The organism is Ruminobacter sp. RM87, from assembly GCF_000701925.1.
GTDB classification, from domain to species: domain Bacteria; phylum Pseudomonadota; class Gammaproteobacteria; order Enterobacterales; family Succinivibrionaceae; genus Ruminobacter; species Ruminobacter amylophilus.
The window spans coordinates 1-57671 of the sequence record NZ_JNKD01000007.1 but is presented as its reverse complement, the minus strand read 5'-3'; the positions used below and the strand labels follow the sequence as shown (position 1 = coordinate 57671).

At 43.7% G+C, this 57671-nt stretch carries 46 protein-coding genes and 1 rRNA gene (1 of these 47 running past the window's edge); 18 read left to right on the top strand and 29 right to left on the bottom strand.

Annotation, left to right across the window (positions count from 1 at the left end):
* From T489_RS0103295 to ppnN, 3 genes are all read left to right on the top strand, one after another.
* Positions 1-178 carry the end of a DUF58 domain-containing protein gene (locus T489_RS0103295; protein WP_031578620.1) on the top strand. Its footprint begins 773 nt before the window's first position, so only the last 178 of its 951 coding nucleotides appear in the window; its start codon lies off the left edge, out of view; it ends in the stop codon at positions 176-178.
* Positions 179-195: 17 nt separating this feature from the next.
* On the top strand, positions 196-2154 hold the full coding sequence (locus T489_RS0103290) for a transglutaminase TgpA family protein (protein WP_031578619.1): 1959 nt from the start codon (positions 196-198) through the stop codon (positions 2152-2154).
* Between the two features lie 262 nt (positions 2155-2416).
* Positions 2417-3790 (top strand): nucleotide 5'-monophosphate nucleosidase PpnN, encoded by a 1374-nt coding sequence (gene ppnN / locus T489_RS0103285; protein ID WP_031578618.1) that lies wholly within the window; start codon positions 2417-2419, stop codon positions 3788-3790.
* 91 nt (positions 3791-3881) lie between these two features.
* Here ppnN and T489_RS0103280 read toward each other — a convergent pair whose 3' ends face one another.
* The 3 genes from T489_RS0103280 to tyrS form a co-directional block, all read right to left on the bottom strand.
* Positions 3882-6248: a heavy metal translocating P-type ATPase gene (locus T489_RS0103280; protein WP_051621754.1), complete on the bottom strand. Its 2367-nt coding sequence runs from the start codon at positions 6246-6248 to the stop codon at positions 3882-3884.
* 196 nt (positions 6249-6444) lie between these two features.
* On the bottom strand, positions 6445-7146 hold the full coding sequence (locus T489_RS0103275) for an SIMPL domain-containing protein (protein ID WP_031578616.1): 702 nt from the start codon (positions 7144-7146) through the stop codon (positions 6445-6447).
* Positions 7147-7368: 222 nt separating this feature from the next.
* A complete protein-coding gene (gene tyrS / locus T489_RS0103270; protein WP_031578615.1) occupies positions 7369-8571 on the bottom strand; it encodes a tyrosine--tRNA ligase in 1203 nt (400 codons plus the stop codon).
* Positions 8572-8901: 330 nt separating this feature from the next.
* Between tyrS and T489_RS0103265 the strand changes: the two genes are divergently transcribed.
* Together T489_RS0103265 and T489_RS0103260 are read left to right on the top strand one after the other, a co-directional pair.
* Entirely contained in the window at positions 8902-10014 is a 1113-nt protein-coding gene (locus tag T489_RS0103265) for an anhydro-N-acetylmuramic acid kinase (RefSeq protein ID WP_031578614.1), read from the top strand.
* Positions 10015-10349: 335 nt separating this feature from the next.
* Positions 10350-12086, top strand: coding sequence for an alpha-amylase family glycosyl hydrolase (locus T489_RS0103260; RefSeq protein ID WP_051621753.1), 1737 nt, complete (start codon positions 10350-10352; stop codon positions 12084-12086).
* 434 nt (positions 12087-12520) lie between these two features.
* On the opposite strand, the gene T489_RS0103255 is transcribed toward T489_RS0103260, so the two are convergent.
* The 8 genes from T489_RS0103255 to T489_RS0103215 form a co-directional block, all read right to left on the bottom strand.
* Positions 12521-13696, bottom strand: a complete 1176-nt coding sequence (locus T489_RS0103255; protein ID WP_031578612.1) for a bifunctional chorismate mutase/prephenate dehydratase — start codon at positions 13694-13696, stop codon at positions 12521-12523.
* Positions 13697-14380: 684 nt separating this feature from the next.
* The gene (locus T489_RS0103250) at positions 14381-14872 is read right to left on the bottom strand and encodes a chemotaxis protein CheW (RefSeq protein ID WP_051621757.1); all 492 of its coding nucleotides are present in this window, start codon (positions 14870-14872) and stop codon (positions 14381-14383) included.
* 260 nt (positions 14873-15132) lie between these two features.
* Positions 15133-16068: a chemotaxis protein CheW gene (locus T489_RS14085; protein ID WP_051621752.1), complete on the bottom strand. Its 936-nt coding sequence runs from the start codon at positions 16066-16068 to the stop codon at positions 15133-15135.
* The gene (locus tag T489_RS0103240; RefSeq protein ID WP_031578609.1) at positions 16065-16841 is read right to left on the bottom strand and encodes a ParA family protein; all 777 of its coding nucleotides are present in this window, start codon (positions 16839-16841) and stop codon (positions 16065-16067) included. Before T489_RS0103240 ends, T489_RS14085 begins: the two co-directional genes overlap by 4 nt.
* A gap of 35 nt (positions 16842-16876) precedes the next feature.
* Positions 16877-18625 (bottom strand): chemotaxis protein CheB, encoded by a 1749-nt coding sequence (locus tag T489_RS15685; protein ID WP_051621751.1) that lies wholly within the window; start codon positions 18623-18625, stop codon positions 16877-16879.
* A gap of 71 nt (positions 18626-18696) precedes the next feature.
* On the bottom strand, positions 18697-21204 hold the full coding sequence (locus T489_RS0103225; RefSeq protein WP_051621750.1) for a chemotaxis protein CheA: 2508 nt from the start codon (positions 21202-21204) through the stop codon (positions 18697-18699).
* Positions 21205-21242: 38 nt separating this feature from the next.
* Positions 21243-21629, bottom strand: coding sequence for a response regulator (locus T489_RS0103220; protein ID WP_037318568.1), 387 nt, complete (start codon positions 21627-21629; stop codon positions 21243-21245).
* Between the two features lie 263 nt (positions 21630-21892).
* Entirely contained in the window at positions 21893-23005 is a 1113-nt protein-coding gene (locus T489_RS0103215; protein WP_031578606.1) for a MalM family protein, read from the bottom strand.
* Between the two features lie 214 nt (positions 23006-23219).
* Here T489_RS0103215 and T489_RS0103210 point away from each other — a divergent pair, with 214 nt between their 5' ends.
* Positions 23220-24656 (top strand): carbohydrate porin, encoded by a 1437-nt coding sequence (locus T489_RS0103210; RefSeq protein WP_031578605.1) that lies wholly within the window; start codon positions 23220-23222, stop codon positions 24654-24656.
* A gap of 659 nt (positions 24657-25315) precedes the next feature.
* On the opposite strand, the gene T489_RS0103205 is transcribed toward T489_RS0103210, so the two are convergent.
* From T489_RS0103205 to T489_RS0103175, 7 genes are all read right to left on the bottom strand, one after another.
* Positions 25316-26653 carry a carbohydrate porin gene (locus tag T489_RS0103205; RefSeq protein ID WP_031578604.1) on the bottom strand — a complete coding sequence of 446 codons (1338 nt, stop codon included), beginning with the start codon at positions 26651-26653 and terminating at the stop codon, positions 25316-25318.
* Positions 26654-27009: 356 nt separating this feature from the next.
* Complete coding sequence (locus tag T489_RS0103200) at positions 27010-27330, bottom strand: YqcC family protein (RefSeq protein WP_031578602.1); 321 nt, start codon at positions 27328-27330, stop codon at positions 27010-27012.
* Between the two features lie 287 nt (positions 27331-27617).
* Positions 27618-29549, bottom strand: coding sequence for an LTA synthase family protein (locus T489_RS0103195; RefSeq protein WP_051621749.1), 1932 nt, complete (start codon positions 29547-29549; stop codon positions 27618-27620).
* Positions 29550-30018: 469 nt separating this feature from the next.
* Entirely contained in the window at positions 30019-30237 is a 219-nt protein-coding gene (locus T489_RS0103190) for a DUF3545 family protein (protein ID WP_031578600.1), read from the bottom strand.
* Positions 30238-30586: 349 nt separating this feature from the next.
* The gene (gene ruvX, locus T489_RS0103185) at positions 30587-31024 is read right to left on the bottom strand and encodes a Holliday junction resolvase RuvX (protein WP_031578599.1); all 438 of its coding nucleotides are present in this window, start codon (positions 31022-31024) and stop codon (positions 30587-30589) included.
* Positions 31025-31092: 68 nt separating this feature from the next.
* Positions 31093-31992 carry a P-loop NTPase family protein gene (locus T489_RS14075; protein WP_051621748.1) on the bottom strand — a complete coding sequence of 300 codons (900 nt, stop codon included), beginning with the start codon at positions 31990-31992 and terminating at the stop codon, positions 31093-31095.
* A 242-nt stretch (positions 31993-32234) separates the two neighbouring features.
* Complete coding sequence (locus tag T489_RS0103175; RefSeq protein ID WP_031578597.1) at positions 32235-32771, bottom strand: BUD32 family EKC/KEOPS complex subunit; 537 nt, start codon at positions 32769-32771, stop codon at positions 32235-32237.
* Positions 32772-33139: 368 nt separating this feature from the next.
* Between T489_RS0103175 and T489_RS0103170 the strand changes: the two genes are divergently transcribed.
* From T489_RS0103170 to T489_RS0103155, 4 genes are all read left to right on the top strand, one after another.
* Complete coding sequence (locus T489_RS0103170) at positions 33140-33916, top strand: glycosyltransferase family 2 protein (RefSeq protein WP_031578596.1); 777 nt, start codon at positions 33140-33142, stop codon at positions 33914-33916.
* Between the two features lie 87 nt (positions 33917-34003).
* Positions 34004-35131, top strand: a complete 1128-nt coding sequence (locus T489_RS0103165) for a glycosyltransferase family 4 protein (RefSeq protein ID WP_232218275.1) — start codon at positions 34004-34006, stop codon at positions 35129-35131.
* Entirely contained in the window at positions 35128-36135 is a 1008-nt protein-coding gene (gene lpxL, locus T489_RS0103160; protein ID WP_232218274.1) for an LpxL/LpxP family Kdo(2)-lipid IV(A) lauroyl/palmitoleoyl acyltransferase, read from the top strand. The genes T489_RS0103165 and lpxL overlap by 4 nt, the downstream gene beginning before the upstream one ends.
* A 120-nt stretch (positions 36136-36255) precedes the next feature.
* Positions 36256-37425 carry a glycosyltransferase family 9 protein gene (locus tag T489_RS0103155; protein WP_031578593.1) on the top strand — a complete coding sequence of 390 codons (1170 nt, stop codon included), beginning with the start codon at positions 36256-36258 and terminating at the stop codon, positions 37423-37425.
* A 104-nt stretch (positions 37426-37529) separates the two neighbouring features.
* Here the strand turns inward: T489_RS0103155 and glnE are convergent, their stop codons facing one another.
* A complete protein-coding gene (gene glnE, locus T489_RS0103150) occupies positions 37530-40400 on the bottom strand; it encodes a bifunctional [glutamate--ammonia ligase]-adenylyl-L-tyrosine phosphorylase/[glutamate--ammonia-ligase] adenylyltransferase (protein ID WP_051621746.1) in 2871 nt (956 codons plus the stop codon).
* Positions 40397-41551, bottom strand: a complete 1155-nt coding sequence (locus T489_RS0103145) for a CYTH domain-containing protein (protein ID WP_031578591.1) — start codon at positions 41549-41551, stop codon at positions 40397-40399. Before T489_RS0103145 ends, glnE begins: the two co-directional genes overlap by 4 nt.
* A 345-nt stretch (positions 41552-41896) precedes the next feature.
* Here T489_RS0103145 and T489_RS0103140 point away from each other — a divergent pair, with 345 nt between their 5' ends.
* The 3 genes from T489_RS0103140 to T489_RS0103130 all read left to right on the top strand — a co-directional run bounded on the left by T489_RS0103140 (position 41897) and on the right by T489_RS0103130 (position 44933).
* Positions 41897-42574: a TIGR00153 family protein gene (locus T489_RS0103140; protein ID WP_037318562.1), complete on the top strand. Its 678-nt coding sequence runs from the start codon at positions 41897-41899 to the stop codon at positions 42572-42574.
* Positions 42575-42583: 9 nt separating this feature from the next.
* On the top strand, positions 42584-43855 hold the full coding sequence (locus tag T489_RS0103135; protein ID WP_031578589.1) for an inorganic phosphate transporter: 1272 nt from the start codon (positions 42584-42586) through the stop codon (positions 43853-43855).
* A 232-nt stretch (positions 43856-44087) separates the two neighbouring features.
* Entirely contained in the window at positions 44088-44933 is an 846-nt protein-coding gene (locus tag T489_RS0103130; RefSeq protein ID WP_031578588.1) for a TIGR04211 family SH3 domain-containing protein, read from the top strand.
* A gap of 93 nt (positions 44934-45026) precedes the next feature.
* Here the strand turns inward: T489_RS0103130 and T489_RS0103125 are convergent, their stop codons facing one another.
* A complete protein-coding gene (locus T489_RS0103125; protein ID WP_031578587.1) occupies positions 45027-45875 on the bottom strand; it encodes a general secretion pathway protein GspB in 849 nt (282 codons plus the stop codon).
* A gap of 2 nt (positions 45876-45877) precedes the next feature.
* Positions 45878-47839, bottom strand: a complete 1962-nt coding sequence (locus T489_RS0103120; RefSeq protein WP_051621745.1) for an ExeA family protein — start codon at positions 47837-47839, stop codon at positions 45878-45880.
* A 277-nt stretch (positions 47840-48116) separates the two neighbouring features.
* Here T489_RS0103120 and T489_RS0103115 point away from each other — a divergent pair, with 277 nt between their 5' ends.
* Positions 48117-49364 carry a multifunctional CCA addition/repair protein gene (locus T489_RS0103115; RefSeq protein ID WP_031578585.1) on the top strand — a complete coding sequence of 416 codons (1248 nt, stop codon included), beginning with the start codon at positions 48117-48119 and terminating at the stop codon, positions 49362-49364.
* 95 nt (positions 49365-49459) lie between these two features.
* On the opposite strand, the gene T489_RS0103110 is transcribed toward T489_RS0103115, so the two are convergent.
* The 4 genes from T489_RS0103110 to tsaD form a co-directional block, all read right to left on the bottom strand.
* The gene (locus T489_RS0103110; RefSeq protein WP_031578584.1) at positions 49460-50356 is read right to left on the bottom strand and encodes an undecaprenyl-diphosphate phosphatase; all 897 of its coding nucleotides are present in this window, start codon (positions 50354-50356) and stop codon (positions 49460-49462) included.
* A 155-nt stretch (positions 50357-50511) separates the two neighbouring features.
* Positions 50512-51018, bottom strand: a complete 507-nt coding sequence (gene folK, locus T489_RS0103100; protein ID WP_031578583.1) for a 2-amino-4-hydroxy-6-hydroxymethyldihydropteridine diphosphokinase — start codon at positions 51016-51018, stop codon at positions 50512-50514.
* 1 nt (position 51019) lies between these two features.
* A complete protein-coding gene (locus T489_RS0103095; protein WP_031578582.1) occupies positions 51020-51415 on the bottom strand; it encodes a dihydroneopterin aldolase in 396 nt (131 codons plus the stop codon).
* Positions 51416-51536: 121 nt separating this feature from the next.
* Positions 51537-52556 carry a tRNA (adenosine(37)-N6)-threonylcarbamoyltransferase complex transferase subunit TsaD gene (gene tsaD / locus T489_RS0103090; RefSeq protein WP_031578581.1) on the bottom strand — a complete coding sequence of 340 codons (1020 nt, stop codon included), beginning with the start codon at positions 52554-52556 and terminating at the stop codon, positions 51537-51539.
* Between the two features lie 268 nt (positions 52557-52824).
* On the opposite strand from tsaD, the gene T489_RS0103085 reads away from it, so the two are divergent.
* Complete coding sequence (locus tag T489_RS0103085) at positions 52825-53694, top strand: DUF5131 family protein (RefSeq protein ID WP_031578580.1); 870 nt, start codon at positions 52825-52827, stop codon at positions 53692-53694.
* 201 nt (positions 53695-53895) lie between these two features.
* Here T489_RS0103085 and T489_RS14070 read toward each other — a convergent pair whose 3' ends face one another.
* The gene (locus T489_RS14070; RefSeq protein WP_051621744.1) at positions 53896-54693 is read right to left on the bottom strand and encodes a M48 metallopeptidase family protein; all 798 of its coding nucleotides are present in this window, start codon (positions 54691-54693) and stop codon (positions 53896-53898) included.
* A 664-nt stretch (positions 54694-55357) separates the two neighbouring features.
* Here T489_RS14070 and rpsU point away from each other — a divergent pair.
* From rpsU to T489_RS0103060, 3 genes are all read left to right on the top strand, one after another.
* Entirely contained in the window at positions 55358-55573 is a 216-nt protein-coding gene (gene rpsU, locus T489_RS0103070; RefSeq protein WP_031578577.1) for a 30S ribosomal protein S21, read from the top strand.
* Positions 55574-55613: 40 nt separating this feature from the next.
* Positions 55614-56060: a GatB/YqeY domain-containing protein gene (locus tag T489_RS0103065; protein ID WP_031578576.1), complete on the top strand. Its 447-nt coding sequence runs from the start codon at positions 55614-55616 to the stop codon at positions 56058-56060.
* Between the two features lie 465 nt (positions 56061-56525).
* A complete protein-coding gene (locus T489_RS0103060) occupies positions 56526-57056 on the top strand; it encodes a V4R domain-containing protein (RefSeq protein WP_031578575.1) in 531 nt (176 codons plus the stop codon).
* Between the two features lie 119 nt (positions 57057-57175).
* Here T489_RS0103060 and T489_RS0103055 read toward each other — a convergent pair whose 3' ends face one another.
* Together T489_RS0103055 and rrf are read right to left on the bottom strand one after the other, a co-directional pair.
* Positions 57176-57409 carry a hypothetical protein gene (locus T489_RS0103055; protein ID WP_031578573.1) on the bottom strand — a complete coding sequence of 78 codons (234 nt, stop codon included), beginning with the start codon at positions 57407-57409 and terminating at the stop codon, positions 57176-57178.
* A gap of 154 nt (positions 57410-57563) precedes the next feature.
* A 5S ribosomal RNA gene (gene rrf / locus T489_RS0103050) occupies positions 57564-57671 on the bottom strand; the annotation flags it as partial.

Here is a 57671-nt window from a genome sequence, read left to right as displayed (position 1 = left end):
AAGCCGTGAACTTGAAGAACAGATTTCCATGCTGACCTATGCCGTTACGGATCTTACCCGCAGAAACATACAGTTCGGTTTTAAATTCAGGGAAATCTACATATCACCGGGCTTCGGTCATGAACATCAGCAGAGAATACTGAAACAGCTGGCCTTATACAATAATTCTTCCATCTAAAGACACTGAGGTATCCCATGCTAGTTACCAACAACAAATCACTTATACTTATGGGCAGCATCTATACCATATGCTCTCTGATGTCTTTTTCCCATATTTATACCGGAATTTCGGTTATCTGCATTCTGGCCATAATACTGCGTATTCTGAGCGCCACCCACGTAATCCGCCCTCTGAGTCGTTTTTATATCAGAATAATTTCCTTTATAGGTATCTTTATTATTGCGGCCAGCGCCCTGATTTTTAGAAATCTGGCCGATACCTTCATCAGCCTGCTTATGATGGGATGTGCCCTTAAATTTCTGGAATATGCCAATAAAAGAGATCTTTATGTTCAATGTACCGCCCTGCTGTTTCTAACCGCTGTACCTCTGATATTCCATTATGAATTCTATATTCTGCTGTACATCCTGACCATGTGCATCATGATTATCTGGGCATTTGTGTCAATTACGCATGTACAGACAATCAGGGAAGATTTTAAACTGATGTTCAGAATCATTCTTCCGGCCGTGCCGGTCACGGTTGTAATGTTCCTCGTACTGCCGAGAACCGGAGCATTCTGGGTAATCCCCAATATCGAGCAGTCGCTTTCAGGCATAAGTTCAGAACTCGACCTTAACGGTCTGGGCAACATGTCGACTTCAGACAGAATCATAGCCAGGGTAGTCTTTCACGGAGACATTCCGTCATCAAGATACTTCAGAGCAATTGTCTACGAAAATTATTCCTTCAGCGGATGGACTGAAGGTGAACGTGATTCATCCATGCGACGACAGCTCCAGTGGTATAAATATCTGCAATTTCCAAAGCCGCAGGCTCAGGGCCATTCCCGGACAATCGATTATGACGTCATTCTGGAAAATACCGGAACCCCGTATATTCCAACTCTTAAATATTCAAATACCAGTACGGATACAAAAAGAGTATTTTATCTTTCCACCGACGTATTCTCCGCAAACAATTCAGGAGCAGGCAGACAGTACTTTCATTTCACCTATCTTACGGATCTGAAAGAACGGATTGAAAGACTAGACCGTCGTCAGCGTACTGAAGTTCTGTCATTCAATACACTCACCAACAGGCGAACTCAGGCTCTGGTGAAGGAACTTACCGAAGGAATTGACAGTGACGAAGAAAAAGCTAATGCAATCCTAAAGTTCTTCTCCGGCAACAGTTTCAGATACACACTGTCCCCCGGCAGATATCAGACCACGGACTATCTTGATGAGCTGATTTTTTCCAGAAAACTCGGCTACTGTGTACATTACGCCAATGCAATGGCACTAATGCTCAGAATGGCAGGAATCCCCTCACGCATAGTGGGAGGTTATATGGGCGGTGAACTCAATCGTAATGAAAACTATGTCATTCTCCGTGAATATGATGCTCATGCCTGGGTTGAAGCTTTCATAAACAACAGATGGGTTGAGCTTGATCCTACGGCTGTGGTAGCAGAATGGAACAGCAACGGCATCAGTGAACAATCCGTTATCGGAGCATCAAACGGCATCACTGCTGAAAAAAGCATACTGTCTGGTCTTGTCAGTCTCAAGGAATACATGGACATGAAATGGACCATGTTTGTACTTAACTTCGACTCCGAAAGACAGCAGAGTATATTTAAAGGCAGTATCATTGCCGTTCTCGGCCTGGTGGTGCTGTCATTCATTACTTATATTGCCATAATTCTGTTTACATCCAGAGAAAAAAGCGACAGAACGGTATCTCCTGAACTTGCTGTAATGCGAAAGGCAGTAATGATAATTCTGAAAAAGGAAAACGTAGAAATGGTAGAATGGCATACCTACGGCCGTTTCTGCAGTATGCTGGCAGAGAAAAACAGTCACTATGCAGAACTTTTTGCACAGATGTACCGTCTCTACCGCAGTATTCACTATCAGCCTGAAAAACCGGACAAATCATCAAAAATCAAAGAGCTCCGACAGAAACTCAGGGAACTGAAGAAACTGTAGCACCCGAGCTTAAAAGTCTGAGACCGCCAATAGTCAGTCTCAGGCTTTTTTAAATCAGCCTGTGCCTAATTAATAACAATCATGCAGATTTATTAGCATGTCAGTCAAAAATCAGCCATAAAATTCTCAAATCATCTGATAAATTACATAGAATTAGAAGTATATGCCCATATATCCGATGTCCGCTGACGTCATCCGGAAATTTCAGCCGGATTCACGTGACATCATTACTTCGTTTTAACTTATTAAAGGCAGGTAAAATATGATTTCCGTAATTCAGCCTCCTGAAGCGATGGCGCTGTTATCTCAGATAGAAGCGGAAAGTCTTTCCGACACCGCCTACGGTGAACTCTACGATCTGTACCGCAACTGTTCTCTTGCTGTTTTAAACAGCGGGGTTCAGACTGACAATGCCAAGGAACTTCTGGATAAATTTTCAGATTTTGACATAAAGGTGGTCCGCAACGAACGCGGTGTGAAGCTTGAACTTATCAATCCTCCAAGATCAGCCTTTGTTGATGGAGAAATCATTACATCCATCCAGATTAACCTCTATGCCGTACTCAGAGACATCATCAGAATGAGTACCTTGTCCCCACGTCATATTCTGCCTACGGGAATGGATGAAAATGCCCTGAGTCACGGGAAAATGATTACCAATGTCATTTTCAGTATTCTCCGCTCGGCACAGATTCTGGTTGCAGGAAAAAACCCGAACACAGTTGTCTGCTGGGGAGGACATTCCATTAGCAAGGCGGAATATGACTACGCATACAATGTCGGCGTACAGCTTGGTTTACGTAAATTTGACATCTGCACAGGCTGCGGTCCGGGAGTTATGGAGGCCCCGATGGTCGGAGCAAATTTCGGTCAGTCAAAGCAGAATTCCAGCACCTGCAGGTTCGTAGGTCTGACTGAACCTTCAATCATTGCCGCAGAACCGCCTAATGCCATGGTAAGCAATCTGGTTATTCTGCCTGACATTGAAAAACGACTTGAAGCATTTGTCCGCTTCGGCAATGCCATTATCGTTTTTCCGGGAGGACCGGGGACCGTGGAGGAACTGCTGTATATTCTTTCCATCAAGCTTCTGCCGGCAAACAGGCACGAACAGATTCCGCTGATTCTTACCGGTGGCAGGGAAAGTGAAGATTATTTCAATACCATCAACAGATTCATTATGGACACTTTAGGTGAAAAAGCCTCCAGAGCGTACAAAATAATCATTGATGATCCGGAAGAAGTGGCCGTACAGATTAAAAAGTCCATGGAAATGGTAAAGGATCACCGTACCCTTATAGGTGATTCCTACTGCTTCAACTGGACGGTACAGATTCCGGAAGAACTGCAGATTCCTTTTGTACCTACTCACGAAAACATGTACAACCTGAATATCGTCAAAGACATGGAACCATACAAGCTGGCAGCCACCATGCGTCAGGCGTTTTCAGGCATAGTATGCGGTAACGTAAAGGAATTCGGCATCAGGCAGATTAACGAAAAAGGTCCTTACGTCATACGCGGTGATGCCGGCATCATGCAGTCCATGGACAGACTTCTTGCCGATTTCGTGGCTCAGGGCAGATTCAAACTGCAGACTCACGAATACAAGCCTTGCTACAAAATTGAAATGTAGCCTGAAAAATCCATAAAAAAGAAGACTCTCTGAAACCAGGCAGAGAGTCTTTTCTTTTCGTCAAATTAAACCTTCCCGGAAACAGGTAAGGTTATGCAGACCTGCGGTTGAAAATCATTCTCATGGAATTAAGTACCGCCAGAATCATAACTCCCACGTCTCCGAAAACCGCGAACCACATTCCCACAATTCCCATTGCCCCCAGAATCATCAGCAGAAACTTCACCGCAAGAGCCAGCACTATATTCTGTCTGACAATAGTACCGGTCTTACGGGCTATTCCGATACCGGTAACAAGTTTACGGGGCTCGTCACTCATAATAACGGCATCAGCAGCCTCTATGGCGGCATCAGATCCCATTGCCCCCATGGCTATGCCCACATCGGCGAGAGCAAGAGCCGGAGCATCATTGATACCGTCGCCCACAAAAACTGCAGTCCTGTTTTTCTCATGAATTTTCTTAAGAGACTTTTCGACAAGAGACACCTTGTCAGCAGGGAAAAGAGACGCATGATACTCACTTATTCCCACATGTCCGGCAACCGAAGCTGCTATGCTGTCGTTATCTCCGGTAAGCATTACGCATGAAATTCCCATCTTACTCAGTTTATCTACGGCCGCGGCACTGTCTTCCCTGATTTCATCCGCTACCACCAGAGTTCCTGCATAAACTCCGTCCGCAGCCACATGAATAACCGTTCCCACAGCTGAAATGTCTGGGACAGAAATATTTTCATCCTTAAGAAGCCTGTCGTTACCGGCAAGTACCGTTTTTCCGTCTGCCACGGCTCTGATTCCCCGGCCGGAAATCTCCTGAAAATCAGAAATATTCAGTAAGGAAAGGCCTCTTTTTTCAGCTGCTTCGGTAACTGACCTGGCAATCGGATGAGCCGATCCATTCTCGGCTGAGGCCACCAGTCTGAGAAGCTCATCATCACTCATGATTCCGCTGCCCGTAATACTGCTCAGTCTGAAGGTTCCTCTGGTAAGTGTTCCTGTTTTATCAAAGAACACCACACCTGCCTTTCCCAGAGCATCCAGATAATTACTGCCCTTCACCATAATACCGCGTCCCGAGGCCGCGCCTATACCGCTGAAATAGGTAAGAGGAATGGATATCACCAGAGCACACGGACATGAAACCACCAGAAATATAAGAGCCCTCTCTATCCACACCGACCACATTTCTCCGAAAAGCAGAGGAGGAATCAGAGCCGTAAGTACCGCAAGGGCTACCACTGAAGGTGTATAGTATTTTGCGAACACTGATATGAAATTTTCAGTTCTGGACTTTCTTTCCCCCGCCTTTTCAACCATTCTGATAATTTCCGACGCGGCGGAATCGTCAGCTTTCTTTCGAACCTCCACCTCAATCACACCGTCGCGGGAAATAAAACCTGAATATACCTCACTGCCCTCTGATACTGAACGGGGAACGGATTCCCCCGTAAGATTGGATGTATCCATCCCGGCATGACCGCTTATGACCACTCCGTCACATGGAACCTTCTCTCCCGGTCTTACCACCACCCTGTCTCCGATTCTTACATCAGAAGCTCTGACTTCGACAATTCCATCGTCTGTCTGCAGACTGGCTTTGTCGGGACAGATATCGAGCAGAGCCCTTATGGATGCCCTGGAATGATTAACAGCCCTGTCCTGAAAATATTCTCCAACCTGGTAAAAGATCATTACGGCAGCGGCTTCCGGGTATTCACCGATGGCTACCGCACCAAGAGATGCCACGGTCATGAGCATCTGTTCACTGAAAGGACTGGTTTTAATCTTTCTGACCGCATCAAGAAGAACATCGGCGCCGGCAGCAAGGTAAGAAACCAGAAGCAGTATGCAGGCGGTAATTCTCACGCCTGACAACTCTGCAAATCCGTAATAGAGACCAAGCCCCAAAGCAAAAACCGCAAGCCCTATTATCAGTCTGATTTTAAGGGAAACGCCGAAAATTGTGTCCTCTTTTTCGTCCGTACTGATGGATTCATGTCCGTCTGACAACGGAACAACGGTTACATCAGGTTCATACCTGTGAATGATTTCGCTAACCGTACTCTCAATATCGTCCGGTATGCTTTTAGGGGATTTCGGCTTTAAGACCAGAGTTCTGGTAAGAAGATTATATGAGGCATCGGCCAGATACGGCAGACTCTGCAGATCCGCAACAATTAAGGATGAGCAGTGAGGACAGTCCAATTCCCTGGCCAGAAAATAGAGGGAACCGTCATCCGGATGTATCTGCCGGTAATTACGCAAATTCACATCTTCAAATTCAGAAACCGGTGATGAGCCGTCTGAATCATGACTGCAGGGAGAACAGACACTGATGCCAGCATGACTCTGAGTTTCCTTTCTGCCTATAATCCGTACAATGCCTAGTCCCTGAGAACCGCCGTTAACATTCCCGGAACGGCTGTTATATCCATATTCCTCTTCGTTATTCTTCATAATTTTCAATCAAAAAAAACATACACTCATGTATATAATTATGCCTTTTTCAGTTTTCCGTTACCAAGTTTTTAAATGGGAATAAATACCATTTTACTCTGGAGCTCTCCTCATCAGCGAATATCAGAGACAACAAACGGCTTTACGCGAACGTAAAACCGTTTAATAAAATCATGATTACGACAGACGGAAGGTACTAATCATTCAGGTAGAACTGAACAGTGGAAACAACTCTGACAAGTTTGTTCGGATCCTTATCATCACCGTTAATGGAAAAAACTCCCTGATTGGCGGTTTTGATTTTACCGAGTGACGAACCTGAATCCCTGGCGAACTTTTCCGCAACCTCTCTGGCATTTCGTGTGGCTTCCTCGACCATCGCAGGTTTTATGTCATTAAGTCCGTTATAGGTATACCTGATATCCCATGACTGGTCAGTCAGAGGAATACCGGCATTCATAAGCTCATAAAAACTGTTTTTAAGTTTTTCTGCGGCTTCCATGTTATCCGTGGATACATAAACACCTGCACTGATGCTGTACACCTGTCTGCCGGTTCCGTTACTGCCTTCACTGAAGGTATACATCGAAGGCATGGAAAAGCCGATGTCATTATCCCTGATACCGTATCTTTTGATATGTTCAAGCACCTGGGCCCTGTAGGCATCAATCATCTGCAGACCGTCAGAATGGCTGTATGATTTTACGGAATATCCGATGGGAATATACACGTGATCGGCTTTTACCATGCGTTCAGCAAGCCCTTTAACCGTAACCAGTCTTTCCGATTCAATCAGATGCTTTGCCGTCATTTCCAGAGTAGGAGCCAGTGTGTACATACCGGCTATGAAGCAGGCTCCGAGAAGCAGAGAGGAAACAATCAGAGATTTACCATCCATACAATCATTCCTTAAACAGTTAATCCTCAAAAAGAATCATTAACATAAACTTATCACTTTTACGTGACCGTGTAAAAAAAGAATACGTCAGACTTAGTGATTCCTTTAACCTTCACGCAAAATACGGAGGATGACCGATGAATTAAGGCTAAAAAAAATGCAGAACGTCTCCGTTCTGCATTATCTTTTACACTTTCCGTGAAAGTCCGTTTTTATTCCGGATTACGCGAGAGTAACCTTTGCGAACTTTCTCTTGCCGACCTGCCATACGGCTTCACCGGCACTTACAGGAAGCTTGGTATCGGTTACAGCTTCGCCGTCACGCTTTACAGCCCCCTGCCTGATCATGCGGATGGCGTCAGAGGTTGATGCAACGAGGCCTGCTTCCTTGAGCAGATTGCCTACAGGAAGAGTATCGTTACCGTTTAAAGATACGGTTACTTCTGGGATATCGTCAGGAATTGCATTCTTTGAGAATCTGGTTACGAAATCCTGATGAGCGGCTTCTGCAGCTTCGGCTCCGTGATAACGGGTAATGATTTCCTTTGCAAGGGTAATCTTCACGTCTCTAGGATTTACAGTACCTGCAGCAATTCCGGACTTGAACTCTTCAATTTCCTTCAGTGAACGTTCACTGAGAAGTTCATAGTAGTTCCACATCAGGTCATCACTGATGCTCATGATCTTGCCGAACATGTCATTAGGAGCATCATGAACACCGATGTAGTTGCCGGCACTCTTACTCATCTTCTTGACCCCGTCAAGACCTACGAGCAGAGGCATCATGATGGCAACCTGCTGACTTAATCCTTCTTCCTTCTGCAGTTCACGCCCCATTAAAAGGTTGAAGCGCTGGTCGGTACCGCCAAGTTCAACGTCAGCCTTCAAATGAACTGAATCGTATGCCTGAAGCAGAGGATAAATGAATTCGTGAATGGCAATGGACTGACCTGCTGCATATCTCTTCTTGAAATCATCTCGTTCAAGCATTCTGGCAACGGTCTGACGTGATGCAAGCTTGATCATGCCGGAAGCTCCGAGCTTTTCAAGCCATTCAGAGTTGTACACGATTCTGGTCTTGCTTTCATCAAGAATCTTAAAAGCCTGTTCCGCATAGGTCTTGGCATTTTCCAGAATCTTTTCTCTTGAAAGAGGGGGTCTGGTTGCATTCTTGCCTGTAGGGTCACCTACCGCCGCGGTAAAGTCACCGATAATCAGAATGATTTCATGACCAAGCTTCTGAAAAACTCTCAGCTTGTTTAAGATTACGGTGTGACCTAAATGAATGTCCGGAGCTGTAGGATCCATGCCGAGCTTAATTCTCAATGGTCTGCCTTCTTCAAGCTTTGCCTTTAATCCTTCAACCGAAATTACAGAATCGGCACCACGAACAATCTCTGACAACGCCTCATCAACTGAAATCATCACCTATACTCCATCTATAAAGGGCAACAGTTCCGCCGCTGGTTTTAACCATTAAAAACGGCAGAATCCGTTTAACCGATTTAAATAAAAAAATACAAAAAAATTTCCGTCTTGCATTATAGAGGTAAAAGCAAAAATTTACCACAGACTATAAGCAAAATAAGGTATAAAATTATCGATATCTCAGACATCTCATGCTAAAGTATTATAACCAGAGACGGAACCGCTGAATGTTTCTTCCCAAAAAGACAACAGTTATCTTCAATCCCGGTTTTCGACAAACACATAATTTACGGAGGCTCTGACAGACCTCAGCCTCACGGAGTAACAATGGCTTTATACATAGGACTTATGTCAGGAACCAGCGCTGACGCGATTGACGTGGCATTGGTGGATTTTCAGAAAGGCGGCAGAATAAGACTGGTGGCCGCACTTGAAAAGAAATGGTCTGAAGAGGACAGAAAAGCGATAAATGCCCTGTGCACTCCCGGAGAAAATGAAATTCACAGGGCGGGAATGTTCGGATGCCGTTATGCACAGGCTGCTGCGGAAGGAATCAGGGAACTGCTCATCAGGCAGAAGCTGACTCCCGAGGACATCACCGCCATAGCCTCTCACGGTCAGACCGTCCGTCATGAACCTGAAAACGGGTTTTCGGTTCAGCTGGGCAATCACGCCCTGCTGGCGGCACTTACCGGAATTGACGTGACCTGCGACTTCAGATCCATGGATCTTGCTCTCGGCGGTCAGGGGGCTCCGCTGGTGCCTGCTTTTCACCAGGAAATATGTGCCAGTCCGGACACTCCAAGATACATCGTAAACATAGGCGGCATATCCAACGTATCCGTACTGATTCCAGGACATAATGTATCCGGATTCGACACAGGCCCCGGCAACACCATGATTGATCTGCTTGCGCGGAAATACCTGAATCAGCCGAGCGATTTCAGCGGAGAACATGCTTCCCGCGGTACCGTCAGTGCTGAAGCCCTTGAAGAACTTCTCGATGAACCATACTTTAAGGCTAAGCCTCCGAAATCCACCGGACGCGAGCTTTTCAACGGTGATTATCTCAATCGAAGCTCAATACTTCAGAACCTGTGTCCTGACGACATGCTGGCAACAGTAACTGAACTCACTGCCGTAACGATTGTTCAGGGCATTGATTTATTCGGAGAAAAAGGTGAAATATATGTCTGCGGCGGCGGTTGTCACAACAGCCATCTCATGGAACGAATAGCATTCCATGCTGGCAGAAGCGGTCATCTTAAAGTCGCCGGCATCAGAGAAATCGGAGTGGATCCTGATTATCTTGAAGCCATGGCATTTGCCTGGCTGGGATACAAATTCATAAACAGGGAAAAAATCGACATGACAGGAATAACAGGTTCCTCCGAACCTGAAATAATGGGAGCTCTGTACCCGGCTCCCAAGTCTTCGTAGGTCATATTTTCCGTACTGCGCCAATCCTTATAAAGGCGGACGCATTCCGCCTTTTCATAACATGTCATTAATCACATAATTATCTAATAATTTGAACTGTAACAACCTAAAATTTTTCATAAACAGTTACAATCTGAACGTTTTTATATGCATAAAAAAAATTACCTGTTCCTCAGGTAATTTTTTGTTTATAAATACACTGTCATTTATTCGCATGTATCATTTTCTTCGGTTCATCCATAAGACAATAAAGAACGGAAGGAAACATTCATGCACTATGTGCAAGAACACGTGAAAATGAAAAATATAATAATGGACATAAAAGGAATACGCTAATGATAAAACAATCAATAATCGCTACCACCGTTCTCGGGGCACTTCTTGTTGCAGGATGTAATTCAACCTCAGGAGCTCCAAAAAAATTCGCATGGCAGCAGGAAAATAATCCTGATACCATAAACTGTACCAGAAGCGGTTCAACACAGCCGGTGGAAATTTCTGCCAAAAATCTGAACCTGACTACCAATGACAATAAGGGCTGCTTCAACGGGGACAGCAGATTCTGCGATCTCAGAATCTATCAGATCATGGTTGAAAGCTTCATGCACGGTAAAAAAGGAGCTCAAGGCGTAGGCGTATCCTATGGTCCAAGCAGTCATCAGGGTAACCTCAAAGGCATTATCGACAACCTCGACTACATCAAGTCAACCGGTGCAAATGCCATCTGGTTAACCCCTATTTTCACCACAACCAAGATGGAGAATCAGCAGACTTCAGACGATTTCCTTGACGGAACCGGCTACTTTACCTCCGATTACTTCTCAATTGATCCTAGATTCGGTACCAAGACCGATTTAAAGAAACTCGTTAATGCTGCCCATTCCAAGGGAATGTACGTATTCCTCGACGGTGTATTCGGTCATGCAAAAGTTAACGTAAAGACCGAAAGTCCAAACGGCAACAAACTGGTTCTCAGCAGAATGTGCCGCGACATTACAGGACATGATGACAAAATGACATTGAAGGCAGGCACCTGCTTCAAGGTTGATGAATCAATGGATTTTCTTAAGGAAGTAGCCACCTACTGGATCAGGGAAGCAAAGATCGACGGCTGGAGACTTGACCAGGCATATCAGCTCACCCCTGAACAGTGGAAGCAGATTCGCGAAGCCGTTGAAGAAGAATCAGCAAAGAAGAGTAATACCTATGTACTCGGTTCAAAGAGAACCCTGCCTCTCGGCTATACTCTTGCAGAAATCTGGACAGACAATCCAAAGGAAATCGAAAAGAACGTATTCGTAAACGATGGTGTAAGCAGTGCCTTTAACTTCCCTCTCCGCAGTCAGCTTACCAAGGTTCTGGCTACAAGAGAAGATCCTTTCACTTCAGGCAACTGCCGTGTTCCAGCTCAGTCTCTTAACGATGAAATCCTCAGCAAGATGAGAGGATACAACAAGGCGTCAATTTTAAACAACTTCATCACCAACCATGACACCGTTCGTTTCGGTGATCTTCTCCAGAGAGCAAAACTTGAAGAAGACGGAAAGAACGGACAGAGCTACTATGACGCCCATCTGGCTGCCATAAGCTTCCTCTCCGCCATGTCCGGTCCTTTAACCATATACTACGGCGATGAAACCGGTGATGATCTCAAGGGATTCAGTCAGAAGCCTAAGAACTGTATCGAAAAACATCAGTGCGATGACCACGTTTCAAGAACTGACGGACATGTTAACAAGCTTTCAGCAGACGAAAAGAAGCTCAAGAATTCCGTTGCGGCAGTACTGAAACTCAGAGACTCACACCCTGCCCTGTCTCACGGCAAGAGAGTACATCTGTTCAGTGATCACTCAATCTACGCAGATTTCAAGCAGTACAAGAACGACAAGGTAATCTATGTGATGAATACCGGTACCGGTGAACGTCAGGTTACCATCGATGATAACGTATGGGCCAAGCTTGGTCTCAGCTCTGGCTGTACCATGAAATCCCTGTTCGGCGGTTCAGTTAAAAAGAATGTGATTACCGCTCCGGCTCTTTCAGGTACCTTTGTAAACGTTACCTGCAAGTAATCACTTTTCCGAACGGATACTGTCAAAGGGACTCATCAGGGTCCCTTTTTCATTCAGTAAAACGTATACAACCACTGTTGTTTTCCTTTTCATATGTATTCAGATATCTGAAATGCTCATTATTTCAACAATCAGAACAACTCTGAATAAATAACATACAGCTCATTCATTATTTTGTGACAGCTAATGCAAAAAACATGTAGTCTTATTTGCAATTGGTTATGAAAAGGTTATCATACCTGTGTTTTCTCCATTAAGTTTCCTATGGAGTCATGTGTTTCTTCATTAATTTCAACCATCACATTTTGTAATGTGATGGTTTTTTTTATATTTCAGAAAAATTCAGTCAAATCTCCAGATAACTGAAAAAAAGCAGACAAAAAAATTCCGGCAACAGCCGGAATTATTCATGGTTCCTGTATGATCCCGAAAGTTTATCTTCCTGTAGCATCACTTGCGGCATAACAGCCGAGAACTCTTATTGAACCGGTAACCTGTCTCAGTTCAGCCATGAGACCTGTCATCAGAGGTGTATTGACGTTAATCAGGATATCGGCATAGAAGGTTTCATCCCACACGCCTCTGGGTTCATTATCGAGATTATTCTGAATTCTAGGTCTTGACTGCAGTTTAACCACGTTGATATTGTGACTGCTGAACACGTTGAGAACTCTCACCAGAGAACCAGGAGTATTTTCAGTGGTAAAGGTAATTGAAGTCTTGGCCTCGATATCAGGAGGAACGATAATATTGCTCATGCTGATAACGATAAAACGGGTTATGTTGCGTTTCTGGTTGGCTATATTGCCGTGAATAGCCTTTAATGAATATAAGGCTCCGGCTTCTCTGCATCCTATTGCGGCGCAGTCATCACGATCCAGCTTTCTGACGGTATCCATCGCCTCAGATGAGGAAGAACATGCTTTTAATTCAACATCAGGCAGATTGGCATGCAGCCAGTCGGAACACTGACTGAAAGGCTGCGGATGCGCATACAGGGTCTTTATTTTTGATAAATCGGTATCCTGCTTCACCAGAATGGTGTGTTCAATCGGATAAGTCAGCTCTCCTATGATTTTAACGTTTGATTTCTGCAGCAGGTCATAAACTTCATTGATGCATCCGGAAGAAGTATTTTCAATAGGCAGAACGCCACAGTCACATTCACCGGTTTCCACGGCACTGATGATATCATCAAAGGTGGTACAGTTCTTCGGCTGAATGTAGTCACAGATGGAATTGAAATACTTGTAGGTTGCAAGATATGAATAAGTACCTACATTACCTAAAAAAGAAACTTTCAGTTTTCTGTTGAGCTGATGATTTATCCCCACAATTCCCTGGATGTATGAAATCTGCTGAGATAATGAATTGGCAAAAACCGTTCTGAAAACACTGTCTACAAAATCCGGAGAAAGATTCAGCTCCATGCCGGCATCCATCAGCTTCTGCATGCTCTGTTCGTTTTCTCTGGTTTCGCGAACCGGAAGCCCCTGACTGTATTTGAGATCTGCCATCTTTATATCAAGTTCTTTGCGTTTAGCCAGCAGACGTAAAATTTCGGAATCTATTTCGTTAATTGAACAGCGTACTTCAGATATAGTATTCATTTATTAAGGAATCCCTTTAATACCTTCACGGATTGAAATCTTATCGTATTATGGAATTATAACAGTGTTTACAGAACACTGCATATTATTTTGCTTCAGCAGAAAACCTTGCGGACCGACTCAACACAACCGTCATGAAAATCAGCCTTCCTTTTCATAATGAATTATGTTTTGTCTGAAATTTTTCTCTTTATGATTTTTTTGAAAGCACCCGCCATTACCTGAGTTATCACGAATATTAATAAAATGAGGGATTCCGTAATAATTTATAAAATAAAAGAAGAAGTACTTAAGTATAAAAAACAAATTATTTAAGATATACTATTGATATATTTTTATATATCATTTTTATTTTTGGCAAATAAAAAGCGGATATAATGGTGGTCTTTATATCCGCTGGTAATTTCATAAACTCTCAATTTATATTACCAAATATCATATTATTATGAAGAGATAAACCGTTACCACATAATTGATAACGATTTCATAATAATATAGTAACGTAAAATCACGAACTTATCCACACATATTTAAAAAATATGTGAAAAAAGTACAAAAAAACGACAATATATATAATTTATTATTTTTATGTAATAAATACTATACTGTTTTAACTACAGACAAATATACTATTTATATCTGTCTGTATTAACCAACATCTATTTATTACACCTTTTTCTCTAATCAGCTGATATTGCTGATTTCCTGCCATTCATCATCAGTGAGCAGTTTTTCAAGATCAATGAGAATCATCAGGCAGTCGTTTCTGTAACATACGCCCTTGATGAATTTTGAATTGGCATCAGTACCGACATTCGGAGCCGGATCTATTTCGTGCTGATACAAATCAACGACTTCAGATACCTTATCGACCAGAATGCCTACAACCTGCTTATCTACCTCTATGATAATTATTCTTGTATTATCCGTTACTTCAGCCGGACTGAGACCGAAACGAAGTCTGGTATCGATAATGGTTACCACATTGCCGCGAAGATTTATTATGCCCAGAACATAAGCAGGAGCACCGGGAACAGGAGCGATGTCTGTGTAACGTAGAACTTCCTGCACCTGCATTACGTTCACGCCGTATACTTCCTTATCCAGCTGAAAAGTAACCCAGCGCAATACTTCATCAACCTTTTTCTTTTCCTGCTGCTTAACTTCGTTCTCCATCATAATGGCTGTCTCCTGTTAAATCATCATGATTTAAACATAACATAAAGAAATCAATTCACCATGCAATTTTTAAAAAGAAAACATCAGTCTATGACTGATTCAACAAAAAAAGGGAATGCGGGCGGACTTCAGGCTCGGATAAGGTGAATTTTACAAACAAAGCGTACATCAGCGGTGTTTTATGCTCAGCTGACATAATCTGTTCCAAAAGAGATTAACACCTCACGATGTCCGGTTTTTCAGACGAATCGGACGATTTAATGACGTTCAAAGTTTTTCTGTGGCTGATTCATGTATATATCCTGCCCTTTTGACAGCATCTTTTCCAGTTCGGTAACATGGAGAAGAGCGCACATTTCCTTTTTCAGAATTCCGGCAAGCCAAGGTCTGTCGCCGTGCAGAACCCTCCACTTCACGTCTTCTCTTTTTATCGTTTTGGTACCTACAAGTTCATCGCACTGCAGACACCATTCCTTGCTCTTCAAAAGAATGACGAAATTATATTCGTGAGCCACTATTTCCTTTCCTGGAAGCATCCACTTCGCCGTATCAACTACAGATACGTTCTGTTTCTGAATACAGGTCATTCCGGCATACCATTCAGGCTTGCCGAACAGTTTGTCGATTTTCACGGGCTTGAATATGCCTCCGAGTGAAAAAAGAGGAACGGCAAGCAGAATACCAGCCACCTTGAACAGGAGTGCCGAAAATTCACTGTCGGTTTCAATATTGCACCAGCGTTCGCTCTTCAGCTCCTGTTCCCCGGTCTGCAGAACTGACTCCTGCGTCTCCTCGGTATCAGCAGCCTCCTCATGCACGGGTGCTGTTTCCTGTACGGTATCTGTCTTTACGGCTTGTTCATTCTCCACGGCCGTCTGAATTACATTTTCAGGTTCAGAAACTTCATTCTCAACTGCAGTTTCAGTCTTTTCACTGACTGCTTCAGTAACAGCCTCAGTCACCTTCGCGGCCGGTTCAGAATTTTCGGAAACCGGAGCGGCAAGAACCTCGGATGTGATATTCTCCAGCATTCTGGACAGACTTTCACTGTTGAAGGTTTTTTCCAGCACCTCCTTCTGTGACGAGCTTTCCCTGACCTTCTCAGCTTTTTTAGGCTGGGCCTGTTCTGATGGATCTGTCAGCAGTGAATTAAAATAATTCACCATTGCCTCATGCTGATCTAATCGACTCATTTACCTCTACCGCCTCCGGCAAGCAAATCAGCGATCAGCATCCTGTATGCTTCAACACCTCTCGAATGAGGATAAAGTTTTGATGCCGGCAGATGTCTTTCACTGGCATCACGGAATCTTGTATCAATAGGAATAACTCCACGCCATACTCTCTCGGCATAATTATGTCTGATGGACTCAAGGCTCTGGTTTGAAGCCTTGGTTCGTCTGTCATACATGGTAGGAACGATTACGTAATTCATTTCGTCAGCCTTGGTGCCTCTGAGTATTTCAAAGGTCTTCATCATTCTCTCAAGACCTTTGAGTGCCAAAAATTCTGTCTGGGTAGGCACAAGTATCATTGAACTGGCAGCCAGAGCGTTAACCATCATGACGCCGAGAACCGGAGGACAGTCAATCAGGGCCACGTCAAAATCCTTATCCAGCTGCTGCAGTGATTTTTTAAGAATAAGCCCCACACCGTCCCTGTTCAGTGTTTTATCAAGGGTGGCCAGAGCTATGGAACCGCCGATAATACTTATGTTTTCCACGTCAGTGCTTATTATAGTTTCTTTTATGCCGGCATAGGAATAATCATTATCGGTAAACAGATCAAGCATCGTATGTTCAAGTTCGTCCGAATCATACCCGAAACACGCGGTAAGGGACGCATGAGGGTCGGTATCAAGAAGAAGAACTCTTTTGCCTTCTGATGCCAGAATACCGGCAATGGTTATTGCTGATGTGGTTTTTCCCACACCACCTTTCTGATTTGCAATAGTCCAAACAATCATATCAACTAAAACACTCTCTGCTTATAATCCATAGTCTATCTGCCGCAGACTTCTTCAATTATTTCTCTGGACATATCATCCAGTTCCACAATTCTGTCAGCATACCCGGCCTCTATAACTGATTTAGGCATACCGTATATCACGCATGAATTCTCACTCTGAGCCCATACTGATGCTCCTACGGAACGAAGTATTCCGGAACCTCTGGTTCCGTCAGCTCCCATACCTGTCATGACCACGCTGAGAACCCTGTTGCTGTAGCATTTGGCGACACTGCCGAGAGTTACGTCTATACATGGTCTGTAATACAGTTCTGAAGGACTTTTCTTTATCATCAGGATATGTTTGCCGTTGTTATTCTTTGCCACCAGGGTCTGCATTCCTCCGGGCGCCACAAAAACACAGCCGGCCACAAGCTCCTGATTATCATGTGCTTCACAAACTTTGATTTTACTCATTTTATTAAGTCTTTCAGCAAAGGCCTTGGTAAAGTTCTGAGGCATATGCTGAACAATGAGAATCGGCACCGGAAAATCGGCCGGAAACTTTCCAATCATTTCAAACAGTGCAGCCGGACCTCCGGTTGATGCCCCTATGACGACAATTGAATATTCTTCTGATTTACTGCCGTTTTCCCCGGACTTCTTTCCGTCATCAAATATTCTCTGACTGACAAACGGCTGATCATCATTCACACCGATGATGGAAGATATTTCATCACCGGAACTCTCACCGGAACCACCACTGCTCACGACTGCTTTCTTTGCATCCGAAAAGCTTGGAGCAATCTTTGATGTAAATGAGCTTACATGTGCCTGCCCCTTGGTCTTACCGTCTTCATTAAAGGATCTCTGGAAATTATGAAAGTCACTCTGACTCTTCTTAAAACTTTCCTGCTGACGAATATCCTTGTCGATAACCTGAGAAGAAACATCACGCCATTTCATATCGGAAACAGCTCTGTTCTCGCGCTGCCCGACATCTCCAGCAACATTTTTGGTTTCCTTGTCATAAAGATCCCTGTCAGCTGACACTTTTTTTCTTAGGCTGATATTTTCAGACAGGTCATTGATGTTACGCGTAATCTGTTTGGTCAAAGTTTTAAAGTCGTTTGAATAAGGTTTTCGGGGCACTACCGTCCTGCCGTCGTCACGAACGGAGCCGGTAACCGAATGTGCTTTTTCCGTATCTCCGTAAACGGAGTTTCTTGTACCGGCCACGGTTGTTCTTGAACGAGGCACGGAGTCGTTATGCTTTGACACGTCTGCACGGTATTTACCTGAAGCTGACGGAGAATCTGAGAGCAGCCCGGCGTCACTGCCGAATTTCACGGACTTTGATGATGAAGCTATACCGTGAGAAACAGACTTTATCATCGCCAGATGCTGAGCTCTGCTAAGAGCAAGTATCTTATTGGTTACAATTTCAAGAACATCAGTCTTGCGATCGGCAAGATCATTGAAATTTTTAGGCAGAAAATCAAGGGCTCCGTATTCCAGGGCACTGATTGTCGCCTTTGTTCCGGAAGCAGTCAGAGATGAAAACATAAGCACCGGAACCGGATCCTTTTTCATTATTGTTTTTAAGGCATCCAGTCCGTTGACTTCAGGCATTTCCACATCCAGAGTTACCACGTCCGGGCGGAGTTTTTCCACAAGCTCAATGGCCTCTCGACCATTAGAGGCAAAACCGACTACCTCTATCCCCTTTTTACCGTCGATAGCTTCCGAAAGTCGCTTTCTGAAAAAGAATGAATCATCTACTATTAAAACTTTTACACTCATACCTCAACGCATAAATCACAACAGAATGAATTATACGTCCTCTCAATATTTATTAAATTATTCTACTTATACTATGCCAGTTTTGCCCGGTACATGTTGTTCACGAACTTGCCGGCGTATGAACGCAGCAGTCCCGGAATATCTATAATCAGAGAAATGCCGCCTTGCGAAGTAATGGCAGAGCCTGCAATCCCCGGAACGCCTCTCAGCAGGACATCCAGAGGCTTGATTACCACTTCTTCCTGTCCAATCAGGTCATCAACCACGAATGCCACAAGATTATCAGCACCTCCGGCACTGTGAACCATGATTACCGGAGCTTCTGAAGGATGAGTTACCTTAGACTTGTCTCTTATCAGCCAGTCCTGCAGATAGAAAAGCGGATAGGCTTTTTCTCTGATTACAATAGTCTTCTGCCCGTCAAGGTTATTCACATCATCAAGCTTCAGATAAAAAATTTCATTGATGGAACTCAGAGGCAGGGCAAAATTCTGATTTCCAACCATGACCATCATGGTTGGCAGAATAGCCAGAGTCAGAGGAACCTTGATCTCAATGGTAGTACCGCTACCCTTTCGTGAATATATGGTAAAGGAACCGTTAAGTTTGGCAATATTGGTCTTTACCACATCCATGCCCACACCGCGACCGGATATGTCGGAAACGGATGATTTTGTGGAGAATCCCGGAACAAAAATCAGATTGTACGACTCTTCCGCCGTCATGGTTTTAGCTCTTTCAGGATCAAGAATTCCCTGTTTTATTGCCGTCTTCTTGATAACCTCAGGATCCATGCCGTAACCGTCGTCAATGACTTTAAGCAGTACATGATCACCCTGCTGGGAAGCACTTAACGTAATCCTGCCGAGTCTTGGCTTACCTGCCTTGACGCGAACGTCCGGAGGTTCAATACCGTGGTCACAGGAATTTCTGACGAGATGAATCATCAGATCGGCAAGAGAATCAACAAGATTCTTATCCAGATCGGTCTCTTCACCTTCGGTAACCAGTTCGATTTCCTTATTCAGGTTTCTGGCAAGATCTCTTACAACCCTCGGAAATCTGCTGAACACACGCTTAATCGGCTGCATGCGTGTTTTCATAACAAGTCCCTGAATATCACCGGTTATCAGATTCAGATTGGCAATGGCCTTCTGAACTTCCTCATAATGAGCAAGAAGATTATCGTGAGCTCCGCCGAGACTAAGCAGACGGTTTCTCACAAGCACGAGTTCACCGACCATATTCATGATGTCATCCATGATCTTTACGTCAACTCGAACAGTTGTGTCCGCTACAGCTCCGCTGCCGCCAACCGCATGAGGTTCATGATTCTTGTCGTCTGCTGTCTTGCTCTGTTCCGTCTTAACTGCTGATGAAGTGGATTTCACCGGTGTTCCTGACGAACCCTTTTTCTCTTCTGGTTTTAAAACCGGAGTCGAAGCAGCTTTGATTTCAGCCTTTGACTTCTGTTCTGAAGCAGGTGCGGCAGGTTTCACGGCCGGAGCTGAAACTGAAGATGTTTTTTCGGTTCCCTGTCCAACTGATGGATCTCCGTTCTTTCCGTATAGAGAATCCAGCAGATTTTCAAAATCGTCATCTGAAAAATCCGTGGATGCCCCGCTGTCCGCTGATTCTTTTTTTGAAACCAGAGCAGACTCGTTTTTACTGTCTCCGTTCTGAGCCTTTGGCGCTTCTTTTGCGGAAACCGTCATAGGCTCCCTGTCCAGATTTCTGAGTTCAGGAATTGATATCGGTTTGGCTTCGGCCGATGCCAGCATGGCCTCAAAGTCGTCATCCACCGGATCCTTGACTTCATGACCGTTTCCGGAAGCTTTGACAGCATCCTGAGCATCATTACCCAGCGGAGCCTCTCCTCCGTTAAGAGAATCCAGAAGAGCCTCAAAATCATCATCGGTGAATTCGTGAGATGAACTGTCGGCAGCCTGTACGGTGGTTTCAGTCGGTTTATTTTCTGTTTTTGTGGTGTCTGATGAACCGGATGACGGAACCTCTGTGTCGCCGCACTGGAGAGAATTGAGCAGATTTTCGAAATCGTCATCAGAAAACTCATGATCCTTTGCAGAAGGATTTTCAGCCAGTATTATTTCAGGCAGTGCCGGCTCTGATGTTGCCTCAGGTGTTTTGTTTTCAGATGATGCCTGAGATGAAGCAGTCTCTGCGTTTCCGCCTTCTACTATTCCATGAAGTCTGTCTATGATGTCGGGATAAGGAATTACAGGCATATTGCCTTCCTTAAGCTGGGTAAACATATTGCATATGCAGTCATAAGCCTGCAGTACGACATCCATCAGAGCAGGAGATACTTTACAGGTGTCCTTGCGCAGAGCATCAAACACGCTTTCAGCTCCGTGACATACGTTAACCAGATCAGTCAGTCCCAAAAAACCGGCGCCACCCTTGACCGTATGAAATCCTCTGAAAATGGAATTCAATAAATCCTTATCCTCGGGAGTCTTTTCAAGATCAACAAGCTGAGTAGCTAAATTGTCAATGATTTCTCCGGCTTCTACTAGAAAATCCTCAAGGATTTCCTGATCAACTCCATCTAAAGCCATACCCACACCTTTATGAAGTTACCAAAACTCAAATGTAACTATTTACCGATTCTTTCAAAAATTCTCTGCATCTTTGCCTGCAATGCTTCGGCGGTAAACGGTTTAACTATAAAACCGTTCAATCCCGCTTTGGCAGCCTTTACGAGTTCTTCCTGTTCGACTTTGGCCGTAACCATCATAACCGGTATTCTGCTAAGTTTCGGATTCTGTCTGATAGCCACCAGTAAATCATATCCCTGCATGTCCTGCATGTACCAGTCTGTTATTACGAAATCAAAATCACCGTTCTCCAGCAGAGGCAGCGCTGTACTGCCGTCATCGGCTTCGGCCACGTTTTCAAACCCCAGTTCATTTAGAATCTTTCTTTCAATTTTTCTCATCGTGGAAAAGTCATCCACAATGAGAATTTTCATGGATTTATCCATAAATGCATCTCTAAAAAAACAAAACACTCTAGATTATTATGACAACAGCAGAATATTTTTCAGCGATCTATACAGCAAATAATACAAGCTGTACGGGGATGATTAATAAAATGTGATACATACTGATATAAAACAAAAACACTTTATAACGAAGCTTAAACACCTTGAGATACAGCTATTGTTCAGTACCTGACACACACAAAAAAAACAGGTTCCCGCTTTTCCGTCGGGAACCTGTTTAACCTAAAAATCAGAAAACCTGATTATTTTTTAGCTTTTATCGCATCAATAAAGGTCTGTTTTGCAGATGAAGAACCGGCTCTCTGTGCTTCGGCGACAAGAGACATGGCCTTTTCGTAATCGCCGGACTGTACTGCTTTCTTTATCATACCGTTATACAGATCTTCCGTTTCCTTCATCATGACAACCTGAGTGCCGCCACTTGAATTTGCACCGGTGTTTTCGAGAGACTTTCCGGCACTCTCAAGATTTGTTCCTGCTATGTCATTTGAATTAACAAGATTATGTCCCTTGCTGTCAGTGGATATAACGGCTGTAGTCCCCTCTCTCTGAGATGAAACGGAATACACTTCACCTGAAGCAAGAACCACGTTTTCCTGACGATTGTTTTCATCAGAATCCTTACCGCCGATTAACGGACCATCCAGATAACTTATCAGCTCATCCATTGCTGACTGGTCTTCCTGACGGAATTTGAATGTGATGTTCACGGTTCCGATTGGTGAATGAGGAATCTTAACATCATCAAACTTAGGTGGAGTCAGATTTCTGGCAATGGCACGCTTAACTTCAGGATGCATCATTGAAGTGGTTTCGGCAAGTTCATTCCTGGTGGTGTATATGACCATATAGGCAAACTCGCGACCAGGCTTGGCACTTGCATTGTTAACAACTATCTTGGTGGATAAAAATCCGTCTGTAATGGCGCTGTCCCTGTATTTAAACGCATTAGGCTTAATGGTGCTCACCAGCTGCTTGTTCGCATTATAAAAATCAATCTTCGGCTTGAAGGTTGTATTTATTATTTCAGACTCGAAGTTAATTGACAGATGAGTTGCATTTATAGGGAGCTGAAAAATTCTGAAAAAACTCTTACCGGTTGGAAAATCAAAAGCCTGAGCATTCTCAAGATCAAATTTGTAATTTTCGGAAGATGTCTTGGTAACGTTAATTATCTGACCGTTAAAAATATCTTTTTCACAGCACACTTTGGCTTCAGCAAGCTCTTTGTTGGCATCTTCCAGAGACAGAAAAGATGGAGCAGGCTTGAAAAAAACATCAGAAAGATTTGAACACCCCACTACAGATAAAAATACAGTTGCAGCAAGACCAACTGAAAAAATAGACTTTAACATGCGTCCTCCAAACAAGAATGGCAATATTTTAACTCATAAGACAGTTTTTTTCATAAATAGTTTAACTGCATATTTGTTTTAACAGCTAAACAGGTATTATTTTTGACAAAACCGCAAACATCAACGACAACACAGATACCAAAAAACCTCAGACACATTGATACTCAAGGGGGTGTAAAGATTTTCATGATAAGAAGGATTTATCATGAAGGTTATGAAGATTAATTGGCTTCCTTTAGCAGCTGCAGTTGCTTTTGCTGCTGGTTCAGTATCTGCTTCAGCTGTTGATTTCCACGGTTACTTCCGTGCTGGTGCTCAGCTCAATGCAGTCGGTGGTGAAGTTTACTGTATTGGTAGCGGTGCTGACGGTCACAAGGTAGGTCGTTTAGGCGACGAATGTGATACCTATGCAGAACTCGCTCTTAGTCAGAATGTGTATGATAAGGCAGACAGCAAGTTTGATGTTTATACCCTTTTAGCTTATGGTTCAAGGGAAAGTCTTGATTACGACCCTATTACTCGTCCTATAGATGCTCAGGGTAATTCATGGCAGGGTGTTGGCGGTGAAGGTCCATGGGGCGGTCAGCGCACCTCTATTCGTGAGGCTTGGGCACGTTACTCAACACCTGAAGGATATTCAATTTGGGCTGGTAAGAGATTTTATCAGCGTAAAGATATCCACATCATGGATTTCTACTACCTGAACAATGCAGGCTATGGTGCCGGTATTGAAAACATCGATGTGGGCAATGGCTCTCTTTCCTTTGCTGTAATCAAGTGGGCAAATGATGGTGGCGAAGCTGTAATTAATAATTATCCGGATGGTGACAAGGATGACATAGAGCCGTTAAATCGTAACGTTTATAAGCTTGATGCCCGCTGGAACGGCATTAATCTCGGGGCTTTAGGTGCTTTGGATGCTTCTGCAATTTACGCATTACCTGCAATTTCAGATCATCAGCGTGAAAGACTTTCAGACACTGGTCGTGCAAATACAGCTAATTCAGGTGCATTAATTACCTTAGATCTGGGGTCAAACTTCGGCTCTACCATTAACGTAAATAACCACTTCATCACTCAGTGGGGTAATAACGGCTTCGCTTACGTAGGCGCTTACAAGAATGGGGCCGGCGACAACTACACTCCTGACGTTGATGCAAACGGTATTCGTTTAATCGATTGGGGTACTTTAGACTGGGGTTCAAACTTCGATTTAGGTTATTCTCTGTTCTGGTCACATCTTGACAGTGGTAAGAATCACGGTGTTAAGGGTGATGCTTGGACTTACACCCGTTCAGGTTGGGAATACAGCATTGTATTACGTCCGGAATACAAGTGGACTGAATACACCCGTACCACTTTAGAATTAGGTTACTCAGAAATGAAGAAGACCGATTGGGTTTCTCCAAAGGATAATCCTGATTTATACAAGATTACCCTCGCTCAGCAGTTCACTCCGGGTAAGGGGTTCTGGTCTCGTCCTGCTATCCGCTTCTATGTATCATACTTAAGCGGAGATCAGGTGGCACATAGTAATAAATACTACGCTGCTTATGATGGCAATTGGCAGGCTGGCAAAATGTTCAGGGATGCACAGAACGGTCACAGCTACCAGTTCACCTTCGGTACTCAGGTTGAAGCTTGGTGGTAACAGACTTTTTCGTTACTTATTCACATAGTAATTGAGCGTAACAAAGGCGGAGAATTTAGTTTTTTTCTATCCGCCTTTTTTATTTACGTAATATAAAAACATATCAGACACAGGTCTGAGTCAGCAGCAAGCATAATTTAAGCATTTTCACTGAACAAAACTGAGATTTCGCCCATTAACTAAACTCTAGAAATAAATGTGTCAGAGTAATTAAACAGGCGGAACAAAACTAATGTAAAGAACGAATTCAAACTGCATACCAATGGCGATTACAGATTCATATATACTGAATTCAGTCTTTAATTTACCTTGTAAAATTATTTTTCTTTAATCTATGACATCACTGACTCAAAGCATCCTTGAATCGTAATTTAACTACATAGTAAATACTTATCGGTTTAGGTTCATCGAAACCGGACAGCTTATGATTCTTATAACTGAGATTCAGTTGGAATTAATTCATCTGACTTATTTGAAAACAACTTACAAAGATTAGAAGACAACGAATAAATAAAAATTTATCTTGAGACTGACTGCTTAAACTGTTCATGAATTGGCATAACAAGCAAAAGACTGATATTCACAGACAGAATAAAAAAGAGGGACTTTAAGCCCCTCTTTCTCTTATTAACTTAATAAACTAACAGTTTACTAAACTATTACCACCAAGCTTCAACCTGAGTACCGAAGGTGAACTGGTAACCGTGGTTGCCGTGGTTCTTGTTCTTGTAACCAACTGCCCAACTGTCAGCAAACTGGTCGCCACCGATGTAAGAAGCGTAGAAGCGGATTGCTGGACGTGACCAGAAGCCCTTACCTGGGGTGAACTGCTGAGCAAGGGTAACCTTGTAAACGTCTGGGTTACCATACTTTTCATCAACTACCCAACCGGTCTTCTTCATTTCTGAGTAACCTAATTCTAAAGTAGTACGGGTGTATTCAGTCCACTTGTATTCTGGACGTAATACGATGCTGTATTCCCAGCCTGAACGAGTGTAAGTCCAGGTAGCACCAGTGTGCTTGTTACCGCTGTGTAAGTGAGCCCATAAGAAGCTATAGCCTAAATCGAAGTTAGAACCCCAATCTAAAGTACCCCAGTCGATTAAACGAACACCGTTAGCATCAACGTCTGGAGTGTAGTTATCACCAGCGTGGTTCTTGTAAGCACCTACGTAAGCGAAACCGTTTGAACCCCACTGAGCAACAGCGTGGTTGTTAACAATGATATCTGAACCGAAGTTAGAACCTAAATCTAAGGTGATTAAAGCACCTGAGTTACCCTGATTTCCGCGAGAATCACCTTCGTTAACGTCCCTCTGCTGCTTAGAGATCACAGGGATTGCATAAATTACGGAAGCGTCTAATGCACCAACTGAACCGAGGTTGATACCATCCCAACGAGCATCTAACTTGTAAACGTTACGGTTGTAATCTGCAGAAGCGCCATCGTTAGCCCACTTGATTACAGCGAAGTTTAAGTTACCGTTACCAGCATTGATACCTTCGATACCAGCACCGTAACCAGAGTTGTTCAAATAGTAGAAGTCCATGATATGGATATCTTTACGTCTGTAGAATCTCTTACCAGACCAAATTGAGTAACCGCCATCGGTATCGTACTTAGCATATACTTCACGGAATGAAATACGCTGACCAGCCCATGGACCGTCACCGCCAACACCCTGCCAAGAGTTACCCTGGAGGTCTCTGTTACCTTCAGTGGTACCGTAAGCTAATAAGGTGTGAATTGAGAACTTGCTACCAGCCTTGTCATATACGTTCTGGCCAAGAGCAATTTCACCGTAGGTATCGCATTCATCACCTAAACGACCAACCTTGTGACCGTCAGCACCAGTACCTAAGCAGTAAACTTCACCGCGGTCTGCGTTAACCTGAGCACCAGCGCGGAAGTAACCGTTAAAATCAACAGCTGAAGCAGATACTGAACCAGCAGCAAAAGCAACTGCAGCTGCTAAAGGAAGCCAATTAATCTTCATAATAAATCCTTCTTAACATTATTAAACTTAATTCTTCAACTCACATACGGCTAAACCACCTAACCCGTAAGTTGATTGGATACATTATACTTTTCAAAAAGACAAAATAAAACTGATTTAGATCACAAAATATTAATTTCTTATTAACTCATTGAACTTTTTAAAAAACTCTCATACATAATAAACTTCTGTTATCTGATATTTATTCAGTATAAAATTCTATTTTTGGTTTAAAAAACAAAATTTTACAGAATTTTATACATATATCTATAAATGTTTATTTATCATTTTTCACACAAAAATAACTATTAAAAAAGTTCCAATAAATATTCGGTTTTGTGACTTATGGTGCATTATCAAGATTCAAAAACCTTGTCAAAATTGTAAATTGCCTGCAGCAATTCACGATATTCGGTTATTTTATTTCTGTAGACTTCAGTAGCATACGGAAAAATTTTCACATTCTCCGGCAGAGGCGCTCTGTTTTCTATAACCGCATCAAAAGTTTCCACAAGAACAAACCTGAGCCATTCATGAAATTCCATGGTATTCATATTAAAAGGAATATCCGTGGTAAAAGCCTCATCTTCCGGTCTTTCCACATCCCATAATCCGAGTTTTTCGAGTTCAAGTCTGATCTCTCTAAGTTTTTCAGATACCTGTTGATATTTATCCATATTTGCAAACCTGTAAGTTAAAGTCGTGAACCGTTAAAATGCTGATAACGGGAGTATCCGCCACTTCGCATTAAAAATCACCAGCCGTTGCAGTGAATGTCTGCATGCACTTTTAAACAGTGTCTTATTCAGTTTATTGGTTGTTTTAATCACTGTTTTACGATTGTACTCTATTTGAGAATAAACTTTTCAATTATATCCTCATCACATATAAAACAATTCGGGGATTGAAAGCGGAACCTGTCTGCCTTCAATCCCCGAAAACTCAGTTTTTTGTTATTCTGCCTTTACTTCATTAGAAAAAACCCCTTCCTGTATGCAATTTCCCCGAGAAGTGCATAGGCAAGTGCCGTCTTTTCAAGTTTTTCATTTACCGTACCGTCGGAAACACTGCGATTTTCAAAATCATATTTGCAGAAAGAAACCTTCTCATCAGGCAGGACCATAACCAGCGTTCCGTCATCCTTTAAATAAGCAAAATTATTATAGAACTGTAAAATCGCCCTTCCGTCGAAACCAGATGGAAGATTTGTCAGATCATAACCGACGGTAGGCACTGTAGCTGAAATTCCCGCAAGAGAAAGGAGAGTCTTCGGCACATCAATCTGACTTACCACATGAAACTCGCTCTTATGTTCTATTCCACCGCCGAAAAACACTGCCGGAATATGGAAATGCTTCACTGGAATAAGCTCATTCCCCCATGCTCTTGAATCATGATCCGCAATAACAAGAAAAACGGTATCCTTAAAATAAGGACGGCTCTTCACTTCCTCGTAAAACTTTCCGAGAGCATAATCCGCATATCTCACTGCCGTTTCTCTGTTTCTCACTTTTCCTGCAAATGATTCAACGATGTCAAAAGGGTCGTGATTGGAGGAAGTAAACACCAGAGAATAAAACGGCTGTCCCTTACTGTTCATTTCATCAAAGTGCTCAAGAGCCTTATTAAACAGATCCTCGTCAGAAGCTCCCCAGGAGCCTACATACATCGGATTGGAAAAATCATTAAGATCTATCACCTGAGTGTAATCATTTCCAAGGAAGAATGATCGCATATTATCAAAATGAGATTCTCCACCGTAGATAAAAGAACTGTGATAACCTTTTTTCTTCAGAACCGAAGCCATGTTAAAGAAATTTTTCTGAGCCTTTTCTCTTTTTACGGTTGAAACATTCACTGTCGGAGTAAACCCTGCGGTAACTGCTTCAATTCCTCGAACGGAACGGGTTCCGGTTGAATACATATTGATAAATCCCCAGCCCTCACTGTAAATCTTATCAAGATTCGGAGTCAGATTACTTCCGTTGAGATAACCTACATACTCAGCCCCGAGACTTTCCTCAAGAATAATGACAATATTCTTTCTTACCCCTTTCTCTGAAGCGACAAGGCTGTTAAGCGTCGGCTGTTTATCAGTGGCTACAGAGTAATCAAAACCGGTATCATCTCTGATAATGCTGATGATTTCATCTTCCTGAAGCGTTTTGTAGGAAACAGATTTCTCTGCAAGCATGGATTTTACGGACGAAGCCAGAGAATAACCTGAATTGGCAACCAGAACATTTACAATCTGATTTGTGGAAAAACTTGCCTTGGCAAGGTTGAACGGTCTGTGATCAAATGATGAACGTGCTGCGATAAAGGTAAGACCGCCGACAAGAATAAATACCGCAAACACTGTGGATTTTACAGGAACTTTTACATATTCAATCTTTTTAAGACAGCGCAGCAGAAAGATGAACACGAATATCATCAGCAGATTTACGACAACGACAGCTGCCAAATGTCCCTTCAGCAGAAGACCGGTAACTTCCGAAGGATACAGAAGATATTCCAGAAAAATCCGGTTCGGTCTGGAAGCATACTCTTCCATAAAAGGAAGAGTACAGAGTTCCATAAAAATCACCAGTATCCCAAGCAGAAGAAGATAAAGCCTTTCCGCAATGAGAACAGGAATACCGACTGATTTGGGAGAAACACAGCGAATGAAAACAAGAAGAACAGGCAGAGCCAGAATATACCCGAGCCCTGATATATCGACACGCATCCCGTTGAAAAACAGTCTTGGAACCTCAGCCATGTCTATGACATCATGATAAACAGCCACACCGAGAATTCTTATAAAAGCATAAAAAGCAAGGAGAGAAACAGCATATACCGCAAGATGCCCGTACGGCTTCAGATATGAAGCAACGTTACTAAAAGTCCGTTTCAATATTGACGACGGTTTCCTATTATATAAGTTCTTATTATCCAGCATATTTATTTACCAGTTCCCCAGGCTACCTTATCAAGGGAGCATTAATTATTATTTGTATAACCGCTTTGTCACGGATACGGATAACAGCGGTTTAAATACAGAGTAAACAAGAAAAGTAGCGGTTGCAACATATTTATTGTACAAAAGCAGCAAATCCGTTAAATACTGGTTTGCGTTACTAAAATTTAACCGTTTCTGTTCTGACAGACGCACAGTGTTCCTGAGCTCATCCACCGTGTTTCATCAGTTCAGTCTGCTGCCGGCAAATCCATGTGTATTTTGACCTGTGATACCTCAATTTAGTTCATGAAATTCTGTTTTCGACAACATCCCGTCCGGAACAAAAAAAGCCCCGGAAAAAAATCCGGGGCATCAGGTATTATTAAAATCCAATAATTCAGGAAAAAGTTCCGAAACAGGTGTTCTAGAACTGCATGAATTCATCAGATGAGTAAGGATCGAATTCAGGGTTGATTTCTCTTAAATCACGAAGAAGTCTTAACTTACGGGTGATACGTTCAATGTCACGCCAGCGACTCTTCTTTTCCTTGCCTGCCTTACCCTTGGATGCCGGAGCGTTACTATCAACAGACTCAACTGAATTCATATCAGCGGTTACTACTTCACTAGGAATATTACTCATAATAGAACTCCTTTATGTTCCGGATTAGATTTAAGGATATAATGCCCCAGAGAAACTTTTTTAGCAATTATGTTGTTATGGATATGAAAACCTTTTCACACTTTTCAGTCAAATACGCTAAAAGCAGTATTTAAAATGTCTACAGCCGTCACAAATTGTATAAATCGACATTTCTTTATAAACTGTATAATTCTTTGATCGCGATTACAGTTTTAACCTATATACCTCGGGCTTTTACACCAAAAAGCAGTGTTCAGTAAAAACAAACATTCAAAATATTAATGTTTATTTTTATTATTGGTTAAAATTTCACCGTTTATGAAACAGACTTTCATTTTTGACAGGAATTCTAAGAAAAACATTCTTCAAAATAACCTTCGAGGATCACCACGGCTGACATTGAATCAACTTTTCCCTTGGACAGGCCTCGGTATCCATGCTGACCGAATATGTGTTCCCTCGCTGTTTTGGTAGAAAGACGTTCGTCCTTGAAAACAACCTGAAGATTGTATCTGGCGGCTGTTCTGTTACCGAATTTCTTGGCTTTGTATGTCACATCCTGATAGGTTCCGTCCATGTTAAGAGGGAGCCCTACTACAATTATATCAGGTTTCCACTCGGCAAAAAGACGATCAAGTTCTTCGGCATTAGGAATTCCGTCAACCGCCTTCAGTGCCGGCAGCATGCTGGCGGTTCCGGTCAGTTCGGTTCCTACGGCCACGCCGATACTTATCGTACCAAAATCAAATGCCAGTACCGTTCTTTCTCCTTTTGCTTTTTTCGCCATCTGAAAATCCTTAAATTATTCCCGGTTGTCCGTATGTCATGAAGAGTTTTTCGGCTTACGCCCTCGTTTTACTTTCTGCCCTTAGGAATAAAGGTAAAGCTTTTGGTAGCATCATTAAACCCGTTGATATTGGATGAACGTCTGTTCGGCCCGACCATTTTAAGGGGGATTACAGGTGAGTAGTTCTTGATTGACTCATAGCAGAATTTACCGACAAGATCATACAGCTTCTCAGGAGAAGCATTGGAAATCATAATGGTATTGAGCTTGTTGTTTTTTCTCCATCTGAGAAGTTCACCCAGTCTTATTCCCTGTGTTTCCGTAAGTTTTCTTTCAGCCACTGCCACTTCATCAATGATCAGAAGTCTGTTGGTCTGAAGCTGCTGACAGAATTCACTGTATTCCCTGTTGGAATCAAACCCGCTCAGAAGCTGCAGTTTATTGTTTATGGTATCCCACTGCATGAACATGAAATCAATCAGGTAGGTTCGCATGATTCTGTGGGCAATACTGCCGGCAAGCATTGACTTGCCCACACCGTAATCTCCGTAAATCCAGACAAGTGAACCTCCGGTATATACAACTCCGCTGTTCTGATCCTTGAATCCTTTTTCCTGGATTTCAAAGGTATCACACCATCTCTTGCAGTACTCAACGTTGGATCTGTACTCGGGACTGAAAGTCAAATCCATGTTTTCAAATTCCCAGGTAGAGCTGATTTCACAGTTTTTGGTCAGATAATCAATACGGTTTTTACGTTCCCTGTCCTGAAGCTCCTTGAGTTCCTTCATGGCATTATCGGCATACATCTTCTGAATGTCTTCATAGGAATTGATCTTTGAGCCGGTGGCACTTTCTATTTCCGCGGTAATCGCATGAAGCTTATCCTGATCTATTTTCTTTCCGCTCAGGGTATCGGACACCATTTCAAATATTTGGTCTATAAGTTGATCTTTTGCGCCAGCCATAACGTCATTCCTTCGACAGGGCAAACGGGAGAGAATCATCCGCTGTCCGTCAGTTTAAAACACATTTTCCACTAACAGTATACCACACGGGACAAAATAGTTATTTAACCGATTAATGTCTATTTTGACATAAACATAAAACCTGAAGACTGCAGACAAAAATCCTCCCGTAAATACTTAACAACCTACGGAAGGATACTGCAGTAAGCCAGTTTACCTAAAACAGTCCTACGGAAAGAAAATTACTGTCTGTGATCATTCCAGTACTGCATGAATTCCGGGGTTTTTGACCAGTATTTGATTCCCCAGTTTTCAAAATTCCATTCATCCATGTAATTGTTGCATTCAAAATCGATGTAATAGATCTGGCCGTTACACACAACGAAATTTGTAGGAAAGTAATCGATATTGGTGTTGGCAGGATACAGAAGGCTGCACATTTCTCTTACCTGACTGATGTAATCTTCTGTCATCATATCCCGGCATACGAGATCATAGATGGTATCACCATCTATATATTCCTTGAGAATCCTTTCGTTTTTCACATCAACGTCAATCATCTTCGGAATTCGGATACCGATATCAGAAAGTCTTTTGTAATCATTGATTTCGGACTGGATTTTGTCCCCAAACTGATAATATGAACACGGTTCATGATGGATCTGCTTGAGAACATACTCCTTGCCGTCCTTTATGGCCAGATAAGAATAACCGCCTTTTCCCTTTCCAAGCAGTCTGACGATTTCATAACCGACATTGTTTACACTGATAATATCCATAACATTCTCCTCTGCATGAAACAGCTACTGAGCATTTTCCCATAATCAGCAGTTCATGTCCATGCGCTGAACATGTCGCAGAAGTAATCGAAACAGTATTCCACGTAACGGTATTCCGACCTCATGAAACAAATTCTTCCGACCTGCTTAAGAAAATCAGCTAACAGAGCAGTACGCAAATTCCGTTAAATTGATATAATGAATCAATTGTCGGATACGGCTGACCTTTCCGACACGGTATTTATGCTGATGCACGGAAACTTAACTGAATACGATCATTAATACACACGGTGTCTGAAAAAGCACCGAAAGGCTCGGTTACGGATTCCGTCCGCATACCCAATCATCAATTAATTAAGAAGGACTATATGGCATCATTATCAGCTCTTGTAATCGCCAGAAACGAAAGTGCGAACATTGCCGAATGCATCAAATCAATGCAGGACATCGCAGACGAAATCATCGTACTGGACGGAGGCAGTACCGATGACACCGTAAAAATTGCGGAAGGTCTCGGGGCAAGAGTGGTACATCACCCTGAATGGGAAGGCTACGGCAAACAGAGACAGAAACTGCAGAACTACGCCACCTGTGACTGGTGTCTGTGGCTTGATGCCGATGAACGTCTTACGGACGAACTTCGTCATGAAATCAGGGAATTCATTGAAAAAGCCAGACAGAACGAAGTACTTAATATTTCCAGAGCAAATCACGTGTTCGGCGTAAGAATTCATCACTGCGGTTATTTCCCGGATCGTGTGTACCGCGTTCATTACCGTACCTATACAAAATACAATGACAGTCTGGTTCACGAAAAGCTGGATCTTCCTTCCGATGCCGTAACGGTGAATTCCAAAAACAGCATGATTCACTACACTTATGCCACCTATCAGAACCTGCTTTTCAAGCAGACAAAATATGCGGATGAATGGGCTAAAAACAGATACCAGAAAAAACATAAGGGATGCTGTTTTATCACACCTTTCGTCAAAGCCGCGTTTGCTTTTTTCAGAATGTATTTTCTGCAGCTGGGATTCCTTGACGGCAGAATGGGTTTTTTAATTTCAGCCTGTGCCAGCAGCTACACTTTCAATAAATATCTGTGTCTGTACCAGATTGCTCTGGAACACAGCAGAAAAAAATAAGTCTAACTGACAGAAAGACATGACTCAGCACGTCATGTCATGACACAAATTCAAACAAAAAATCCCCTTATGCCACGGCGGATAAAAATGATGCCAAACTTTAACAGCAATACCAACAACATACAGACCAAACCAGAATTCAAATCAATCTGCCATGTTAACCTGGCAGCAGGGTTCCATGGAGGAGAACGGCAGACTGTTATTCTTATCCGGACACTGCAGAAGGAATATCCGGAATTAACACAGTTTCTGGTCTGTCGGAAAAACGGCGAACTGCCGGAATACGTGAAGGATATTCCCAATCTGACGGTTATCCAGGTACGGAATGAACTGTTCGGACACGTAGTTCTCAATACAAGAGCTGAAATAATCCATGCCCATGAAGCCAAAGCCGTTCATTTTGCTGCAATACACCACGCCCTGTACAAAACTCCGTACATTATCACCAGACGTGTTCCTCAGCTGATAAAAAACAGTACCTTCAACAGATACGGATATGATCATGCGTCTTTCATATCCTCCGTATCCAACGCCATACGTTCCAGTGTAATAAAAAGCTTTGGCAGCGACCTTAATTTAAGTGGTAAACTGACGGTTATCCATGATGCGTTCACACCCGACCGGGGCAATCAGGAGGAAACTGACAGAATCAGAAAAAATCTTGGGCAAGGGCCTGTTTTCGGTCACATAGGAGCTTATGTGGACAGGCATAAGGGACAGAAGGTTTTTATTGAAGCCATCAGAAAACTTGTAAAAGATCTTCCGAATGCAGTATTTATATTTCTGGGAAGCGGACGTGACGAAACAGAACTGAAGGAACTGACAAAGGATCTTCCTCAGGTAAAATGGCTGGGCTTCAAAAACAACGTGGCAGATTACATAAATGCCATGGATTATTTCGTTTTTCCGTCAAGAAACGAAGGACTAGGATCCATTCTGCTGGACGTAATGTATAATCACGTTCCGGTTGTAGCCTCAGCAACTGACGGCATAACTGAAGTCATCATGCATGAACAGAACGGTCTGCTTTTTGAAAACGGCAACAGCGAGGATCTTTATCAGAAAATTACGGAACTGGTAAAGGATGACGATTTAAAAAACCGTATGAAAAAGAATGCCGACGAAATCATCAGTAAATACGCTCCGGAATTATATGCCCGGAAGCATGCCGCTCTCTACACAGACATTATCATGAAGGTTAATCAGGAAAAATGACAGACAACCAGAAAGACTCTCACAAGTCAACAGTTGAAAGATCAAAGGATGTATATCATTCCAAAGCCCAGAGCAACCCCAGAATAACTCTGGCCATGATGCACCCGCGCTACTGGCCTCAGTGGTTTGCTTCATGGATATTGAGACTTATCATTCTGTTGCCGTATCCGGTTTTCATGACCATTGGAAGACTTTTAGGATACATTGCCATGGCCATTCTGCCGAGACGCAGGCACATAAGCGAACAGAATTTCAAACTGGCTTTCCCCGACATGCCCGACGAGGAAATACACCGTCTGACCAAAGAACACTTTGCCAACTGCGGCATGGGCATTTTTGAAACCGGCATGGCATGGTACTGGCCTGAATGGCGTCTTAAAAGACTGGTGCACATAGATCCGGAAGAACTCAGAAAAGCCAGGGAGCTTGCCGAATCAGGAAAGGGAATCGTGGTACTCACCTGTCATTTCGTGACTCTTGAGCTTATGGCCAGAATCTACGGAACCAACATCAAGAAAGGTGTCGGAGTATACCGTCCCAATGACAATCCTGTTATCGAATACATGCAGGTAAAGGGGCGCACCAGATCAAATCTGTATCTTGTGGATCGCAAGGAACCGAGACCTATAGTGAAGGCTCTCATGAAAGGACTTCCTATATGGTACGCTCCCGATCAGGATTACGGTAAAAGACTTCCTCACGTCTTTGCTCCGTTCTTTGCGGTAAAGGATGCGGCAACAGTTACCGGTACGGCCGGATTTGCCAAAATCAGAAATACCGTGGTACAGCCTTCCTACAGTATCAGACTTCCAAAGTTTAAAGGTTACAGACTTGTGGTAAAGGACATCATCCGTGATTTTCCTACGGGTGATGACTATCAGGATGCCACCACCTGCAATCACGCGGTTGAGAGCATGATTATGGAGGCTCTGCCTCAGTATATGTGGCTGCACCGTCGTTTCAAAACCACTCCCGACGGTTCCGACAGATACCATAACCTGTAGTTTTATCTGCAGTTTAAGCACCGGCACCGGAAAAATATTTTCATTTTTCCGTGTCGGGATTCAATCAGACATAGAGTCAGCCGATATCGACCGGCCACAGATAAAAGGAATCAATAAGACATGTCTTTTCATAATCTAAAAAAAGCACTCATACACTCCAAAGATTCTTTAAGACACCTTATCAGCCGCTTGAGATATGACTTTGAGACATCAGAAGAGAAGCTGAACATAAAGGAGCTTAAACAGGCCGTCATCCACAGAGCCGACGGAAAACTCGGCGACGCAATCTGTTTCATGCCCTTCATCAGGGAACTCAAAAGATTTGCCCCGGACTGCCGAATCATCATTCTTTCCAATAAGAGTACCGCTGAAATCTATCAGTCTGCAGATTTCATTGATGAGGTTATTCTGTTTCCCAAAAAGCCGAAAAACAATGAAACCGATGCCTTTGCAGACAGGCTTAAGGGAACGGATCTGTACATTCATCTTTTTGATACTCTTAAGGGACGGCACTTACGACTCATCAGCCGCATGCATCCGAAATGGGTGGCAACGCTCGACAGATCGCTTAAGTGTGACAATCTGAAAATACATCAGTACACCGCCTGTATCGACGATTCCGGAAATTCAGATGAAAAATACTCAGACTGTCTCCACATGACCGATCTGCTGTTTAAAATTCTGGAAAACGGCGGCATTTCACCGGAGCTTATCAATCGCGGCTACTGCCGACTTTTTGCCGACAGGATTCCTGGACGGGGAGAAAAGTACGCGTTTCTGAAATCTCCGGCCGCCCCGGATAAAATAAATGACGTTACTGAAGAAAAGACTGTAATCTTCAATCCTTTCGGAGCCTCCTCATCAAGAAGATTCAGCGAAAGAATCATTACTGAAATAATAGACATGCTGCTGAAGCTGACCTCAGCCCATATTGTTCTCTGGACAGGTCCCGGTGACAGGGAATACGGAGAAAAAATCATTGGAAACATCTTTGCCGGGAACAGTCGTGTTTCCACCACCGGAGTTCTTTCTTCCGCATCGGAAATCATTATCGCCATGGCCTCATGTGACGCAATGATAGGAGTTGACACCGGAAGTGCACATGCCGCGGCATGCTTTGACATTCCGGAACTCACCTTCTACAGCAGCAACATGGTAAATTACAGCCGCTGGTACGCCAGGGCACCTGGAGCCGTTAACGTCATCCTTGATACCGGACATTTCGGGAATGCCGATGAAAACGCCGTATCCCAGGCTGTAAAAAGCTTTGTTCAGAAAATAAAACTTTAGACGGTTCAAATTCCTAAAACATGCCGAACAGAATAAACGGCCGGTTTCCTTACGGAAGCCAGCCGTTTAAACACACAGTTTTAAAGATTATACAGTCCGGAGTTTCAGACTTCTTCCTTAAGCATAATCTTACGCCATAGTCTCTTCACGCCTTCACGCTGCTCGTCAAGCTTGTGTCCGTCATACACTCTGCTGATTCCCAGAAGTGAATGATGATGATACATGGCTCTGATGTCCAGGTAGGCATTGATAAGACATTTAGCCTCGTCTTCAGTTATAAATCCCAGTCTGGCGCATTCCTCAAAAATACGGACATTGTCAGACCACAGAACCAGATCCGGATTAGTCGGAGCATTGGCAAGAGTCAGATACTGCGCCATAAACTCGATATCAGTCATTCCGCCCTCGCCCTGCTTGGTATCGAAGGCTTCCTTAGGTCCCCTGATCAGACTGGCTCTCATCTTGCAGCGCATGCTGACTACTTCCTCTCGAAGCTTTTCCACATCACGAGGCTTGCGTAAAACACTGTTACGAATGTCATTGAACTTTTTCACAAGTCTGTCCGGTCCGAGTACCGCTCTGGCTCTGACCAGCGCCTGCAGCTCCCAGGTCCAAGCCTTGTTGTTAAGATAGGACTCATAACCGGAAATGGAGCAAATAAGCGGTCCTGCCTCTCCTTCCGGTCTCAGTCTGGCATCAACCTCATACAGCACTCCCGATGAAAGTCTGGTGCTGAACAGATGCATGAGACGCTGGGCAAAACGACCGTAAAACATACGGTCTGAGATAGGATGTTCCGGATGATCGGTTTCCTTTTCCAGATCACTGTCGCACAGGAATACCAGATCAAGATCCGAACCGTAGCTCAGCTCTATGCCCCCCATCTTGCCGTAGGCAACCACACAGATCCCCTTGTCTCCGTGCTTATGGGCATTATAAGGAAGACCGTATTTTGCCACCAGCTGATTCCAGGTAAGATTAACCACCTCGTTCAGAATGGCCTGAGCAAGATAAGTAAGATAATCACTCACCTTCATAAGCGGCAGCGCACCGACAAGATCCGCCGCACAGATACGCAGCAGCTGAATCTGCTTAAACTGTCTGAGACTCTCCATCTGATGTTCAAGATCAGAACTTTCCACGCGCATCAGAAATTCGTGCAGGTCATGTGAATAATCATCAGGGCTGGTCGGCTTGTACAGGCTGTTAGGCATCAGCAGTTCATCAAGAAGCACCGGATGTTCGGTAAGCTGTGCGGTAATCAGTTCACTGCCGGAGCACAGCTTCAGCAGCTGATCGCAGGCCTGAGGATTTTCCTGAAGGAGCTGCAGATACGTGGTACGCAGACTGATGGTCAGAATCAGCTTTGACACACGCTTGAATGTGGTTGCCGCTCCGTGCTTCATATTGGCAAAGCTGTTGAAAAGATAAGGCACCAGTCTGTTCAGAATCGCTCTGCCCTTCGGCCCCATCGGCTTGCTGGAGCATTCATCCTTAAAAAGCTTTATCTCGTCGGCCAGCAGATCAGGCTGACTGAGATCCTTGAACTGATTCATGACGATTTCTCTGATTTCGTCACGATTCAGATTAAGCAGCCACAGATCAGAAAATACCGGATCCTCTTCCACCGTTTCTGATTCAGGATCACTGATAAGCAGAGCGAACTCTTCATGAACCGTGGACATGATTCCGTCAATGTGTTCGCAGAAGGCCGCGAAGTTTTCAAACCCCATGGCCGCTGCCAGACGCTCCTGATTAAGTTCGCCCGAAGGAAGAGTCTGAGTCTGTTCATCATTGATTTCCTGCAGCACGTTTTCAGTCTGACGCAGAAACACGTAACACGGCATCAGACAGTTGTATACGTCTTCCGTGATACAGCTGTTATGCTTGAGATTTTCCAGCACGCGCATAAGATTTCGTTCCTGAAGGGAAACCATGCGGCCGCCTCTCATAAGCTGAAAAACCTGAGCAATGAATTCTATTTCCCTGATACCTCCGGCACCGAGCTTGAAATTGTCTCTCAGCTGGCGACGGCGGACTTCGGCTTCAATCATGGCCTTCATCTTGCGCAGGGACTCAATGGCTCCGAAATCAAGATACCTTCTGTAGACAAAAGGTCTGAGCATATTGTCAAGTTCAACGGATTCAGGAGTTTTCTCTCCGAGAACACGTCCCTTGACCATGGCATAGCGTTCCCATGATCTGCCGTGTTTGAGATAGTAATCCTCCAGTGCGGCAAAAGAGCTTACGAGAGGACCGCTGTCACCGAACGGACGCAGACGCATGTCCACTCTGTAGACGATGCCGTCTGCAGTCTGCTGATCCAGTATCTGAATGAGCTGCTGACCGAGTCTGGTGAAAAACACCTGATTGTCCAGAGATCGTCTTGCCCCCTGAGTCTCTCCGCGATGCGGATAGCAGAAAATAAGATCAATGTCTGAGGAGAAATTAAGCTCACGTCCGCCAAGCTTTCCCATGCCGATAACCAGCATTTTCTGCTGTTCACCGTCTGCTGAATACGGAGTGCCGAAAGCCTGACAGCATCTTTTATAAAGGTAGTCCAGAGTTTTTACGATTATCTTTTCGGCCAGTTCACTAAGGTGCCTGAACTCCTCCTGAAGATCGGAAAGATGATTCAGCTGTCTGTGGGCGATTACCGCCAGCTTTTCATTTCTGAAGAGACGCAGCTTCTTTTTCAGGGTATTGTCATCATAGACGGATGACAGCATTTCATCCAGCTCCTGACCGTAACGCTCAACCCTGTCGTTCATGCCGAATTCACCTGAATCTATAAGTCTGCACAGAACATCAGGTCTCTGTGAAAAGAAACGTCCGGCAAAATCACTCAGACAGAAGGTCTGATACAGTTCATCCTTTATGGTCCCGATTCTGGCAAACTGTTCATCGGAAGCTTTATCCCTGAGCACCGAAAAATATCTGTCAGCCTCTTTTTTCATCACTTCACTGTATTTCATACTGACTCCTCCTCAAGCCCCGCAAAATTGATTTCAAGCAGCACTCTGATGAAATCCGCGCCGGTAAGAAGTCTGTCGAGAGCCCATGCTCTCTTTAAAAATATTCTTTCGGAGCTTTCATTCGACAGCTCACAGACATCAAGTTCCGGATTATGCCTTATGAATCCGGCAAGAAGCGACTGCATCGGTGCGTACCTGCCGGAATAAACGAAATCCACGTCATTGCCGGTGTCGATGACTTTTCTTAAGGCAAGCATAATTATCCCCATGGTCTTTTCAGCGCATTCAGATGTTCTTCCGGCATCTCCGAGATAGAGAATGCTTGCCGAACGGCTCAGGACACTCATAAGCCCTGCCAGGTTCTTTTCAGTCTGTTCTGAAGATGAGTGACCGGCTCCCCCGGAAATACCGGTGTCATCCACGGCAGGAGGATCCAGACGGGAGATTCCGGCATAGATGGCGGCCCTGTGCATCTTGCTGAGGCTTTCCGGCCTGAAAACCGCCAGTCCGGCTCCGTAAACGGATTCAATAAGACCCTCGGCAAATTCCCTTAATGCGCGTGCACTGCCCTTTTTCAGTTCGAGCTCGACTTCCTGTCCCGACACACGTCCTTCGTCAGCTGTTTTATAGCTGACCCGGTCGTAGCTTATCTCTATCTCCGTTCCCCTGTATGAAACAAGCCATATATGACGTCTGCAGTTCTGAGCCATGTTTTCAAAAACAGCCTTCTGCAGTGCTTCGACGTCGAGCCCGGTAAAAATATGTTCCGGGAAAATTTTCAGGTCGGGAACCTCCGGTTTTTCAACAAGAGGAATGTTATACTCGGGATGAACGTGAATGCCACCCTGACTCATGCGGCGGGTTTTGATCGTTGCCTCGATGTCACTGCCAGTTTTACGGACTCTGAGTGCTATTCCCGCTTTGTATAGGGCCAGATCCGCGGTGTCATAGTAACTGTTTTCCAGATCGAGATCGCAGGAGCTTATAACCGTAGCTTCGGAATCATTCAGAAGTCTGTTCATACCCGCAATAAATGACTGACCGTCCACGCCGCTTTCAGCATACGGAGTCTGAATTTTTTCCTTCGGACCGTTACCGTCCGCTGCCATATACGGCTGAACCATAAGCTTTATTTCAATTTCATTACTCAAAACCGTCTTCCTCTTATGTGTCAATCTGTATGAACCTGAGATGAACAGACCTTTACGTATAATCAAGCCGTTGTCCCGGCTCCTCAATAAGCTAAAGATTTTAGCACAGTTGGGCTTTTTCCTTTACGAAATCACATCACAAAATCCGGGAACATTCCTGAAAAAACTCCCGTTTTCCACCACGTATGAATACCTGACATCCTTAAGCCCCAGGATGATTTTTTAAGTTTTTCTCTTCTTCCCGTCACGCCGGACGTACAGGATGGTAATAAATGATTTATTGATTATTTAGGCTCTTCAAAGTAAAATATGTATCACATTTCAATTAAATTAAGAGTAATCTTTATGCAAGTAAATTTTCTGAATCTTTTTGCTAAATCTCCTCTTAAACCTCTTTACGAACACATCAACAACATCTATGAATGCTGTTCCCACCTTCCTCCTTTTTTCGATGGTGTTTTCAATGATGACTGGGACAAGGCTTCCAGTGAGCAGCAGATGATCTGTCAGTTCGAAAGAGCAGCTGATGTAATCAAAAAGGACATTCGCATCAATCTTCCAAATTCACTTTTCATGCCTGTGGACAGAACCTATCTGCTCGAACTGGTAACTCAGGAAGATAAAATCGCCAATATTGCCCGAGACATCTCCGGTCTTATGCTGGGAAGACAGCTCACCATCCCTGCAGATATCAAGAAAGACTTCCTCACTTATCTGAACCGCAGCATCGAAGCTGTGGAGCTCACAAAAAAAGTTATCAATGAACTTGAAGATCTGCTTGAAAGCGGCTTCAGAGGCAAAGAGCTTTCACTTGTTCAGAGCATGGTTAAGGAAATAGACCTTATCGAGGACGACACCGATCACATGCAGATTAACCTCAGAAGACAGGTATTTATCAGGGAAAAGGATCTGAATCCTATCGATGCCATGTTTATCTACAAGATTCTTGAAAAAATCGGGGACCTTGCCGATCAGGCTTTAAGGGTGGGCTCCAGACTCGAACTGATGATCACCAAATCATAAGGATACATGATGGATTTTCTTCTGGCACACAGCTCCGTTATCATTTTCTTTGCGGGAGCTGTGGCATTCTTAATGGCCTGGGGTATCGGGGCTAATGACGTTTCCAATGCGATGGGAACGTCCGTAGGTACCAAAACACTTACCGTAAGAAACGCTATCATCATAGCGATTATTTTTGAATTTCTCGGTTCATACTTTGCAGGCGGAGAGGTTGTATCAACCATAAAGGACAGGGTTATAGACAGCTCTGCGAATATAGCGGCAGTGGATATGATTCTGGGTATGGTAAGCTCCATGCTGGCAGCAGGCATCTGGCTTGTTCTGGCTTCCTACTTCAGCTGGCCGGTATCAACAACACACTCAATCATCGGAGCCATTGTCGGTTTCGGCATAGTAAGCTCAGGACTTTCTGCAATTCACTGGGACATGTTCACCGGCATTGTGGGGTCCTGGATTATCACTCCGGTCATAGCAGGTATTCTGGCCTTCGTTCTGTTCCTGCACATTCAGAGATTCATTTTCTGGCGCTATCATCCTTTAAAGCATGCCAAGCGCTTTGCTCCGTATTACGTGTTTCTCACCATTCTTCTTATCAGTGTGGTTACCATTGAGAAAGGCTTAAAACACGTAAATCTCAATCTGACCACCGAAGAAAGCTGGGGCTTCGGTCTCATCATCGCTCTTGTAAGTGCGGTGATATCAGCCGTCATTCTCAGATACAAGAAGTTTGATAAGACCCTGGATGTCAAAAAGCATTACGCCAATGTGGAAAAGGTGTTTTCAATTCTCATGCTGATGACAGCATGCGCAATGGCCTTTGCACACGGTTCAAATGACGTGGCCAATGCCATCGGACCTCTGGCATCCGTTGCCACCATTCTTACCAACAACGGAGACATGTCCGCCAGTGCGGAAATGCCATGGTGGATACTTCCTTTAGGTGCCGTCGGCATGGTTGTCGGTCTCGGGACCTTCGGTTACAAGGTTATGAGCACCGTCGGTTCAGGCATTACGGCCCTGACCCCGAGCCGCGGCTTTGCCGCACAGCTTGCCACTGCAAGCACCGTGGTTATCGCTTCAGGAACCGGTCTGCCTATTTCCACCACTCAGACTCTCGTTGGAGCCATCATGGGGGTTGGTCTCGCCCGAGGTATAGCCGCCATCAACCTGACCATCGTACGTAACATCATAGTTTCCTGGGTGGTTACCCTTCCTGCCGGAGCGTTTTTCTCCATACTCTTCTACTATATCTTCAAGCTGATTCTGTTTTATGCAGGCTGATTGAGGACGTAATCAGAATAGAAGGCAGAAATCCCGCAGGTTGAAGTGACCCGCGGGATTTCTTTATGTTCCTCAGAACAATGAAAAAACAGCAGTTTTTTCAGGATTTACCGGTATTTTAAAAACACGTCTCCCCGGTGATAAATACACCATGTGTAGATTTTTTTCACATTTAGGGTAAAATAACAGGTACTTTAATTTTTTATGAAAAGACTATAAGCAAGGATAAAACATGCGTAAGTTTACTAAAGCATTTATCGGCAGCACCCTGTTGTCTTTATCTGTTGTATCAAATGCAGTTGCTCTTGAATTAACCGAAGTAAGTGCGGAACGTATTGAAAAACCGGAAGTAAAACAGGCTGAAAAGCAGACCGCCGCTCCGGTAAAAGCTGTAAAGACCGAAGCTCCTGAAGTTCGCAGGGAATCAGTTCCTCAGGCTGAATCAGCACAGGTATCAGGTAATGAAGAAAAGGCCAAACCTGCCGCGGCACCTGAAGCTGCTGCTGAGAAGACTCCTTCACGCAAGGTTTCTTACGTTGCTTATGTTTCTGACGAAAGCAGTGTCTGGGCAACCCGAGGTCCGGGCAAGCAGTATAAGCTTAGCGGTCAGATTAAAATCGGGGAAAGAGTTGAAGTTCTTTCAGAAAAGAATGATTACGTGGAAGTACGCACTCCGAAAGACACCATTGTATGGATTCCTAAGAGAGAAATTCAGCGAGAGGAAAGCAACCGTTACAAGGTATCCAAGCTGGAAGAAGAAAACAGCAGCTTAAAGTACAAGCTTGATAACATTGACAGTGAATCAATGAGAGAACTCAAAAAAGCCACTGAAGAACTCACCAGACTCAAAAAGGCCTATACCGAGCTGAAGCAGGTTCACGAGGAAATGGAAGTGAAGATGAAGGAAACAGCCGAAGAAAACGAGGAGCTTTCATCCAAACTGGAAACAAAGGATCAGGATATGCAGCTCAGATGGTGGAAACAGGGCGGACTCATTGCTCTTATCGGTGCCATCGTAGGTGTTATTCTTGTTTATCTCCCAAGACCTCGCCGTCGTAAAGATGACTATTATTACTAACAGGTTTCGCAGTTAACCAGGAGATGAAATCCAAACATCTTCCAGTTAATCCATTAAATAGAAAATGCACCTTCCGGTGCATTTTCTGTCAGATTACTGTCTGTAATCTTCCATTGCCCTGATGGAAAAGCTCTTGCCGTTCACCCTCATAATCACGTGATTTTCGGCTATTTTAAGAATCTCAAGATTCTTGTAGGTTCCACCTTCCTTAATAACGCTGCCGTTTAGGGTGATACTGCGTTTTGATGCATCGGTGGAATAGTTATGTGATGAATAGACAAACGGAGGAATGGCGTTTCTCAGATTCGATGTCAGCATGCTGATATCCGTGGCATCACGGGTGGCTGAATCATTTACGGAACTGTATGGGGAGGTATCCGGTATGCTGAAGTTGAGATCTCCGGTATTGGTTGAGTTGACGGCCTCGTCAAAAACCGCCTTCAGATCCTTTTTGACCACTCTGCGTTTTGCATCAGCGGAAGTACCGTTCTGACCGCTTTCTCCTCTCAGAGCCGCATTGATTTTTTCCGCATCGCTCTCAATACTCCTTTCACGCTGTTCTCTTGAGGTCTGCTGCTCATCACGTGAAAATACATATTCAGTCGGAGATGATTTGCCTGAAAGATGCTTAACGGTGAATTCATGAGGTTTTGATGGTTCAACATAAGGATAATTTGAACTGTCGTCAGGGGTTAAATCATGACGCATACCGGCAAGTTCTTTTTCAAAATTGCCTAAAAGAGCTTCCCTGCGTACCGCAAACTCATCGTCAATCCTTTTCTGTTCAAACAGATAATAACCTGTAAATGAGGCAATGCCGACAACCGTCAGCAGTGAGTAAAACAGGATACGCCCCTTTCTGATTCTGGCCGTTTCATAAGCATGGGCAGCGGCAATCTCAGGATTGTCCATGATTTTATCAGCATCAAAAAACAATGACATCTTTATTCATCTGCCTCCTGTTCAGCCCCGCTTTCAAGTAAATCACCTACGGTTATGGCTTCCGCTCCGGTATCGGAAGCATCTGTTTTTTCCCTGTCTCCGGGATCTTTCGTAATTTTCACAGTCGAAGAGCCGTCGGAGACGCTCTGTTCACTCATCACCGCATCATGAAACAATTTATCCTCGTCGTCAGTGTCCGTTACTTCAGGTGAAGTGTTTTCAGACTGTCCGGAACCGCCGTTGTAGCTGTCAACCATGGATCTGATGTTGGCCTCGTATTCGGCAGAAGCAATATATTCCTCATATAGCGGATGGTCGGTTTCCGTATAAGGAAGCAGAGCCCACAGGGTATCGATTCCGGCATAACCGTCAGCCTTGATTCCGAGAGACTGCTGTACCTTCTTCACTCGATTCGCCATGGTTTTGTCATATCCGTTAAAGGCATAGGTGTCGGTATCCTCATAACGGTTCAGCATTTCATAAAGCTTCATCTGCGCTTCACTTCCGCTTTTACGGCTGACTGTTTCCTCTCCGGCAGGAAGAGGCCATATCAGCCTGAAATCACCTTCCATGGACTCGTTGACGAAATCTCTTTTCACTATCCACTCGCGGTTGTTGATAAGCAGAGAGGCGTAATTGTCGTTGAGTTTCAGCAGCACGGCATGAAACGGTCTGAGTTTACCGTCCAGCATGGATATCACCGCCGGTACGTTGTATTTCTCAAGTTCCGTGAGACTGCCGTTTCCGGCAAAGCATCTGAATCCCGCATTTCTGATATAGGCACAGTCACTGTCAAAATTGCCGGAGGCATCGGCAAAACCCCATTCACGAAGGAGTTTTTTCCATGAATCCTCTTCAAAGGAGCTGTTCAGCACATCGGTACTGTAACGGGTCTGCTCTCTGATGATGCTTTCCTGCTCTGCCCTTCTGCCGTTGATGTCCCTTATGGCTTCCCTGTACCTGATGATTTCATCGTCAGCCTTGAGACGTCTTATGAGTTCAGTCTTAAGTTCGGCACCGTTGTGATGACACAGCAGATATCCGGCTCCGAGCCCGGCGGCAGCAGCCAGAATGACTCCGGCCGACAGACGGAACCAGTAATTCAGCAGCTGACCTGAAGCAAGATACTCCTTCACCGTACTGATAAAGCTTTTGGTTCCCATAACCTCATGAATGGCCTGAAGCATGTGCTTTCGCTCAATAAAATGAGAATTGTCCACATAGGCGGCAAGAAGAGCCCTGTCACAGCATACGTTTATAATACGCGGAATACCTCCGGAAATTCTGTAAAGCTCCCTGATGGCACCCTGAGTAAAAATCACCTGCAGACATCCTGCTGACTGCATACGGAATCTCACATAGGAATCAACCTCGTAAAGAGACAGCGGCAGAAGATGAAATCTTGCGGTTATACGCTGGGCAATCTGGCGCATGTGCACCTGCCTGAACTTGTCCTGAAGTTCCGGCTGTCCCACCAGAATCACCTGAAGCAGCTTGGTATTATCCGTCTCGACGTTGGTAAGCAGTCTAACCTGCTCTATCAGTTCATCGCTCAGATGCTGAGCCTCATCGATCATCAGAAGAGCCCTGCGTCCCTTTCTGTAGTTTTCAGTCAGAAAATCGCTGATGTTCTGAAGCAGCACTCTCTTTGATGAACCTTCGGCAAAAGGAATTCCGAATTCATGACATATGGTTTCCAGCAGTTCTATCAGAGACAGAGCGGGATTAAAAATTACCGCCAGTTCAAGCTCGTTTTCTTCCTGAATCTGCTGCATCATGGTTCGCAGAATAACTGTCTTTCCGGTACCGACCTCTCCGGTAAAAAGAATAAAGCCGCCACTCTCCTGAGTGCCGTGCTTAAGCATGGATAAGGCTTCACGATGGTGCCTGCTGAGATAGAAAAATTTTGGATTCGGTGAAATGCTGAAAGGTGCTTCACTCAAACCAAAAAACTTCTTGTACATAAATAACAGATCCCGTTACGAAAATTCTGAAACAACTCTTACAATAATATCATTTTAGACATGGTTAAACAAAAATAACCTCTGAATCACGTCAATTATAAGAAATAGACAGCATCATGGTCTGATAATTTCACGGATTGATCAGTCACCGGCAGATTTTTTCTCAGGAAACACTTGCCAAATTCCTGACATGACATATCATTTAATCATCAGTTGCTGAGCCATGACAATCAGTGAATTCAGCCATACTAAAACAGAAATTATCAGGAGACAAAACATGAAGATATATCTTGTCGGCGGTGCGGTAAGAGACCGTCTGCTGGGAATCCCCCAGAAGGACAGGGATTACTGCGTAACCGGAGCCACTCCTGAAGAAATGACGGCAAAAGGTTTTATCTGCGTGGGCCGGGACTTTCCGGTATTTCTGCATCCGAAAACCTCAGAAGAATATGCTCTTGCCCGAACCGAACGCAAGGAAGGCCACGGTTATACCGGATTCATCTGCAGTTTCAGTCCTGACGTCACCATAGAGGAAGACCTTCTGCGCAGGGATCTCACAATCAATGCCATAGCCGAAGACGATGAGGGCCGGCTTATCGATCCTTATAACGGACAGAAAGATCTGGAAAACCGCGTGCTGAGACATGTAAGCGATGCTTTTTCCGAAGATCCCCTAAGGGTTCTGCGTCTTGCAAGATTCTATTCCTGTTTTCATCATTTAGGTTTTTCGGTAGCTCCTGAAACAAAGGAACTCTGCCGCAGTCTTTCCGGGAGCGGAGAACTTAAATATCTCACGGCTGAAAGAGTATGGCAGGAAGTACATAAAGCACTTTCCGGGAGAACTCCTTCAGTATTTTTTGAATTCCTTGATGAAACAGGCGGACTGGAAATTCTTTTTCCGGAACTTTACGCTCTTAAGCGGGTAATGGAGAATCCTGAATATCATCCGGAAAAGGATGCTTTCAGTCATACCATGCTGACACTGAAAAGTATTTCCGGTCTCACAGCAAATCCCGTCACCAGATTTGCCATGCTTACCCATGATCTCGGGAAAATGATCGAATATGCTTCTGATAATCCGCAGGAACAGAAACACCGGATTGTCGGAGTCCCTCTGGTGGAAAAAATGTGTCAGCGTCTGAAGGTTCCTAAAAATTACCAGAAGCTTGCCGTGAACATATGCCGTTATCACTCTTATATGGCAATCTGCAGAAAGAATCCGGAATATCTGAACAGGCTGTTCATTGATACCGGTGCTTACAAGGACTCTGTACAGGCAGGTATTGTCGGTCAGTGTCTGAGAGCTGATTTTCACGGACGTTCAGGCTTTGAAAAGGAACCGTTTACCGCGGATTATTTTCTGAATTTCATTCTGGCCAGAGCTTCCAGAGTAAAAACGGCTGAGGTCATGGCTGACGGCTTTCAGGGAGCCGACATCACAAAGGAACTTAACAGAAGACGCATGGTTCTGATAGCCGAAGCTCAGACGCAGCTATCTGAAATGTATCCTGACACTATCTGTTAATAAAGACAGGAAAAATCATTCCCTTGTTCATAACAAACGATAATGCCGGACAGTATGACCTGTCCGGCATTATCATCAGTAACCGTCAGTAGTTATTATGACTGAGGCCAGAATACCCAGAAAAGGACAATTCCCAGAATTACGCGGTAGATTACGTATGGAAGAAGACCAACCCTGTTTATAAAATCAAGAAACAGCTTGATTACCAGATAAGCAACCACAAAAGAAATAACGGTTCCCAGACCAATTGACCAGAGATCCACGTTTTCATGATTGGCAATGATATCCTTTATTTTTATCAAAGCAGAAAGGATAATTACCGGAATTGACATCAGAAAACTGAATTCCGCAGCAGCCTTAGGGCTTAATTTCAGAAAATATCCCGCTGTCATGGTGATACCGGATCTGGATGTCCCGGGAATCAGGGCTATAGCCTGTGAGCATCCGATTAAAACTGCTCTGACCAGATTAATCTCCCTCGAAGCCGCAGCTCCGGTGATTTCAGATGAAAGAGCGGAAGTACCGTTGTCCTTCTCCTGACGTGATACTTCAGGAAGCGGATTTTTTTTCCAGAATCTGTCACTGTACACCTGAGCCGCCCACAGCAGCAGTCCGAATACGATGGTACTGCCGGCTATAACCAGAGGACTTCTCAGATAGGTTTCAACCAGATTCTTGCAGGCAAGACCGACAAGTCCGACAGGAACGGTGGCAACCATCACATAGAAAAGAAGTTCGGCCGCTCTGGTGAACGGACCTTTTCTGAAAGCGAACTTCATGCTGTCTTCAGTCATCAGCCACAGGCTTTTTCTGAAATATATGACAACGGCAAGAAGAGAACCGACATGAACGGCTATATCAAAGGCAATTCCCTGATCAGGCCAGTCACTGATGAACTTTGAAGGAAGAATAAGATGGGCGGAACTTGATACCGGAAGAAATTCAGTCAGGCCCTGAATAAGAGCCAATATTATTGTCTGCAGTGTGGTCACTTCATTAGTCCTAAGATTATTTTGTATTTACCTTTTTACCGCGGGCTAAAATATTCTTATGCTTCAAACCTCTGCGGCATATGTGTCTATAAAGTCTTTATCATCCGCACCGATGTTTTCCAAAGCGGAAAAAAACACCGGAACGGCAGTTAAATTCAATGGCCTATCAGGCTGAGATTCAGATCTTTTACCGGCCTCAGATTGTCGTATGACATGCCGGCGGCAAGCTCTGTAACACTTCTGTTTCCTCCGGGTGGCACGAGATGCGGCACGAGGGAAGCCAGCGGAACGGTTACAAAAGAATATTTGAATATATCTGTTCTCGGTAATTCAGGATATTCGCTGATTACATCACCGTAAAGAAGAATATCTATATCCAGACATCTGATTGACAGTCTGTTTCCGTACTGATCATACCAGTCTCCCCTGCCCATTTCCTTTTCGGTATTCTTGGTAAAAGCTAGGAGCGCATCAAGAGAAAGGCCGGTGTTACCGACAATCACGGCATTGTAATAATCAGGTCCTTTGGCATGAAGCGGAACAGTTTCGTAAACATCTGAGCAGGATATGTCTGTCAGCACTTTCTGAAGTTTCAGCATGGCATGAGTCATGGAAACCTGACGATACAGATTTGAACCTAAAGCAAGAGCTACTCTTGTCATTTTAAATATCCCGTTTAAACATTCTGGTCATTCTGATGCCGACACTGTCAACATTCTTTAAAATATCCGGTTTTAAGACTTCCAGAGTTATACCGTGCAGACTTTCTGCAAATCTCTCCTTAAGAGCTTTAATCAAACGGTTTCCCAGAAATTCAACTGTTTCAGCTCTGCAGGACACGGATTCGCTGACAATAATATCTGCCACTTCAGCATAGTTGACGGTATGAGCTATATCATCACTTTCAGAGACACGGTCAAAACAGGTATAGAGTTCGGCATTAACGATGACTCTCTGCTCTTTTACCCGTTCCTCGGGAAGCAGTCCTATGATACAGGAAAATACGAGACCGTTGATAATTACGGTGTCATGTTCTTTTAGATTTGTTATGCTCTGCATCTTTTGTTTTACCTGATTGTCTGTTGATTACCTGATTATGAATTTTTAAACCTTTACCTTGTCTGCAATAACACCTGCCGTACGATAATCCTGTACTGATTCATGCATGTATGCCGGGAAATTACAGATAACTGTCGTTCAGGGTATCAAGAGGCCAGCGTGGGGTAACCTTGATTTCAAGTCCGGATCTGGCTCCCTGTTTAAAACGGAACATACCGGCATAGGCAATCATGGCGCCGTTGTCGGTACAGAAGGAAATACGAGGATAAAAAACCTCTCCCTTTAAATTCTGCATCATCTTTTCCATTTCGGAACGAAGCGTTCTGTTTGCACTTACACCTCCGGCAATAACCAGTCTCCTGTAGCCTGTCTGCTTCAGAGCCTTTTTCACCTTTATCTTGAGAATATCAACAACGGCATCCTCAAAGGCTCTTGCTATATCCGCCCTGTCCTGTTCACAGGTATTGTGTTCGGCAATGGTATTGGCGGCAAAGGTCTTCAGACCTGAGAATGAAAAATCAAGGTTCGGACTGTTGTACATAGGTCTAGGGAATACAAATCTGTCCTTTACGCCTTTCTGAGCCAGAGCTGAGAGCAGCGGACCGCCGGGATAGGCTATTCCAAGAAGTTTGGCAGTCTTGTCAAATGCTTCGCCGGCCGCATCATCAACGGACTGACCGATAATTCTGTACTGTCCGGGAGCCGCAACATCGATAATCATGGTATGGCCGCCTGAAACCAGAAGAGCAAGAAACGGAAACTCCGGCTTATTTTCCTCAAGCATAGGAGCAAGCATGTGACCTTCCATATGATTAACCGGAACTGCAGGTTTGTTCCATGCATAGGCAATGGTTCTGGCAACCGTGGCGCCAACCATGAGAGCCCCTATAAGTCCCGGACCGGCGGTATAGGCTACGGCATCAATATCGTCTTTGGTACAGTCCGCTTCCTTAAGTGCGGCCTTTACCAGTCTGATAGCCATTCTGATATGGTCTCTGCTTGCAAGTTCAGGAACTACACCGCCGTATTCCGCGTGAAGCTTTATCTGGCTGTATAACTGATTGCAGAGTAACCCCTTTTCATCATCGTAAATAGCTACTCCCGTTTCATCACAGGAGCTTTCAATACCTAAAACCTTCATTTGACCAAAGTCTCCGCTTGTAATTGGAATTTGTGAGTGAATTATACAGGATTAACGTTGTCAGCGCGATATGATTAAAGAATTAAAAAGATTTATTCACCAAATTCCGTAATTACCGTATAACGATAATTTTACTGTTATGGTTAAGAGTTTAACGACATAGTATAATTTACTGGCAGGTTTTCATTTTTAAGCAGCTTCTATTCAATTCTGCTCTAACTTACCCATGTCAGCATAACCTGTAAACTGACTTTTCAGAGAAACACGCATGCATGATATTTGGAATCCGTGGCACGGCTGTCGCAAATGCAGCGAAGGCTGCCTTAACTGCTATATGTTCTTTCTGGACAGAATGAGAAACCAGAACGGAGCTGATATTTACTGCACCGGTGCAGGTTTCAGATATCCGCTGTCCAAAGATCGCAACGGCAGATTCAAGGTTCAGAGCGGAGAAATGCTCAGAGTATGCATGACCTCCGACTTCTTTCTGGAGGAAGCGGATCAGTGGAGGCCGGAGGCCTGGAAAATCATCCGCCAGAGACCGGACGTAAAATTCTATCTTCTGACCAAACGCCCTCAGCGTGTGGCTGACTGTCTGCCTCCGGACTGGGGGGACGGCTGGGAAAACGTGTTTTTCAATGTCAGCTGTGAAAATCAGAAAAGAACTGACGAACGCATCCCTTTCCTTCTCGATCTTCCATTCAGACACAAGGGAATCATGTGTGCACCTTTCATCGGTCCGGTAACCATTGAAAAATATCTGCAGTACAACCAGATTGAACAGGTTCTGTGTGACGGCGAGAATTACGCCAACAGTCGTCCCTGCCATTATGAATGGGTGAAAAATCTCAGTGATGAATGCCGCAGACACAATGTTACCTTCATATTCTGCGGTACAGGCAGATTCTTTGTTAAGGACGGCAGAACCTACACCATTGAAGGGAATATACTCCAGACTGAACAGGCTTATCTGTCAGGATTGAGTTTTCAGGGGAAAGAAATGGAATTCAGGCTGTTCGACAATCTTGGATGTCCAATCCCGGAGAAAGAACTGTATAAACCACAATACAGGGAAAGATGCGGTAAATGCAGCATGAGAATGGCATGCAACGGATGCAGCAACTGCGGTAAATGCTGATGCCTGAATTTTTTTATCAGCAGGTGATTTTTCTGAAAAATCCGTTTCTTTCCATCCTGACATTCCAGATGATAACAGTTAACTTTAATCTTTTTACGAGCGTTCCTCCCGCTGAATCCGTTTACAGCAATCATTATAATTATGCGCAACAACATAACCTGACGAAGTACCGGGGGATTCATTTAAAATTCCGTACAATTATCATTCTGCTCTTCTTTTCCATTTTTCATTACATTCAGGTGACATACATAAAACATTATCTTTTGTTGAAGCGAGAATTTTTGAACCGAAACCATAGGTTATAAAATTTCTCTTCCGAAGCTCATCCATTATGACAAAAAGGTGAGCATACCCTGCCCGCATGAGTATTCTTGATTTCTTATAGTCCGGACAGAACCTTGCAACAAGCGCCCAGAACCTTGATGAATGATTCATTTCAAACAGATGACAGAGCTCATGAATCACCAGATATCTGCGACAGGACTGAGGAAGAAGAGCGCTCAGGCAGTTAAAACTTAACGCTCCATCAGAAGAACAGCTACCCCATCGTGATTTCATCAGCTTGACTGCAACGGAATTAAGTTCTTTTTTCAATCCCATAACCCTATGGTAATAGACGCATAAATCCACCATTTCCTCAATGGTCTCACGCGCAAGTTTACGGAGCCATGCGTCAGAGGGACAATGCTCCATGATAAAATCATTTATCAGCTGTTCCGTTTTATTGCGTTTTTCTGAAGCAAGCCTGAATTTTCGGCGTGATTTTTCATAAACATCGGTAAAAAATTCGGAATACCTGTCAACCAGTGCCTGAGGTTTCTTAAGGTAGAAACACATGGACACCGGCAGAATTACCGTCGGACTCATGCTTTCGTCAAATCTTAGACCGAAAGACAGCTTCCTGCGGGGATTAACCACAAATCTGCCGTTCGTATGAACGGAATCTCCTTTTGACTCCCTGATTACCAGAGTAACCTCGCATGACTTCAACTGTTTCATAAAATTTTTACCGCAATGAACTACACGTTTGCCTGAATACAGATAAAAACACCGTGATTATAACCCAGCATACGAATAAACGTAATTCAGACCTTAAAATAAGGTTACAGGCATCTGAGAAGATAAAACAGAAACGAGCTTCTGTCATCTGAATGACACCTTATAAGGAAATACACAGCATATGACAGTCCGAAGACATTTTATCCACAGATATACACACAAGAGAAAAAAAGAGGAAACATTCCCCCTGTCAGGTAAAAAATACAGTCAGATTATTTATCCACGGGCACCGGAATAGACAGACGATACAGACAAAAGAAAAAATGGTTGGCCGGAACAGCTGTTTTCAGACGTTTATTCACAGCTATATTTCTGAACAGAGTTCTTAATAACTTTTCCGCAAAACAGATGATAAAAAACGATAAAAAACGTTCTCCGTGCCCCACCATGGATAAAAGTACAGAAAATAAGCAAAATTTTACCGTTTTTCCTTCGCCAAAGAACAAAAATCTGTTTACTTTATCCCCCGAAAGTATTAAAATTCGCACAATTGTTTGACCTGTTTCTGCACGCAAGTGCAAAGGCGGGCAGGCGTTATCAGATGAGTCTTTCTTATATCACGTGGGAAGCTCATTATTTTTTTTATTATCGAGGTGAGAGGCACATGCCAATTATTAAAGTACGTGAAAATGAACCATTTGACGTAGCATTACGTCGTTTCAAGCGTTCTTGCGAAAAGGCAGGAATTTTAGCAGACGTTCGCAGCCGTGAATTTTACGAAAAGCCAACTACTGTTCGTAAGCGCGCTAAGGCTTCTGCAGTTAAGCGTCAGGCTAAGAAGCTTGCACGTGAAAATGCACGTCACAACCGTTTATACTAATTTTTTGTTTTAACCATAACTTTTTAGGTCGAAGAGAATTATGTCCTTACGTGAAGATTTAAATGTTCGTATTAAGGAATCAATGCTGGCAAAGAACAAGGAACGCACCAGTGCGTTGCGTTTATTGCTCTCTGAGATAAAAAAAGTAGAAGTTGACCAGCGAATCACACTTGATGACAGTCAGATTATTGCCATCGTTACCAAGATGGTTAAGCAGCGTGAAGAATCAGCTGCTCAGTATGAAGCTGCCGGACGTGAAGAACTGGCTCAGGGTGAAAAATTTGAAATAAGTGTATTACAGGAATTTTTACCTGCACAGATGTCTGAAGCTGAAGTGGATGAACTTATTGCCAAGGCTTTAAGTGAAACCGGCGCATCAGGCATGAAGGACATGTCTAAGGTAATGAGCTTTGTTAAGCCTCTTGCTACCGGCAGAACAGATATGGGAAGCCTCAGCAAAAAAATCAAAGACGCCTTAAACAAGTAAATTCCGGGTTGCACAAATGGTGGAAAAGGGACTAATTTATTAGTCCTTTTTTTTATTTCCAAAAATTTCTTATAATCAGCTCAAAATACAGAGACCGACAATACCCATCAGAGGTCGTCGTTCCTGCCTGTACTTATACTGTATAAATAAGATTCAACAAAATCAGATTTTATAGCAAAAACAGACATCATAACATCAAAAGTTCGTTAACATAGTTCAATATAAATCAGGATAAATATCACAATTATTAAACTGACAGTCTGATATAGATAGATATATGTCGAAAAAAACAGCAAAATCAGATAACGAACTCACCAATAATATTTAAAATAACTTATAGATGGTTACAGCAAGGCTGCCTGAAACAACCATACAATAAATCATAAAACATATCATAAACATTTAAAATCAACCAACTAGTATAACGGGCAGTCGATAAGCAATAATTAAGATAAGGATAAATCAATGGTGAATATATTTGGTTCGCTATCAGAAAAGAAATACTCCTGGGATAAGCTTGGCAATATTGAAGAAGGAAGGCCTGACCTTGGTGATTCACTGCCTGTCGAAGTATACAGACAGCTTGAGTTCTCATTAATGGAAGTACTTCAAAAGAGATACGGCGCTGAAACAGCAAATGAAATCTTTAAAGAAGCCGGCGCAATAGCTGGAGTGGAGTTCACAAAGCATCACCTTAATACCAATGCAAGCTTCAAGGATTTCATGACAGACCTCTATAAGATTCTGTATAAAATGAAAATAGGCATTCTCAACGTTGAACACGTAGACAGTGAATTCAATGAGATAATACTCACTCTGGCAGATGATCTGGACTGCAGCGGTCTGCCTCCTACCAACGAAATGATATGCGACTATGATGAAGGATTTCTTGAAGGAATTCTGGAACAGTACACTGGAGAAAGATACGAGGTGACGGAAATAAACTGCTGGGCCAACGGAGACCGCATATGCAGATTCCGCTGCAAGAAACTTTAACAGAACACGAATGAAACTCAAAATCCTGACTGCAGAATTAGGTTATATTCACAGTCAGGATTTTTTATACTTGTATTCCCCAAACTCGGGGAAACGAATTCCAAAGCCTCTCCGTTCGCTTAGAACAGATTGTGAAGTAATTGAGACAGGGTTTTCCAGAAACCGCCCAGGAACAGAGCCAGCACGATTGAAATCCAGTAGAATCTGTATTTATTTGCAAAATAACATATTACAGGAGCAAGAATCAGAAGCAGGCTTGCGCCAAGAAACTTGCCTGACATAATTACACCGACAACAAAAAGAATACAGGTAATGATAAAACCAATCCATCCAAGAATTGCATAAGCTTTCATTTTAATCCTCAATAATATATTAATGAATATAAAGACAGAGAAGATTCTATGCTTAAACAGCTCTCCGGTAAACAATAGATTGTCAGAATATTGAATCAGGCGGTAAAAAACATAAACGAAAAAAGGGAGCTATCAGCTCCCTTCTTCAATAAATACCTGGCGATGATCTACTCTCACATAGCGAATGCTACACTACCATCGACGTAACTGCTTTTCACTTCTGTGTTCGGAATGGGAACAGGTGGTTCAACAGCACTATCTT

What these genes read in the sequence shown, in the direction of transcription:
- T489_RS0103290 (WP_031578619.1), top strand. Translation starts at nt 196, where the DNA reads ATGCTAGTTACCAACAACAAATCACTTATACTTATGGGCAGCATCTAT.
- ppnN (WP_031578618.1), top strand. Translation starts at nt 2,417, where the DNA reads ATGATTTCCGTAATTCAGCCTCCTGAAGCGATGGCGCTGTTATCTCAG.
- T489_RS0103280 (WP_051621754.1), bottom strand. Translation starts at nt 6,248, where the DNA reads ATGAAGAATAACGAAGAGGAATATGGATATAACAGCCGTTCCGGGAAT.
- T489_RS0103275 (WP_031578616.1), bottom strand. Translation starts at nt 7,146, where the DNA reads ATGGATGGTAAATCTCTGATTGTTTCCTCTCTGCTTCTCGGAGCCTGC.
- tyrS (WP_031578615.1), bottom strand. Translation starts at nt 8,571, where the DNA reads ATGATTTCAGTTGATGAGGCGTTGTCAGAGATTGTTCGTGGTGCCGAT.
- T489_RS0103265 (WP_031578614.1), top strand. Translation starts at nt 8,902, where the DNA reads ATGGCTTTATACATAGGACTTATGTCAGGAACCAGCGCTGACGCGATT.
- T489_RS0103260 (WP_051621753.1), top strand. Translation starts at nt 10,350, where the DNA reads ATGATAAAACAATCAATAATCGCTACCACCGTTCTCGGGGCACTTCTT.
- T489_RS0103255 (WP_031578612.1), bottom strand. Translation starts at nt 13,696, where the DNA reads ATGAATACTATATCTGAAGTACGCTGTTCAATTAACGAAATAGATTCC.
- T489_RS0103250 (WP_051621757.1), bottom strand. Translation starts at nt 14,872, where the DNA reads ATGGAGAACGAAGTTAAGCAGCAGGAAAAGAAAAAGGTTGATGAAGTA.
- T489_RS14085 (WP_051621752.1), bottom strand. Translation starts at nt 16,068, where the DNA reads ATGAGTCGATTAGATCAGCATGAGGCAATGGTGAATTATTTTAATTCA.
- T489_RS0103240 (WP_031578609.1), bottom strand. Translation starts at nt 16,841, where the DNA reads ATGATTGTTTGGACTATTGCAAATCAGAAAGGTGGTGTGGGAAAAACC.
- T489_RS15685 (WP_051621751.1), bottom strand. Translation starts at nt 18,625, where the DNA reads ATGAGTGTAAAAGTTTTAATAGTAGATGATTCATTCTTTTTCAGAAAG.
- T489_RS0103225 (WP_051621750.1), bottom strand. Translation starts at nt 21,204, where the DNA reads ATGGCTTTAGATGGAGTTGATCAGGAAATCCTTGAGGATTTTCTAGTA.
- T489_RS0103220 (WP_037318568.1), bottom strand. Translation starts at nt 21,629, where the DNA reads ATGGATAAATCCATGAAAATTCTCATTGTGGATGACTTTTCCACGATG.
- T489_RS0103215 (WP_031578606.1), bottom strand. Translation starts at nt 23,005, where the DNA reads ATGTTAAAGTCTATTTTTTCAGTTGGTCTTGCTGCAACTGTATTTTTA.
- T489_RS0103210 (WP_031578605.1), top strand. Translation starts at nt 23,220, where the DNA reads ATGAAGATTAATTGGCTTCCTTTAGCAGCTGCAGTTGCTTTTGCTGCT.
- T489_RS0103205 (WP_031578604.1), bottom strand. Translation starts at nt 26,653, where the DNA reads ATGAAGATTAATTGGCTTCCTTTAGCAGCTGCAGTTGCTTTTGCTGCT.
- T489_RS0103200 (WP_031578602.1), bottom strand. Translation starts at nt 27,330, where the DNA reads ATGGATAAATATCAACAGGTATCTGAAAAACTTAGAGAGATCAGACTT.
- T489_RS0103190 (WP_031578600.1), bottom strand. Translation starts at nt 30,237, where the DNA reads ATGAGTAATATTCCTAGTGAAGTAGTAACCGCTGATATGAATTCAGTT.
- ruvX (WP_031578599.1), bottom strand. Translation starts at nt 31,024, where the DNA reads ATGGCGAAAAAAGCAAAAGGAGAAAGAACGGTACTGGCATTTGATTTT.
- T489_RS14075 (WP_051621748.1), bottom strand. Translation starts at nt 31,992, where the DNA reads ATGGCTGGCGCAAAAGATCAACTTATAGACCAAATATTTGAAATGGTG.
- T489_RS0103175 (WP_031578597.1), bottom strand. Translation starts at nt 32,771, where the DNA reads ATGGATATTATCAGTGTAAACAATGTCGGTTATGAAATCGTCAGACTG.
- T489_RS0103170 (WP_031578596.1), top strand. Translation starts at nt 33,140, where the DNA reads ATGGCATCATTATCAGCTCTTGTAATCGCCAGAAACGAAAGTGCGAAC.
- T489_RS0103165 (WP_232218275.1), top strand. Translation starts at nt 34,004, where the DNA reads ATGATGCCAAACTTTAACAGCAATACCAACAACATACAGACCAAACCA.
- lpxL (WP_232218274.1), top strand. Translation starts at nt 35,128, where the DNA reads ATGACAGACAACCAGAAAGACTCTCACAAGTCAACAGTTGAAAGATCA.
- T489_RS0103155 (WP_031578593.1), top strand. Translation starts at nt 36,256, where the DNA reads ATGTCTTTTCATAATCTAAAAAAAGCACTCATACACTCCAAAGATTCT.
- glnE (WP_051621746.1), bottom strand. Translation starts at nt 40,400, where the DNA reads ATGAAATACAGTGAAGTGATGAAAAAAGAGGCTGACAGATATTTTTCG.
- T489_RS0103140 (WP_037318562.1), top strand. Translation starts at nt 41,897, where the DNA reads ATGCAAGTAAATTTTCTGAATCTTTTTGCTAAATCTCCTCTTAAACCT.
- T489_RS0103135 (WP_031578589.1), top strand. Translation starts at nt 42,584, where the DNA reads ATGGATTTTCTTCTGGCACACAGCTCCGTTATCATTTTCTTTGCGGGA.
- T489_RS0103130 (WP_031578588.1), top strand. Translation starts at nt 44,088, where the DNA reads ATGCGTAAGTTTACTAAAGCATTTATCGGCAGCACCCTGTTGTCTTTA.
- T489_RS0103125 (WP_031578587.1), bottom strand. Translation starts at nt 45,875, where the DNA reads ATGTCATTGTTTTTTGATGCTGATAAAATCATGGACAATCCTGAGATT.
- T489_RS0103120 (WP_051621745.1), bottom strand. Translation starts at nt 47,839, where the DNA reads ATGTACAAGAAGTTTTTTGGTTTGAGTGAAGCACCTTTCAGCATTTCA.
- T489_RS0103115 (WP_031578585.1), top strand. Translation starts at nt 48,117, where the DNA reads ATGAAGATATATCTTGTCGGCGGTGCGGTAAGAGACCGTCTGCTGGGA.
- folK (WP_031578583.1), bottom strand. Translation starts at nt 51,018, where the DNA reads ATGACAAGAGTAGCTCTTGCTTTAGGTTCAAATCTGTATCGTCAGGTT.
- T489_RS0103095 (WP_031578582.1), bottom strand. Translation starts at nt 51,415, where the DNA reads ATGCAGAGCATAACAAATCTAAAAGAACATGACACCGTAATTATCAAC.
- tsaD (WP_031578581.1), bottom strand. Translation starts at nt 52,556, where the DNA reads ATGAAGGTTTTAGGTATTGAAAGCTCCTGTGATGAAACGGGAGTAGCT.
- T489_RS0103085 (WP_031578580.1), top strand. Translation starts at nt 52,825, where the DNA reads ATGCATGATATTTGGAATCCGTGGCACGGCTGTCGCAAATGCAGCGAA.
- T489_RS14070 (WP_051621744.1), bottom strand. Translation starts at nt 54,693, where the DNA reads ATGAAACAGTTGAAGTCATGCGAGGTTACTCTGGTAATCAGGGAGTCA.
- rpsU (WP_031578577.1), top strand. Translation starts at nt 55,358, where the DNA reads ATGCCAATTATTAAAGTACGTGAAAATGAACCATTTGACGTAGCATTA.
- T489_RS0103065 (WP_031578576.1), top strand. Translation starts at nt 55,614, where the DNA reads ATGTCCTTACGTGAAGATTTAAATGTTCGTATTAAGGAATCAATGCTG.
- T489_RS0103060 (WP_031578575.1), top strand. Translation starts at nt 56,526, where the DNA reads ATGGTGAATATATTTGGTTCGCTATCAGAAAAGAAATACTCCTGGGAT.
- T489_RS0103055 (WP_031578573.1), bottom strand. Translation starts at nt 57,409, where the DNA reads ATGAAAGCTTATGCAATTCTTGGATGGATTGGTTTTATCATTACCTGT.